This window comes from Xanthomonas axonopodis, assembly GCF_001304695.1.
Lineage (GTDB): Bacteria > Pseudomonadota > Gammaproteobacteria > Xanthomonadales > Xanthomonadaceae > Xanthomonas > Xanthomonas axonopodis.
Genome location: NZ_JFAQ01000051.1, coordinates 1 through 49,222 on the forward strand (window position 1 = coordinate 1; position 49,222 = coordinate 49,222).

39 protein-coding genes, 1 other RNA gene and 3 pseudogenes are annotated in these 49,222 nt (G+C 64.7%); 15 read left to right on the top strand and 28 right to left on the bottom strand.

What is annotated here, in order from left to right; all coding sequences use genetic code 11:
* From XAXN_RS22970 to lpxD, 5 genes and pseudogenes are all read right to left on the bottom strand, one after another.
* Nucleotides 1-99: pseudogene (locus XAXN_RS22970) on the bottom strand (ribonuclease HII); the annotation flags it as partial.
* Nucleotides 96-1,367 carry a lipid-A-disaccharide synthase gene (lpxB, locus tag XAXN_RS05255; protein WP_054318774.1) on the bottom strand — a complete coding sequence of 424 codons (1,272 nt, stop codon included), beginning with the start codon at nt 1,365-1,367 and terminating at the stop codon, nt 96-98. The gene lpxB and the pseudogene XAXN_RS22970, both read right to left, overlap by 4 nt.
* 29 nt (nt 1,368-1,396) lie before the next feature.
* Nucleotides 1,397-2,188, bottom strand: coding sequence for an acyl-ACP--UDP-N-acetylglucosamine O-acyltransferase (gene lpxA, locus XAXN_RS05260; RefSeq protein WP_054318775.1), 792 nt, complete (start codon nt 2,186-2,188; stop codon nt 1,397-1,399).
* 25 nt (nt 2,189-2,213) lie between these two features.
* Nucleotides 2,214-2,672: a 3-hydroxyacyl-ACP dehydratase FabZ gene (fabZ, locus tag XAXN_RS05265; protein WP_003485378.1), complete on the bottom strand. Its 459-nt coding sequence runs from the start codon at nt 2,670-2,672 to the stop codon at nt 2,214-2,216.
* Nucleotides 2,669-3,682: a UDP-3-O-(3-hydroxymyristoyl)glucosamine N-acyltransferase gene (gene lpxD / locus XAXN_RS05270; RefSeq protein WP_054318776.1), complete on the bottom strand. Its 1,014-nt coding sequence runs from the start codon at nt 3,680-3,682 to the stop codon at nt 2,669-2,671. The genes fabZ and lpxD overlap by 4 nt, the downstream gene beginning before the upstream one ends.
* Before the next feature lie 127 nt (nt 3,683-3,809).
* Between lpxD and XAXN_RS05275 the strand changes: the two are divergent.
* A pseudogene (locus XAXN_RS05275) lies at nt 3,810-4,002 on the top strand (hypothetical protein).
* Nucleotides 4,003-4,078: 76 nt separating this feature from the next.
* Here the strand turns inward: XAXN_RS05275 and bamA are convergent.
* From bamA to XAXN_RS05355, 16 genes are all read right to left on the bottom strand, one after another.
* Nucleotides 4,079-6,445 carry an outer membrane protein assembly factor BamA gene (gene bamA / locus XAXN_RS05280; protein ID WP_054318777.1) on the bottom strand — a complete coding sequence of 789 codons (2,367 nt, stop codon included), beginning with the start codon at nt 6,443-6,445 and terminating at the stop codon, nt 4,079-4,081.
* A gap of 83 nt (nt 6,446-6,528) precedes the next feature.
* Entirely contained in the window at nt 6,529-7,875 is a 1,347-nt protein-coding gene (gene rseP, locus XAXN_RS05285; protein WP_054318778.1) for an RIP metalloprotease RseP, read from the bottom strand.
* Between the two features lie 26 nt (nt 7,876-7,901).
* Nucleotides 7,902-9,092 (bottom strand): 1-deoxy-D-xylulose-5-phosphate reductoisomerase, encoded by a 1,191-nt coding sequence (locus XAXN_RS05290; protein ID WP_054318779.1) that lies wholly within the window; start codon nt 9,090-9,092, stop codon nt 7,902-7,904.
* Between the two features lie 2 nt (nt 9,093-9,094).
* Complete coding sequence (locus tag XAXN_RS05295; RefSeq protein ID WP_054318780.1) at nt 9,095-9,922, bottom strand: phosphatidate cytidylyltransferase; 828 nt, start codon at nt 9,920-9,922, stop codon at nt 9,095-9,097.
* Nucleotides 9,919-10,677 (bottom strand): polyprenyl diphosphate synthase, encoded by a 759-nt coding sequence (gene uppS, locus XAXN_RS05300; RefSeq protein ID WP_054318781.1) that lies wholly within the window; start codon nt 10,675-10,677, stop codon nt 9,919-9,921. The genes XAXN_RS05295 and uppS overlap by 4 nt, the downstream gene beginning before the upstream one ends.
* Nucleotides 10,678-10,694: 17 nt before the next feature.
* Entirely contained in the window at nt 10,695-11,252 is a 558-nt protein-coding gene (gene frr / locus XAXN_RS05305; RefSeq protein ID WP_054318782.1) for a ribosome recycling factor, read from the bottom strand.
* A 198-nt stretch (nt 11,253-11,450) separates the two neighbouring features.
* Entirely contained in the window at nt 11,451-12,173 is a 723-nt protein-coding gene (gene pyrH, locus XAXN_RS05310; RefSeq protein ID WP_005911727.1) for a UMP kinase, read from the bottom strand.
* Between the two features lie 107 nt (nt 12,174-12,280).
* Nucleotides 12,281-13,804, bottom strand: a complete 1,524-nt coding sequence (locus tag XAXN_RS05315; RefSeq protein WP_054318783.1) for a sensor domain-containing diguanylate cyclase — start codon at nt 13,802-13,804, stop codon at nt 12,281-12,283.
* 276 nt (nt 13,805-14,080) lie between these two features.
* Entirely contained in the window at nt 14,081-14,959 is an 879-nt protein-coding gene (gene tsf / locus XAXN_RS05320) for a translation elongation factor Ts (protein ID WP_054318784.1), read from the bottom strand.
* Nucleotides 14,960-15,128: 169 nt separating this feature from the next.
* Entirely contained in the window at nt 15,129-15,926 is a 798-nt protein-coding gene (gene rpsB / locus XAXN_RS05325) for a 30S ribosomal protein S2 (protein ID WP_005911732.1), read from the bottom strand.
* A gap of 364 nt (nt 15,927-16,290) precedes the next feature.
* Nucleotides 16,291-17,016 carry a fimbrial biogenesis chaperone gene (locus XAXN_RS05330; RefSeq protein WP_054318785.1) on the bottom strand — a complete coding sequence of 242 codons (726 nt, stop codon included), beginning with the start codon at nt 17,014-17,016 and terminating at the stop codon, nt 16,291-16,293.
* A gap of 2 nt (nt 17,017-17,018) precedes the next feature.
* Nucleotides 17,019-17,351, bottom strand: a complete 333-nt coding sequence (locus tag XAXN_RS05335; protein ID WP_054318786.1) for a hypothetical protein — start codon at nt 17,349-17,351, stop codon at nt 17,019-17,021.
* Between the two features lie 48 nt (nt 17,352-17,399).
* Complete coding sequence (locus tag XAXN_RS05340) at nt 17,400-18,434, bottom strand: Csu type fimbrial protein (RefSeq protein ID WP_054318787.1); 1,035 nt, start codon at nt 18,432-18,434, stop codon at nt 17,400-17,402.
* Entirely contained in the window at nt 18,431-20,782 is a 2,352-nt protein-coding gene (locus XAXN_RS05345) for a fimbria/pilus outer membrane usher protein (RefSeq protein WP_054318788.1), read from the bottom strand. The genes XAXN_RS05340 and XAXN_RS05345 overlap by 4 nt, the downstream gene beginning before the upstream one ends.
* Nucleotides 20,783-20,798: 16 nt before the next feature.
* Nucleotides 20,799-21,569, bottom strand: coding sequence for a fimbrial biogenesis chaperone (locus XAXN_RS05350; RefSeq protein ID WP_054318789.1), 771 nt, complete (start codon nt 21,567-21,569; stop codon nt 20,799-20,801).
* Nucleotides 21,570-21,577: 8 nt separating this feature from the next.
* The gene (locus XAXN_RS05355) at nt 21,578-22,102 is read right to left on the bottom strand and encodes a Csu type fimbrial protein (RefSeq protein WP_054318808.1); all 525 of its coding nucleotides are present in this window, start codon (nt 22,100-22,102) and stop codon (nt 21,578-21,580) included.
* A 315-nt stretch (nt 22,103-22,417) separates the two neighbouring features.
* On the opposite strand from XAXN_RS05355, the gene map reads away from it, so the two are divergent.
* The 7 genes from map (at nt 22,418) to asnB (ending at nt 31,071) form a co-directional block, all read left to right on the top strand.
* Nucleotides 22,418-23,194: a type I methionyl aminopeptidase gene (gene map / locus XAXN_RS05360; RefSeq protein WP_054318790.1), complete on the top strand. Its 777-nt coding sequence runs from the start codon at nt 22,418-22,420 to the stop codon at nt 23,192-23,194.
* Entirely contained in the window at nt 23,191-25,800 is a 2,610-nt protein-coding gene (locus tag XAXN_RS05365) for a [protein-PII] uridylyltransferase (RefSeq protein WP_054318791.1), read from the top strand. The genes map and XAXN_RS05365 overlap by 4 nt, the downstream gene beginning before the upstream one ends.
* A 21-nt stretch (nt 25,801-25,821) precedes the next feature.
* The gene (gene dapD, locus XAXN_RS05370) at nt 25,822-27,018 is read left to right on the top strand and encodes a 2,3,4,5-tetrahydropyridine-2,6-dicarboxylate N-succinyltransferase (protein WP_054318792.1); all 1,197 of its coding nucleotides are present in this window, start codon (nt 25,822-25,824) and stop codon (nt 27,016-27,018) included.
* A 75-nt stretch (nt 27,019-27,093) separates the two neighbouring features.
* Nucleotides 27,094-27,450: a Spx/MgsR family RNA polymerase-binding regulatory protein gene (locus XAXN_RS05375; RefSeq protein WP_054318793.1), complete on the top strand. Its 357-nt coding sequence runs from the start codon at nt 27,094-27,096 to the stop codon at nt 27,448-27,450.
* A complete protein-coding gene (locus tag XAXN_RS05380) occupies nt 27,447-27,920 on the top strand; it encodes a GNAT family N-acetyltransferase (RefSeq protein WP_054318794.1) in 474 nt (157 codons plus the stop codon). Before XAXN_RS05375 ends, XAXN_RS05380 begins: the two co-directional genes overlap by 4 nt.
* A gap of 32 nt (nt 27,921-27,952) precedes the next feature.
* Nucleotides 27,953-29,083, top strand: a complete 1,131-nt coding sequence (gene dapE / locus XAXN_RS05385; RefSeq protein ID WP_054318795.1) for a succinyl-diaminopimelate desuccinylase — start codon at nt 27,953-27,955, stop codon at nt 29,081-29,083.
* 293 nt (nt 29,084-29,376) lie between these two features.
* On the top strand, nt 29,377-31,071 hold the full coding sequence (asnB, locus tag XAXN_RS05390) for an asparagine synthase B (protein ID WP_054318796.1): 1,695 nt from the start codon (nt 29,377-29,379) through the stop codon (nt 31,069-31,071).
* Nucleotides 31,072-31,138: 67 nt separating this feature from the next.
* On the opposite strand, the gene hpaM is transcribed toward asnB, so the two are convergent.
* The 3 genes from hpaM to XAXN_RS05410 form a co-directional block, all read right to left on the bottom strand.
* Complete coding sequence (hpaM, locus tag XAXN_RS05395; protein ID WP_054318797.1) at nt 31,139-32,191, bottom strand: type III secretion-associated outer membrane-bound protein HpaM; 1,053 nt, start codon at nt 32,189-32,191, stop codon at nt 31,139-31,141.
* Between the two features lie 439 nt (nt 32,192-32,630).
* Entirely contained in the window at nt 32,631-34,769 is a 2,139-nt protein-coding gene (locus XAXN_RS05405) for a TonB-dependent siderophore receptor (protein WP_054318798.1), read from the bottom strand.
* A 413-nt stretch (nt 34,770-35,182) separates the two neighbouring features.
* Nucleotides 35,183-37,600 (bottom strand): penicillin acylase family protein, encoded by a 2,418-nt coding sequence (locus XAXN_RS05410; RefSeq protein WP_054318799.1) that lies wholly within the window; start codon nt 37,598-37,600, stop codon nt 35,183-35,185.
* A gap of 147 nt (nt 37,601-37,747) precedes the next feature.
* Here XAXN_RS05410 and bfr point away from each other — a divergent pair, with 147 nt between their 5' ends.
* The gene (gene bfr, locus XAXN_RS05415) at nt 37,748-38,233 is read left to right on the top strand and encodes a bacterioferritin (protein ID WP_054318800.1); all 486 of its coding nucleotides are present in this window, start codon (nt 37,748-37,750) and stop codon (nt 38,231-38,233) included.
* A 262-nt stretch (nt 38,234-38,495) separates the two neighbouring features.
* Here bfr and XAXN_RS05420 read toward each other — a convergent pair.
* The 3 genes and pseudogenes from XAXN_RS05420 to XAXN_RS05430 form a co-directional block, all read right to left on the bottom strand.
* Nucleotides 38,496-39,153: pseudogene (locus XAXN_RS05420) on the bottom strand (thiopurine S-methyltransferase).
* A gap of 299 nt (nt 39,154-39,452) precedes the next feature.
* Nucleotides 39,453-41,696, bottom strand: a complete 2,244-nt coding sequence (parC, locus tag XAXN_RS05425) for a DNA topoisomerase IV subunit A (RefSeq protein WP_054318801.1) — start codon at nt 41,694-41,696, stop codon at nt 39,453-39,455.
* A gap of 61 nt (nt 41,697-41,757) precedes the next feature.
* Complete coding sequence (locus tag XAXN_RS05430; protein WP_054318802.1) at nt 41,758-42,609, bottom strand: AraC family transcriptional regulator; 852 nt, start codon at nt 42,607-42,609, stop codon at nt 41,758-41,760.
* A 122-nt stretch (nt 42,610-42,731) separates the two neighbouring features.
* Here XAXN_RS05430 and XAXN_RS05435 point away from each other — a divergent pair, with 122 nt between their 5' ends.
* From XAXN_RS05435 to XAXN_RS05460, 6 genes are all read left to right on the top strand, one after another.
* Nucleotides 42,732-43,172, top strand: a complete 441-nt coding sequence (locus tag XAXN_RS05435; protein WP_014089765.1) for a MarR family winged helix-turn-helix transcriptional regulator — start codon at nt 42,732-42,734, stop codon at nt 43,170-43,172.
* Nucleotides 43,169-44,674: an AdeC/AdeK/OprM family multidrug efflux complex outer membrane factor gene (locus XAXN_RS05440; RefSeq protein WP_054318803.1), complete on the top strand. Its 1,506-nt coding sequence runs from the start codon at nt 43,169-43,171 to the stop codon at nt 44,672-44,674. The genes XAXN_RS05435 and XAXN_RS05440 overlap by 4 nt, the downstream gene beginning before the upstream one ends.
* A gap of 22 nt (nt 44,675-44,696) precedes the next feature.
* A complete protein-coding gene (locus tag XAXN_RS05445; RefSeq protein ID WP_054318804.1) occupies nt 44,697-45,890 on the top strand; it encodes an HlyD/EmrA/EmrK family protein in 1,194 nt (397 codons plus the stop codon).
* Between the two features lie 6 nt (nt 45,891-45,896).
* Nucleotides 45,897-47,477 (top strand): DHA2 family efflux MFS transporter permease subunit, encoded by a 1,581-nt coding sequence (locus XAXN_RS05450; protein WP_054318805.1) that lies wholly within the window; start codon nt 45,897-45,899, stop codon nt 47,475-47,477.
* A 446-nt stretch (nt 47,478-47,923) separates the two neighbouring features.
* Entirely contained in the window at nt 47,924-48,268 is a 345-nt protein-coding gene (locus tag XAXN_RS05455; protein WP_054318806.1) for a hypothetical protein, read from the top strand.
* Nucleotides 48,269-48,601: 333 nt separating this feature from the next.
* Nucleotides 48,602-48,988 carry a hypothetical protein gene (locus XAXN_RS05460; RefSeq protein ID WP_054318807.1) on the top strand — a complete coding sequence of 129 codons (387 nt, stop codon included), beginning with the start codon at nt 48,602-48,604 and terminating at the stop codon, nt 48,986-48,988.
* Between the two features lie 4 nt (nt 48,989-48,992).
* Here XAXN_RS05460 and XAXN_RS20640 read toward each other — a convergent pair.
* Nucleotides 48,993-49,068, bottom strand: a non-coding RNA gene (locus XAXN_RS20640) — sX9 sRNA.
* Nucleotides 49,069-49,222 lie beyond the last annotated feature (154 nt).

Genomic DNA, 49,222 nt, shown 5'->3' on the forward strand with positions numbered 1-49,222 from the left:
GGATTCGGCATTCGGGATTGGGGATTGGCTGAACAAGGGCGACTGGCGCGCCTCTGTGTTGGCGCTATCGGCCTGCGTGTTCGCAGCGAGAATCTTCATGCGTTTGCCCCTGATGAATCCCGAATTCCCACTCCCGAATCCCGGCCCTCCAGCAGCCCAGCCACCGCATCGGCCGCGCGCGCCGACGCATCGCGGCGCAACTGCGCATGCAGGGCCAGGTAGCGCGGTTGCAGGGCGGCGACCTTGTCGGGGTGTTTGAACCAATCCAGCAGTGCGACGCACAGCTGCTCGGGGGTGCAGTCGTCCTGCATCAGTTCCGTCGCCAGGTCGTCATTGGCCAGGATATTGGGCAGGGCGTAGCGGTTGACCTTGAGCAGGCCCAGCAGCTTGACGATGCGGTAGGTGAGCGGGGCGACCTTGTAGCCGACCACCATCGGGCGCTTGACCAGCATGGCTTCCAGCGTGGCGGTGCCGGAGGCCAGCAGCACCACGTCGGCGGCCAGCATGGCGGTGCGCGCCTGGCCGTCGAGCAGATGCGAGCGCATCACCGGCAGCGACGAGCGTGAGAGTTGCTCGGCCAGAAGTTGCTTGCAGCCCGGATTGGCGGCCGGTACCAGCACGTGCAGGTTCGGCAGGTGCTCGGACACCAGCCAGGCCGCCTGGAAAAAGGTGTCGCCGAGCCGGCTGATTTCGCCGTGCCGGCTGCCCGGCAGCAATGCCAGGACGGTGCTGGAGGCGGAAAGGCCCAGCGTTGCGCGCGCCGCTGCGCGGTCGGCCTGGTAGGCGATATCGTCGGCCATCGGGTGGCCGACAAAGCGCGCGTCCACGCCATGCTTGGCGTAGATCGGCGGCTCCATCGGAAACAGGCACAGCACCAGATCGGCGCTGACGCCGATTTTTTCAGCACGCTTCTCGCGCCACGCCCACACCGACGGGCTGACGTAGTGCACGGTCTTGATCCCGCGCTGCTTGAGCCAGCGTTCCACCGGCAGATTGAAATCCGGCGCGTCGATGCCGATGAACACGTCCGGCTTCCACGCCAGTACCCGCTCGCGGAAGGCGCTGCGCAGCTTGAGCAGGCGCGGCAAATGCCGCAGCACCTCGGTCAGGCCCATCACCGCCAGCTCGCTGGCATCGAACCAGGTCTGGCAACCGACGCCACGCATCGCATCGCCACCGATGCCGACGAATTCGGCAGTGGGATAGCGCAGCCGCAGCTGCTCGATCAGCCCCGCGCCAAGGATGTCGCCAGAGGCTTCGCCGGCGATCAGCGCGATGCGCGGAGAGCGGAGATTGGGGGTTGGGGATTGGGGATTGGCCAGCGCGTCGTGCACGACTTGGCCCGGTCTGGTGGGGACGCTTTCCATCCCCAATCCCGAATCCCGAATCCCGGCGTTCATCGCAACAACGGCCGTTCTGCCGCTTCGATGAACTCGAGCATCCCGCGCACATCCTCACTGCTCTTGGCCTGTTCGGCCAGCTGCAGCTTGGCATCGGCCAGCGGCAGGCCGGCCACGTACAGCGTGCGGTAGGCGCGCTTGATCGCGGTGATGCGTTCTGCGTCGAAACCGCGACGCTTGAGCCCCTCGCTATTGATGCCGCGCGGGCGGCCCAACGAATCGCTGCCCACCATGGTGAACGGCGGCACGTCGCCGTTGGTCAGCGCGCCCATGCCCAGGAAGGCGTGGGCGCCGATGCGGCAGAACTGATGCGCGCCGGCAAAGCCGCTGATGATCACGTAGTCGCCAACGGTGACGTGGCCGGCCAGCGTGGTGTTGTTGGAGAACACGCAGTGGTCGCCCACATGGCAGTCGTGCGCCACGTGCGTATAGGCCAGCATCCAGTTGTCGTTGCCGACCACGGTGATGCCGCCGCCGCCGCCGGTGCCGCGACTGATGGTGACGAATTCGCGGATCACGTTGACGTCGCCGATCACCAGTTCGGTGCGCTCGCCGGCGTACTTCTTGTCCTGCGGTTCGCCGCCGATCGCAGCGTGGCCGATGAAGCGGTTGTTGCGACCGATTCGGGTCGGGCCGTGGATCGAGCAATGTGGCCCCACCTCGGTGCCCGCCCCGATCTGCACATCGGCACCGATCAGCGAGAAGGCGCCGACGCGGACGTCGTCTGCCAGCGTTGCCGATGGATCGATGACCGCCGTCGGATGAATCAAAGGTGTTGAATCGCGCATCGTGTCTTACTCCGAAAGCGGGTGATTACCTGGCGCCGGCGCACATCACCTCGGCACTGGCCACCACTTCGCCATCGACCTTGGCTTCACCGTAGAAGCATCCCACATTGCGGATCAGGCGCTTCATCTGCACCTCCATGATCAACACGTCACCCGGGACCACCTGCTTGTTGAAGCGGGCCTTGTCCACCTTGACCATATAGAACAGCTGCGACAAGGCATCGCGGCCCAGACCGAGCTGGGTCATCACGCCGCCGACCTGCGCCAGCGCCTCGATGATCAGCACGCCAGGCATCACCGGACGGTTCGGAAAATGGCCCTGGAAGAACGGCTCGTTGATGCTGACGTTCTTCTGCGCCACGATCCACTTGGTTTCAAGATCGAGTTCGAGGATGCGGTCGACCAGCAGAAACGGGTAACGGTGAGGGAGCAGCGTCTGGATTTGACTGACGTCGATCGGCAGTTCGTAAACGTGATGGCTCATGCTTTCTCCTTGCCCACAGCCAGGATGCGTCTCGCGAGCACATCAAGCTGCTTGAAGCGCGCGGCGTTTTTGCGCCACGTGCGATTGTCGGTGAGAGGGGTGCCGGACGAATACTCGCCCGGCTCATGGATGGAATTACGCACGACAGACTTGCCGGTGATCACCACCTTGTCGCAGATCTCCAGGTGACCGACCACGCCGACATGCCCGCCAAGCAGGCAATAACGGCCGATCTTGGCGCTGCCGGCAATGCCGGTACAGCCGGCAATCGCACTGTGCGCGCCGATGCGGCAGTTGTGCGCGATCTGCACCAGGTTGTCCACGCGCACGTCTTCTTCCAGCACGGTGTCTTCCAGCGCGCCGCGGTCGATGCAGGTGTTGGCGCCGATTTCGCAGTCATCGCCGATCACCACACCGCCGAGCTGGGGCACCTTGATCCAGTGCCCGGCATCCATGGCCAGGCCGAAGCCATCGGCGCCGATCACCGCGCCGGGGTGGATGCGCACGCGCTTGCCCAACCGCACGCGGGTGACCAGGGTGACGCGGGCAAGCAGCTCGCTGCCCTGGTCCACGACGCAGTCCTCGCCAATGATGCTGCCGGTGCCGATCACGCAGCCATCGCCCACGCGACTACGCGCGCCAATGCTGACGAACGGACCGACATACGCGGTGGCCGAGACCTGGGCGGTCGGGTCGATCACCGCAGAGGCATGGATGCCCGGTTCGCGCTCCGGTGCCACATCGAACAGCGCGGCGATCTTGGCGAATGCGGTATACGGGTCCTTGGCGACCAGCGCGGTGCCTTTGGCGGCGTCGGCATCGTCGGCACGCAGCACCACGACAGCGGCCTGGGTGTCGGCCAGTTGCGGACGATAGCGTGGGTTGGACAGGAAGCTCAGCTGGCCTGCGCCTGCATGGGCCAGGGTGGCGACGCCGCTGACTTCGGTGGTGCGGTCACCGACGACGGTCAACCCGAATTGTTCGGCAATCGCACTGGCGGTCAATCGCATCAGGGTAAACCTCGCGTAAACGGTAAGTGGCTGGTTTAGCAGGGGAAAACGTCGCCAACAGTTGGCTCAACAGTCAAAAGTATTGCTTGCCGGGCCGTAACGATGCGGCGGCCCCAGGAAGAAACATATGAAAACCGTTCTCTCCATTTTCGGTAGCGTGATCCTGCGGAGTGCAAGTCACCAGTGCGTCGGCCGACGATTTCGCGCAGCAGCACACCAACGCGCTGAGCTTCTGGAACCAGCAGTTGCAATGCTTGGACGCATCCGATTGGGATGCCACCGCCACCTGCCTGGGCAATGTCTGGAACAACGACTTCTGACGCTGTTACATACCAGGGTGTTCAAACAACAATGGCGGCCCGGGCATCCGGGCCGCCATTGTGATGCGTGCCAATCTTAGAACTGGCTGCCGAAGGTGAACTGCAGACGCTCGATCTGGTCGTTGTCTTCCTTCTTCAGCGGGAATGCATAGCTGATCGAAATGGGGCCGACCGGCGCGCGCCACAACAGCGCCACACCGGTGGAGGCACGCAGTTCGTTGGCCTTGAAGTTGTCCACGCCGTTGTACACGTTGCCGAAGTCGAAGAACGCCGAAATGCGCGCCGACGGGCTGTCGAACAGCTTGGGGAAATACATTTCCACCGAACCCACCGTCTTGAACGACCCACCCAGCGGCTGGCCGCGGTTGTAGTTCAAGGTGCGTTCCGAGCGTGGACCTAAAGTGTTGTCTTCAAAGCCGCGCACCGAATTGGTGCCGCCGGCGTAGAAGTTCTCGTAGAACGGCAGTCCGCTCGCGGTGACTGTGCGGGTGCTGCCATCCGGGTTGGTCAGCACGCGGGTGGTGTCCTTCCCGTAACTGTCGCCATAGCCCAATTCGAAGCGGGTGTTCATCACCAGTGCGGGAATGATCGGCCAGTACTTGGAGATCTGGTAGTTGAGCTTGTAGTACTCGACCGTGGAGCCGGGCAGGGTGGTTTCCAGGCCCACACGTTGGTACAGGCCGCGCGTTGGCATGAAAAAATCGTTGCGGGTGTCGCGCGCCCAGCCTAATTCGGTGCGCCAGGCATGGAAGGTGCGCGAACCGACTGTATCGATGTAGTCGATGATCGACTGAGGAGTTTGGCCCTGGAAGGTATTGATCTGATTGCTGTCGATGCCGAACATCACTGAGACGGTATCGTTCTCGGTAATCGGCACGCCGAACACCACCTGCGCCGAACCGTTCTTGCTGTTGTACTGGGCGGTGTTGAAGTCCGAATAATCCAGCGAACGCCAGGACAGGTTGTAGCCCAGCGACACGCCGTCGTCGGTAAAGAACGGGTTGGTGTAGGAGAACGCATAACGCTGCTGATAGCTGCTGCGCGAGGCCTCCACTGCCACGCGGTTACCGCCACCCAGGAAGTTGTTTTGCGACAACTGCACCGAGGTGGTTACACCGAAGCTCTGCGAGTAACCCACACCGAACACGAAGCTGCCGGAGGTGGTCTCCTTGACGTTGTAGACCACGTCGACCTGGTCGTTGCTGCCGGGCACCGCGGGCGTTTCCACGTCCACGCTTTCGAAGTAGCCCAGGCGCTGCAGGCGGATCTTGGAACGGTCGATCGCCGCCTGCGAGTACCAGGTGTTTTCGAACTGGCGCATTTCGCGGCGCAACACTTCGTCGGAGGTGCGGCTATTGCCCTTATAGAGGATGCGGCGCACGGTCACGCGCGGGCCGGGCACCACCTGCAGGTTCACTGCCACGGTGCGGTCTTCGCGGTTCGGCGTCGGGATCGGGTTGACCTTGGCGAACGCGTAACCGACGTTGCTCAGCGTGTTGGTGATCGCATCGGAGGTGTACTCCAGCAACGCACGCGAGAAGATGTCGCCGGCCTTGGGGATCACCAGGCGCTCGATGTCGGCCTGCGGCAGGATGGTGTCGCCGGTGACCTTGATCTCGGAAATCTTGTACTGCTCACCCTCCGTGACGCCGGCGCTGATGAACATGTCGCGCTTGTCGGGGCTGATCGAGACCTGGGTGGAATCGATGCTGAAGTCGACATAGCCGCGGTCCAGGTACCAGGAGTTGAGCTTTTCCAGGTCGCCGGACATCTTTTCCTTGGAGTACTGGTCGTCGCGGCGGTACCACGAGGCCCAGTTGTGCTCCTTGGATTCCCAGTTGTCCAGGATGTCCTCGTTGGCGAACTTTTCCGTACCGATCAGGTTGACGTGGCGGATCTTGGCCGCCTTGCCTTCCTTGATCGCAATCGCCACGTCGACGCGGTTGCGGTCCAGCGGGCTCACCGTCGGGGTGATTTCCACGTTGTACTTGCCGCGGTTGTTGTACTGTCGGGTCAGTTCCTGGGTCACGCGGTCCAGGCTCAGGCGATCGAAGGTGCCGCCCTCGGACAGGCCGATGTCACCCAGGCCCTTGAGCAGTTCCTCGGACTTGATGTCCTTGTTGCCGGTCACGGTGAGCTTGTTGATCGCCGGGCGCTCCTTGACCGTGATGACCAGGATGTTGCCCTGGCGGTCCAGCTGCACGTCCTCGAAGAAGCCGGTGCGATAGAGCGCACGGATCGCGTCGGCCACCTTCGCATCGTCCACGGTATCGCCGCGGTTCACCAGCAGATAGGTGAATACGGTGCCGGAAGCGATGCGCTGCAGGCCGTCGACGCGGATGTCGTTGGCAACGAACGGCTCGACGGCCAGAGCAACGGCCGGCAGGCTGAGACCGGCGGCAAGAGCGAGGGCAAGCAGGCGGCGAGTGGGAAGACGCGTCATGTCACATCCGGTTGGAGTCGTATTCGGGTGTTGCTGGATGCCGGCGTATGACGACGACAACAGGCGGAAAGAGTGGAGCAGCTTCATCGTGGAACCAGGCCGAGGATGTCGTTGTAGAACGCCAGTCCCATCAACCCGGCCAGGACCGCCAGGCCGACGTATTGTCCGGCAATCATGGCCCGTTCGCTGATCGGGCTGCCCTTGATCAACTCGATAAGGTAATACAGCAGATGCCCACCGTCCAAGATCGGGATGGGCATCAGGTTGATGATCGCCAGGCTCAGCGACAGCAACCCGAGGAAATACAGGAACCAGTCGAGCCCGCGTTCGGCCGAGGCATTGGCGGCGCGCGCGATGGTGATCGGGCCGGAGATGTTCTTGACCGAGGCCTGGCCGGTCAGCATGCGCTTCATCATGCCCAGCGAATCGGCAGTCATCCGGCCGGTTTCGCGGATCGCGGCCGGCACGGCGGCGAACAGCCCGTACTGCTGGCGGCTGTCGTATTCCGGCGCCGGGGCGGCGGCCGGACGCACGCCGATCATCCATTGGCCCTGCGGCGACTTGCGCGGGGCGATTTCCAGCGCCAGCCGGTCCTCGCCGCGTGCCACCTCGATCATGCCCGGCCCGCCGTGGGCGCCCAGCGCCTGCACCTGCGGAATGATGTCTTCGGCCGAGAGGATCGGCTGGCCGTCGATGGCCACGATGCGGTCGCCCGGCTTGAGCAGGCCATCGGCCACCGAGCCCTTCACCACGTCGGCAATCACCGGTGGCTGCAGCATGAACTGCCAACCGATGCCGGCCAGCGAAGCCACGCGGCGCTCGTCGAAGCCGACCGGCAACTGCGACAGGCGCAAGGTGTGTTCGCTGCTGCTCGCAGCGTTGGAGTCGGTCAGCACGCGCACATCGCGCCTGTCCATTGCCGCGGTGGTGAGCTGCATGCTGGCGTCGCTCCAACTGCTCACGCTGCGGCCGTCGATGCGCACGATGCGCTCGCCCGGGGTCAGCCCGGCTTCGGCGGCAAGGCCGTCGACGCGGCCGACGGTGGCCGAATAATCCTGCTTGCCGACCACGAACATCGCCCACAGCATCGCCATGCACAGCAACAGGTTGGCGATGGGGCCTGCCGCGACGATCGCGATGCGCTGCCACACGGTCTTGCGATTGAAGGCCTGGTCCTGCTCGGCCGGATGCACGTCGCCTTCGCGCTCGTCGAGCATTTTGATGTAGCCGCCCAGCGGGATCGCGGCAACCACGAACTCGGTGCCGTGACGGTCGCGGCGCATCCACAGCGGTTTGCCGAAGCCCACCGAAAAGCGCAGCACCTTGACGCCGCAGCGCCGCGCGACCCAGAAATGCCCGAATTCGTGAAAGGTCACCAGCACGCCCAGGCTGACGATCATCCACCAGACCGAACCGATGAAATCACCCATGTGTGCAGCTCGCGTGCGTGGAACGATCAGGCATGAAGGGCGTGGTGGGCGAGGGCGCGTTCAGTGATTTGCCGGGCTTGCGCATCGGCAAAAAGCAGTGTGTCGAGGGAATCGGCATTGTGCCGCTGGAGCGTTGTCAGCGTGTGTTCGACCAACGCAGGGATCGCTAGGAAACCCACCTGGCCCTGAAGAAACGCTGAAACAGCCACTTCATTGGCCGCGTTCAGGATCGCCGGGGCGGTGCCGCCAGCACGTAACGCGTCCCAGGCCAGGCGCAGACACGGGAAGGCGGCGGTGTCGGGTGCCTCGAAATCCAGCCGGCCCTGGGTCAGCAGGTCCAGTCCGGCGACACCGGATTCGACCCGCTCCGGCCAGGCAAGGCCCACCGCCAGGGTGGTGCGCATGTCCGGCAGGCCCAACTGGGCAAGGGTGGAGCCGTCTACGAATTCCACCAGCGAATGCACCAGGCTCTGCGGATGCACCAGCACATCGATCTGCTCGCCCGTCAGGCCGAACAGATGGTGCGCCTCGATGACTTCCAGGCCCTTGTTCATCAAAGTGGCCGAATCCACCGAGATCTTTGGACCCATCGACCATTTGGGATGCGCTACCGCCTGCGCAGGCGTGACCGCGGCCAGCGCGGCGCGGTCCCAGCCGCGGAACGGCCCACCCGAGGCAGTCAGGATGACCCGCCGCACGCCGCGGCTGCCGTCGCACGAGCGCAGGCATTGGAAGATGGCGCTGTGTTCGCTGTCGATCGGGATGATTTCAGCGCCGGCGGCGGCTGCGGTGCGGGTCAGCAGCTCGCCGGCCAGCACCAGGGATTCCTTGTTGGCCAGCAACAGGCGCTTGCCGGCGCGCGCCGCCGCCAGGGTGGACGGCAGCCCGGCCGCACCCACGATCGCCGCCACCACGGTGTCGCACGCATCGCCGCTCGCCAGTGCGTCCAACGCCTCGGCGCCGGCATGCGCCCGGGTCGCCAGGCCCAGTGTGTGCAGGCCATCGCGCAGCGCCGGGTACAGCGCCGTATCGGCAATCACTGCATGCGCGGGCCGGTAGGTGGCGCACAGCGCCAGCAGCGCATCGACCTTGCTGCCGGCCGACAGCACGCTGGCGCGCAGCCGCTCGGGGTGGCGCGCGATCACGTCCAGTGCCGATGCGCCGATCGAGCCGGTGGCGCCGAAGACGGCGACCTGACAGGGAGAAGAGCCACTCATGCCTAGAATCCGAGAATTTCCTTGCCAAGTGCGAACACCGGCAGCGCAGCGAGCACACCATCGATGCGGTCCAGCACGCCGCCATGGCCCGGAATCAGCGTGCCCGAGTCCTTGGCGCCGGCATGGCGCTTGAGCAGGCTTTCGAACAGGTCGCCCAGCACCGACGCCAGCACCGCCAGCGCGGAAACTAGTACCAGTTGCGGCACATGCGCCAGCGTCAGCCCGGCCAGCCAGCCGAACGCGCAGGCAACCGCAATCCCGGCGAGCAGGCCTCCAAGCAACCCTTCGATCGTCTTGTTGGGACTGACCCGCGGCGCCAGCTTGTGCTTGCCGAACGCGCGGCCGGCGAAATAGGCGCCGGAGTCGGCCGCCCACACCATGGTCAGCGCGGTCAGCAACCACAGGTTGCCCTTGTCCGGGCTGGCATGCAGCAACACCAGCGCCGCCCATGCCGGCAGCACCGCCAGGGTGCCGGCGGCCAGCTTGAGTGCGCGCGCCTGGCCGTTGCCATGATCGGCGCCGAAGGTGAAAAAGCGCAGCCACAGCAGCGCCAACAGCCACCACGCCACGCCCATCAGCGACGCAATCTGGAACAGCACCATAGAACCGGCCGAGGCCCACACCATCAGCACCATCAGCAGCAGATTGAGCATCAGCAACACGGTGCGCGGCAGGCTGTCGTCGATGCCGGAGAGCTTGAGCCACTCCCACAGACCGGTCAGGAACAGGACCGCTGCCAGCGCTGCCAGCCATTGGGTGGGCAGCAGCACGATCGCGCAAATCGCGAGCGGCGCCATGATCAGCGCAGCAATCACGCGAGTCTTAGTCATGCGGAGGAGCTCTCCGTCGCCTTGTTGGCGATCTGTGTGCTGGTCAGGCCGAAGCGGCGTTCACGCCCGGCATAGTCGTCCAGCGCTTGCTGCAGCACGCCGGCATCGAACTCCGGCCACAGGGTTTCGGTGAACCACAGCTCGGTGTAAGCCAGTTGCCACAACAGGAAATTACTGATGCGGGTGTCGCCACCGGTGCGGATGAATAGATCCGGCGCGGGCAGGTCGGCCAGAGCGACCCGGCTGGACAGCAGCGCTTCGTCGATCTGCTCTGGCTGCAGGCGGCCGGCAGCGACGTCTTCGGCCAACGCGCGGGCAGCCGCAGCGATGTCCTGGCGGCCGCCGTAACTGGCTGCGATGCTCAGCACCAGTCGCGAGTTCGCTGCGGTGCTGCGCTCGGCGCCGGCCATGCGATCGCGCAATGGTGCGGCAAAGCGGCTGCGGTCGCCGATGAAGCGCACCTGCACGCCACGGCGCTGCAATTCTTCGACCTCGCGGTCGAGCGCATGCAGGAACAGCTTCATCAGCGCATCGACCTCATCCTGCGGACGGCCCCAGTTTTCACTGGAAAACGCGAACAGGGTCAGCGCCGACACGCCTTTTTCCAGGCAGAAATCGATCGTGCGATTGACCGCGCGCGCACCGGCACGGTGGCCGATGACGCGCGGACGACGCCGACGCTGCGCCCAACGCCCATTGCCATCCATGATGATGGCAATGTGGCGCGGCGCAGCAGCAGAGGGGACGGGATGCATGGCAGGCGATGCCACGATCAGACCGTCATCAATTCCTGTTCCTTGCCCTTGACGATCTCATCCACGTCCTTGATGGCCTTGTCGGTCAGTTTCTGGATGTCGTCTTCGGCGCTGCGGGCTTCGTCTTCGGTGACGGCCTTGTCCTTGAGCAGATCCTTGACCTGCTGGTTGGCATCGCGGCGGATGTTGCGGATCGCCACCTTGCTGTCTTCGCCCTCGCCATGCACGGACTTGCTGAGCTCCTTGCGGCGCTCCTCGGTCAGCGGCGGCAGGTTCAGGCGGATCACGGTGCCGACCACGGTCGGCGTCAGACCCAGATCCGAGGCATAAATGGCTTTTTCCACGTCCTTGATCATGCCCTTGTCGAACAGGCTGATGACCAGCGAGCGGCCTTCGGACACGCTGATGCTGGCAACCTGATTCAGGGGCGTGTCGGCGCCGTAGGCCTTGACCTTGATACCTTCCAGCAGCGCCGGCGAGGCACGGCCGGTGCGGATGGTGGTGAGGGAATGGCGCAGAGCATCGATGCTCTTGGTCATGCGCGTCTGCGCGTCTTGTTTGATGTGGGTGAGCATCGCCGGAATCCGTGTGGAGCTGAATCCGGAGATTATAGCCGGGACTGAGGTTTCACGACTCGCGGGCCGTCAGCACCCGCGCAGCTGGTTCACTTGCCAGCGTCGCTTGCCGCTGAAGGCGCTCGACGGACAGGCATCAACGCAGGCGTCAGCACTGCGCTTTGACGATTCCCGATTCCCCAATCCCGATTCCCGGCCTCAGCTACGGCCCTGCACCAACGTGCCGATCTGCTCGCCATGCAGGATGCGCAGCAGCACGCCCGGTTCGCTCATGCCGAAGATGCGCAGCGGCAGGTCGCTGTCGCGCGCCAGTGCGAAGGCGGCGGTATCCATCACTTCCAGGCCCTGCAGGATCACCTGGTCGTAGGTCAGGCTGTCGTAGCGCACCGCATCGGTGTGTTTCTTCGGGTCCTTGTCGTACACGCCGTCGACCTTGGTTGCCTTGAGCAGCAGGTCGGCACCGATCTCGATCGCGCGCAGCGCTGCGCCCGAGTCGGTGGTGAAGAACGGGTTGCCGGTGCCGGCGGCGAAGATCGCGATGCGGCCCTTTTCGAGGTGACGGATCGCGCGGCGACGGATGAAGTCTTCGCAGACATCGTTGATCTTGATCGCGCTCATCACGCGCACCTTGGCGCCAAGCTTTTCCAGCGCATCCTGCATCGCCAGCGCGTTGATCACCGTGGCCAGCATACCCATGTGATCGCCGGTGACGCGGTCCATGCCGCTGGCAGCCAGGCCGGCGCCGCGGAAGATGTTGCCACCGCCGATCACCAGCGCCACCTGCGCGCCGGCCTGCTGGGCTTCGATCACTTCATGCGCCAGACGATTGATGACCTTGGGGTCGATGCCGTAATCCCCGTCCCCCATCAGCGCCTCCCCGGAAAGCTTGAGAAGAATGCGGCGATAGGAAAGTTCGGACATGGGGAAACCTCGGGGGTGGGGGATCGGCAAACGCCGACAATTCTAGCGGAAGCCTGTCACCTGACGTGGTAAAAATTTCCTTTGTTGGCAGTGGCGTGACTGGTTGCTCAGTGCGCGCGCGGGTTCGGCGGCGTTGGTACATCGGTCGCATCGTAAGCGGTGACGCGGTTGCGGCCGCGATGCTTGGAGCGATACAGCGTGCTGTCGGCGGCCTGCAACAAATGGTCGATGCTGTCGAACTGGCGCTCGGCACCGCCGTGCGTGGCAAGACCCGCCGAGAAAGTGATATGCAGTGGGCCGCCCTGCAGTTGCGCCATCGGCGTGCGCGCGGTTTCGGCCAGGATGCGTTCGATCACCATCAGCGCCGCATCGGCAGGCGTATTGGGCAGGATCACCAGGAATTCTTCGCCGCCGTAGCGCGCCACCAGTTCGCTGGTGCGTACCATGCGTTGCAGCGTCTGCGCGAAATTGCGCAACACTTCATCGCCGACCAGATGTCCGTGCGCATCGTTGACGCGTTTGAAGTCGTCCAGGTCGATGAAGGCGATCGACAGCGGCCAGCCCTGGCGCGAGGCCAGTTCGAACTCATGCGTCAGCGTAGTACCGAGCTGATGCCGATTGAATACCCCGGTCAACGCATCGCGGCTGGCCTGTTCGGCCAGGTGACGCATGCGGTTTTCCGATTCGTCGGCATGCCGGCGCGCTTCGGCAACGTCGTGCAATTCGCGCAGGCTACGCAGCATCGCCAGTTCACGCGCCTGCTCGAAGATCATCTGGATGAGCTCGGGCTGCGGCACGCGGATGTCGAACAGCGCCTCCAGTTCCGGCAGCGATTCGGCGATGCGTTCAATCACTTTCTCGAAGCGTTCGGCATCGAGCTCCAGCACGTCCTGGGCCTGTTGCTGCGCATGCTCGGTTGCAGTGGCCGCACTGGCCGAGAGCCAGATATCGGCCAGGCGCCCGGACAGCGCCACGCAGGCCATGAACGGTTCCAGGCCTGCCGGCTCTTCTTCGCTCTGCGCAATCGCATTCTGCAGATAAGGCGGCAACTGCCACTGATGCGCCAGCCAGGCGCCGACTTCGGCATGCGTGGCGCCCAGCTGTTCGCGTTCGGCATCCAGCAGCGCGGTGTTGTCGGCGGCCTGTTCCAGCAGCGGCCCGTAGAGATCGGGTGCGCCTTGCAGTAACGCCAGCTTGCCGATGTCCTGCAGCAGGCCAGCCAGCATCAATTCTTCGGGTTTGCGGATGCCGTATGCCTGGCCGAGGATGCGACTGGCCAGCGCGCACAGGCCGGCGCGGCGCCAGATGCGCTCATGCAAGGGGTGGGCGATGAAGGTGCTGCGCACGCCGTGCACCATCGAAAAGCCCAGCGCCAGGCTCAAGGTCGCGTTGAGGCCGAGCATGGTCAGCGCCTGGCCGAGATTGTCGATGTGGCGGCGAGTGGCGTAGAGCGGCGAATTGGCCACCCGCAGCATGCGTGCGCTCAATGCCATGTCCATGCCGATGACTTTGGTGGTGGTGGTCATGTCCACGTCCGGATCCTGCGCAAGTTCGATGATGCGCAGCGCAACGCCGGGCGGCGAGGGCAGGTTGCGGCAGTAGTGCAGGGCGGCCTGGAGATCTGGTTGCATGAGTCATCGCCAACAGTGGCCACAAGCATACAGCTGCGGTCGTTGAGTGAGGCGCGCCATGCTCCGCCATCGCCGCGCCAAAAAAAAACATGCGTGATGGAACGCCAAGCCTGGTCGGCATCTTCAGGTAACGGCAATGCCGAGGACATTTGTAGAGTTGAGGCCGCTTGCCGCTGTGCCGGATGCGTTCGCTGCAGGGGCGCTCCAGTGTGCGAATGCGCGACCGACAGACAAAAAAAGCCGCGGCATGCCGCGGCTTTTTTCGAGCGTGGAAGATCAGGCCAGGCCGGCCTGCTTCATCACTTCGGCGGCATAGTCTTCCACCACCTTCTCGATGCCTTCGCCAACGGCCAGGCGCTGGAAGCCGATCACGTCGGCGCCGGCAGCCTTGACTGCCTGCTCGACGGTCTGGTCGGTGTTAAGCACGTAAGGCTGGCCGTACAGCGTCACTTCGTTGACGATCTTGCTGATCTTGCCGCTGATGATCTTTTCCAGGATCTCGACCGGCTTGGCCTTGTCCTTTTCGGACATCTTGGCCAGTTCGATTTCCTTTTCCTTGGCAACGAATTGGGCCGGAACGTCGGACGCCTTGACGTGCGGCGGGTTCATCGCCGCGATGTGCATGGCGATGCCGCGCGCCAGCTCGATGTCGCCACCCTTCAGTTCGACCAGCACGCCGATACGGCCGCCGTGCACATAGGCGGCGACGTTGTTGGCGCTGTCGATTCGGACCAGACGACGCACCTGCAGGTTTTCGCCGACCTTGGCGATCACTGCAGCGCGACGCTCTTCGATGGTCTCGCCGCTGTCGAGCTTGACGCTCTTGAGCGCTTCGGCATCGGTAGCGTCCGAGTTCAGTGCGGCATTGGCCACCACCTCGGTGAAGGCGAGGAAGTTCTCGTCCTTGGCCACGAAGTCGGTCTCGGAGTTGACTTCGACCAGCACGGCCTTGCCGCCGGCCCGGGCGGTTGCAATGCGGCCTTCGGCGGCAACGCGGTCAGCCTTCTTGTCGGCCTTGGCCAGGCCCGACTTGCGCAGCCACTCGGCCGCGGCGTCGATGTCGCCTGCGTTTTCGACGAGTGCCTTCTTGCACTCCATCATGCCGGCGCCGGTGCGCTCGCGCAGTTCCTTGACCAGGGAAGCAGTGATTTCCATGGAATTACCTCATATGGACGAATGCGTGCGGCGGAAGTGATTCCGCCAGTAGGAGACGGTGCAGCATGCCGCCGCCCCCGTAGATGTATTCAGTCGCCTCGGCGACGGAGCGCGAGGGCGCCGTCGGGGCTGCGGCCGCACAGCATGGTGCGGCCGCATTGCACACCGATTACTCGGCGGCGTCAGCCTTCTTGTCGCCCTTCTTGGCCGGAGCGCGACGGCCCTTGCCTTCGTCAGCGGCGTCGGCCGAGAACTCTTCTTCGCGCACCGAAGCGGAGTTCGGCGCAGCAGCCTTCCCTTCCAGCACGGCATCGGCAGCGGCGCGTGCATACAGCTGCACGGCGCGGATGGCGTCGTCGTTGCCCGGGATGGCGTAGTCGACCAGGGCCGGATCGTAGTTGGTGTCGACCACGGCGATCACCGGAATGCCGAGCTTCTTGGCTTCCTTGATGGCGATGTCTTCATGGCCGATATCGATCACGAAGATCGCGTCGGGCAGGCGGTTCATTTCCTTGATGCCGCCGAGCGAGGCGTCCAGCTTCTCGCGCTCGCGACGCAGGCCCAGCACTTCGTGCTTGACCAGCTTGTCGAAGGTGCCGTCGGTCTCGGCCGCTTCCAGTTCCTTCAGGCGGGCAACCGACTGTTTGACGGTGCGGAAGTTGGTCAGCGTGCCGCCCAGCCAGCGCTGGGTCATGAACGGCATGTTGCAACGCTCGGCTTCTTCCTTGATGGACTCGCGCGCGCTGCGCTTGGTGCCCAGGAACAGCACGGTGCCGCGCTTCTGCGCAACCGAGGAGAGGAAATTCATCGCGTCGTTGAAGAGCGGAACGGTCTTCTCGAGGTTGATGATGTGGATCTTGCCGCGCGCGCCGAAGATGTACGGCGCCATCTTGGGGTTCCAGTAGCGGGTCTGATGGCCGAAATGGACGCCGGCTTCCAGCATCTGACGCATGGTGACTTGGGGCATTGCAGTAACTCCGTAAGAGCGGAATCGCCGTGCGCGGCTTGTTGTTGAAAAGTCCGCACATGGATGTGCGGGCTGTTGCGAGGGACTCGCATCAAATCGCACAAGATTCCGGGGTTGGGCTTCCCTGTTGCCTCCGCGACGAACCCCTTGTGAGGGCACCCCGGCGCGGATGGCGGCAGCAGGTGTGAATTCGTCGGTGACGTCCGACGTGGACGACGCAATGCGCAAGAGACGCAAAACAGCTGGGGGAGTATAGCTGGCGAGTTGGCGCGGTGCAATCGGTGGGGATTGGGGAGCCTAGTGCGCTCGAGCGTTCACCAGCCCGCGATCAGCTAGCGCAATCCGCTTGACCCATTCCCGATTCTCAATTCCCCACTCCCGGCTCCAGCGCCAACGTGCTTTCGATGTCGCTGTTGATACGCGCCACGAAGCGGCCGCTTCCTGCGGGCAGGTTGGCGGGCAGGGCCCATTGGCGGGTCTGGCCGGGCAGGACGTAGCCGGCCAGGTCGTCGCGGATGTTGCGGCGGGTGCCGCCGGTATCGATATAGGCCAGATCGGCCAGACGCGCATGGCTTGGGCCGGAATTGTAGATACGCAAGGCGCGCTGGCTGCCGTGCCCGGCCAGGCTGGCGTGCAGCGTCGGCTGCGCTGGGCTGGTCTGGCTGGGCTGTGCAAACACGGGGGTGGAATAACGCAGCAGGTCGGTCTCGTTGTCGATCGCGTGCTGGGTCACGACAAGCCGGTAGCTGTCTTCGGCCTGGGTGGGGCTTGGGCCGAGGCGGATCACGCGCAGCAGTTGCCGGCCTTGCGACGGAATTTCGAAGTGCGACGGGCTGACGGTGGCGCCGGTGGCCGGCTCGAGGAGTTCGCGCTCACCGTCCTGGCGCCAGCGGTAGAGCTTGGCCTCGGCACGCCATGGCTGCGCGGCCTGGTTGTAAAGCCAGACTGTGGCCTGGTCGCTGTCGGCCGGGATATGCGCGGTGGTCGGCGCGATGGCAACCTCGGCAGCACTGGCGGCGCCGCTTGCTGCCACGCAGCCCAGGATCAGGGCCGAGGCCATCAGATCGCGAAGGTAGCGGGCAGTGGCCATGCTCAGAACGCGATGGTGGTGATGCGCGCGGCGCCGGCGGGCATCGGCCCGGCAAGTGCGCTGGCCTCCTGGTCGCTGCTGGTGACAGCGGCTGCCTCGTTGCTGCTGGGCGGCTCGGCGATCGCCATCGGCGTGCCCCTGGAGCAACTGGCGCGCGGCGGCGCGGTACGCAGTTCGCAACCGCTGAGCAGGCGCAGGCCGATGTGCAGGGTGGAGTTTTCCGGCCCCCGCGCGGTGGCTGCGTTCGCCGCGGCAGAGGGCGTGGCGAAGGCGAGCGCAACTAGAGCCAGTCGTTTCAGGAGGGTGACCAGCGTCATGGAAGCAATCGTTTGCATTGGAGACGCAAGAAATAGCGACGCGCCCGATACGAACTTTATTAACTGTCAGTAAGTGATGGAGACGGTCACCGTGTCAGTGTAGGCGCCGGCAATCGGCAGCTGTGGGGCCGGCGCGCGTCCATAGACCATGACCGTCTGGGTGGTGCCATTGCCGGTGCCGGACAGCGTGTCCACCCCGATGACGGTGCCCCACCGGTTAGTGCGGCCGGTATTGCTGTAGAGCTCGTAGTTGATGTAACTGGCGCTGCTGGCGTGACGCATTCGACGCACGCTGCCGCTGGCATTGCTGCCATTGTCCAGCCCAATATTCCAGGCGGTGCGGTTGGTGCAGGCCAGGCTGATGGTGGAGGTGCGATCGATGGCGGTGTCGATGCTGCCGGCGATGCTGCCGAAGTCCAGATCGGTGGTGACATAGGTATTGCAGCGTGCCGGCACAGTGGCCGAGGCAGTGAACGGGAAGGCGTTGCTGGCAGTCTTGGAGCCGGTGCCGCCCGCCGTGCAGCTGCTCGGCAGCGTGGGCATCCCGGTGATGCTTTCGTTGTAGGAGTAGCGCAGCACGGTGTCGGCGCCGCCAAAGCTGCTGGTGTGGTTGCCGACCGAGAGGATCTGGTTGGCGGGAATCCGCCCATACACGTTGATGGTGGCGGTCTGCGAGCCGCCGGTGATCACCGGGACGTTGTAGGACAGTGTCAATGTCCGCGGCGAGGGGGCCGCCGACCCGGTGGCGCCCCAGATCTGCGTGCGGGTTGCCTCGCTGTAGATCTGGAAATCCAGGCTGTCGCCGGTGGAGTTGAGCATGCGACGAGGCGCATACACGCCGCTGCTGGCACTGCCGGGGCCAAGGTCCAGGCAGAGGCTGACTTGTGCATAGCCCAGTACGCTGAGCGCGGCGGTCGCGCAGGACACGTTGAGTGTTGCCACCGCATCGGTGGTGCCGTTGGCCGCCACGTTCCCAAATGCCAACGGAGTGCCGAGGGTGACGGTGCAGGTGGTGTCCGCGTGCGCTCGCTCGCTGGGCGCAAGCCACAACATCGCGATCGTCAGCGCGAGCATCAGGCGCCAAAGCGTGGACATGCTCATGGCGCGGTCTGCTCAAGGATGCACTGCAGCGGCCCCACGCGCGGAATGCCGCCGGGGTCGGCTGGATACGCGAACTGCGCCACGCAACGGCCCTGGGGCAGGTCGACCAGGATGCGGTTGTCGCGTTGCAGATTGTCCAGATAGGTCTCGCCGTCGTAGCCGACCACCACGCGTTCGGCACTGCCGTCGCGTTGCACCACGCTGCCGACGGGCAGTGGTGCACCACGCGCATCGTGCAGCACGATGATGGCGGCGCGCACGCGGGTAATGCCAAAGCGCACCGCCACACCGGATTGCTGGCGCGGTGTCACTGTGGTGTCCACACGGTCCACGCGCAGGTCTGCCGGCAAGCTCAGGGTGTCGATGGAGAGCTGGTTGCGCTGCCACGATTGCAGTGGCGTCACCAGCAGGGTGCCGCGCGCGTCGGTGACGCCGATCAAGCGGTTTTCCAACCGTACCGGAATGCCGGGCTGGCCGTCGGTGGAGACCACCGCGAACGCGTCCTGGATATCGCGCGCGGCGAAGGTGCGGCCATTCATCCGCACCAGGCTGCCGCTGGCGCTGGCATAGCCGAAACTGTCGCCGTCTTGGGTTGCTGCGCCGATGTTGTAACGGCCGACCCGGTTCAACCAGCCCAGTTCGGCCAGCCCGCCGCTGGCGTCGTCGCCGGCACGTCCTTGCAGGCGCCAGCCGATGCCGCCCAGATCGCCATCGCCAGGCAGCGGCTGGCTGATATCGGCCACCAAGCCGGTGCGGTCGCCGTTGCGCTGCATCGATGCGCTGGCCTGGCGTACTTCGCCGAAGGTGGTCGACAGCGACAGGTACAGGCTGCGATCGCTGGAGACATCCAGATTCTGATTGCCCGATAGATTGGCCGCCCAGTTGCGCCCGAAGCTGCGTGACCAGAACACGCTGGCATAGCGCGAGGTATCGCCCTGCGGATAGCTCAGCCGCACATAGCTGGTGCCGAGCGAACCGATCGGGTCGACGTTGACGCCGAATGCTGCGCGGTCGCTGACGCGCGCTGGCAGGGCGCCTTGCAGCGCGCCCAGGTCGCGATAATCGCCATGGGTGCGCTGGCTGCCCAGATTGACGTTGAACCGCCGGTTGTTCCAGGCATAGCCCAGCACGTACTGGCCGCCACGCAGCGCGTCCATCTGGCTGTGCGCATAGGCGGCGTTGAACACACCGCCCACGCCAAGCAACCAAACGCCGCCTGCGCCCGCATTGACCACGCCGCCGCCAGTTTCGGCATGCGCTTCGATCGTGACATCGTCGCGCAGGCCTTTGCGGAACGTGGCGCTGGCCACACGACGTTGGTCATAGGAAAACGAGCGCACGCCGTAGTCGCTGCGCAAATGGCCGATGCCGGCCGACCATTCGGAAATGCCGCGTGCCAGCAGCTGCGGTGTGCCATAGAACGCAAAATCCAGCCGACGCACGCGTCCGAACGCATCGGTCACCACGATCTGCGCCTGGCCGGTGCCGCTGATGCCCGGTTGCGCGGCCAGCTGAAAGGGGCCGGCCGGCACCTGGCCGCTGTACTGGCGCAAGCCGTCCACATACAGCTCAACGGTGGAAGGCACCGCCGCTTCGCCGAGAAAGCTCGGCGTGGGCGTCAGCACCCGATACGGTTGCAAGGCGTAATTGCGGCCGATTTGGACCCCGCCCAGGCGGATCGAGCGGCTCCAGTCGACAAAGCCGCTATAGAAATCGCCCACGCTCAGGCTGGTGGCACTGTCCGGGAAATCCATCTGCCAGGCACTGTCCAGACGCACCGCTTCGCTGCGCCAGCGTTTGTCCTTGGGGCGGTCGTAGGCCAGAAAGACCGCGGTGGTATCGACCATGCCGCGCCCGATGCCGAAGGCGCGCACTTCGGTGGCCAGCGACGCGCTGCTGACGCCGGCGTTGCGGGTGGCATACAGGTCGTAATTGAGCAGCATGCCTGGCGATGCGGTGGCGCTGGGCGGGGCCACTTGTTCGGCTTTCAGCACGGTAGTGGACAACGACAGCTGCGCCAGCGGTGCCTGCAGCGCCAGCCGCTGCAGCGCGGCGTCGTAGCGCACTTCCACGTCGGGCAGGCGGTCCAGATCGACCAATTCGCCAGGGACGCGGTCGGCCAGGATGAAGCCGAGCTTGCGCAGGGTTTCCACCGAGCCGCGCAGCCGCCCGTCGACCAGTTCGAACGGCGCCAAGCCACGGTCGGCTTGGTTCAAGGTCACGTCCAGATACAGCGTTTGCGGTTGTGGCGTGGCGCTGGGCGGCGGCTGCTCGGGAAGCGACGCCACATCGGCCAGATCGCCGGCTGCGGCGCTGCCCAGGCAGGGGGCGGTCGCAAGCAGCGTCATCGCCAGCCGCACCGCATCACGGCGCCGTCGGCGCGGCCAACAGAGTACGTTCGTCAGCCTCACCATTGATCCTTGCGATGATGGTGCCGCGGCCGAACTGCGCCAGCGGCGCACCCAGCGACCAACGCATGGTCTGCCCGGGCAGTACATAACCGACCAAGCCGTTCAATGCGGTCTTGGTTGCGCCATCGACCTGGTGCCGCAGGTCGGCGACCTGCGCATGGCCGGTGCCGGTGTTGCTGATCTGGATCTGCGCCTTGCCATCGCTGCCGGCAACCACTTGCGCGCTCAATGTTGGTTTGGGTTCGGCCGCGCCGGGTGGCAGCAGGAAGATCGGCACCGAGTAACGCAGCACGAACTGCATGCCCTTGCGGTTGGCATCGGCGCTGGGCAGCTCGTCGACGATGATGCGGTAACACTGCTCCTGCCCGCTCGGGGCAGGCCCGGCGCGGATGACCCGGATCAACTGGCGCTCGCCGGCGGCCAGGGTGCGCATCGGCGGGCTGACCAGCAGATCCTGGGTGGGATCGAGTTGATCCTGCCCATCGCGTTGGGTCCAGCGATAGGCGCGGGTCTGCACCTGGACCGGCGCGCTGCCGCTATTGCTCAGCCACAGGCCGTCGGCGGTCTGCTGGGCGCTCAGGCTCAGCGATGTGGGCGCCAACTGCAGGCTGGCTGCACGTGCCGGCGTCGGCAAGCCACCGCTGGCCGTGACCAGCGTCATCGCCAGTCCGGCCGACATCAGCCAGGCAGGTAAGCGTGACAACGGTCGGTGATGCACGGGCATGCGCGGGCTCAATAGACGATCGTGGCAGTGATCGTGTCCTGGTAACTACCGGTTGCAGGATTGTTGGCCGACGGGTTGGTCACGCGACCGTAGACCGGGTAGACCTGATTCAGGCCGGTGGCGGTGCGGCTGAGCGTGTTGGTGCCGGTGGTGCTGCCCCAGACCGTACTGCGGCCCAGATCCTGGTAGAGCTGGTAGGCGATGTAGTTGTTGGTGGTCACCAGCGCGTCGGTATTTTTCATGCGGCGGGTGGTGACGTCGTTGGCAGTCCCGGCATTGCTGCCCGCGCTCAATGCGATGTTGTACGGCGTCAACGCGGTGCACTGGGCCGTCACGCTGCCGTTGGCGTCCGCATTGGCGGTCGAGGTCGAGAGTACCGAGCCGAAGTCGACGTCCGTGGCGGACGCGGCGGTGATCGTGCAGGCCTTGGTGACCGCGATCTTGACGTTGAAGGTGGTCGTGTCTGCCGCGCTCGCCAGGCCAATGGTCGAGAACAGGGCGATGGACAGTAGGACAGGGCGGACAATACGCATGGACATTTCCTTGACCGTTCTGGTCATTGATGACGCGACGAGTCGTCGCCTTTCCTGCAATGCATCAGCTGTGCCAAACGTAACGCCGAATTCACATGCTATCTAGCTGTCTTCACAGGGTTTAATCGCAAAAGTGCGATGTCCTGCGGATGACTTTGTTAAGCCAAGTTTTGACGCTGGGCGCACTGCGTCACGCATGAATGGGCGGGCCCGACGGTTTTTTGCTGTGCGGCTCGCTTGAGGCCAGCTGTGGCGTCCGCAAAAAACGCGGGCGCAGTCGTTCAGATTCAGCCCGAATCGGCGATAATTGCGGCCATGAGCGTCAATCTGAAAACCAGAGAAGAAATCGAACTGATGCGCGTCGCCGGCCGCCTGGCCGCCGAGGTGCTCGATGTGGTGGCACCGCACGTGAAGCCGGGCGTGACCACTGCCGAGCTGGACCGCATCTGCCACGACCACATCGTCAACGTGCAGGGCACCATCCCCGCCAATGTCGGCTATCGCGGCTTCCCCAAGAGCGTGTGTACCTCGGTCAACAACGTGATCTGTCACGGCATCCCGAGTGCAGCCAAGGTGTTGAAAGACGGCGACATCGTCAATATCGACGTTACCGTCATCAAGGACGGCTGGCACGGCGACACCAGCCGCATGTACTACGTCGGCACCCCGTCGGTGATGGCCAAGCGCTTGGTCGAAACCACCTATGAAGCGATGTGGCGCGGCATCCGGGCGGTCAAGCCGGGCGCCACGCTGGGCGATGTGGGCCATGCCATCCAGAAGTTCGCCGAAGCCGAGCGTTTCAGCGTGGTACGCGATTACTGCGGCCACGGCATCGGCAAGGTCTATCACGACGAGCCGCAGGTCATGCATTACGGCCGTCCGGGCGAAGGGCTGGTGCTCAAGCCGGGCATGACCTTCACCATCGAGCCGATGATCAACGAAGGCACCTACCACCATAAGACGCTGCCGGACGGCTGGACCGTAGTCACCAAGGACCGCAAATTGTCTGCGCAATGGGAACACATGGTTGCGGTCACCGAAGACGGCGTGGATGTGTTGACGCTGTCGGCCAATTCGCCCGCGCCGGTATGACGGACACGCCGGCGGAGCGACCCGACCCGGGCGTCGCCAGCGACGCGGACTGGGCCGCGCAGGCCCGTCCGCTGCTGGTGCATGCGGACATGCGCCTGTGCAAACGCTTCGATCAGGGCGAGCCGATCGAGCGCCTGGTCGCGCTGCGCGCACGCGCGGTCGACCAACTGATGCGCAATGCCTGGACCCGCTGTATACCGGCCGATAGCGGTTTGTCGCTGCATGCGGTCGGCGGCTATGGACGTGGCGAATTGTTTCCGCGTTCGGATGTGGATGTGCTGGTGCTGGGCGACACCGCCGCGCAACAGCAGCACGAGCAGGCCCTGGCGCGCTTGTTCGCGCTGCTCTGGGATGTGGGCCTGCCGATCAGTCACGCGGTGCGCTCGCCGGCGCAGTGCACCGCTGCGGCGGCCGACCAGACCGTGCTCACTGCCTTGATCGAATCGCGCGCACTGGTGGCCGATGCCGCCGCGCGCGCTGCGCTGGCGACGGCGATCGCGCCGCCGCAGGTGTGGCCGCAGCGCGACTTCTTCCAGGCCAAGCGCGAGGAATTGCTCGCGCGCCATCAGCGCTTCGGCGACACCGCCGACAATCTCGAACCCGATATCAAGGACGGCCCCGGCGGTCTGCGCGATCTGCAGACGCTGGGCTGGATGGCGCTGCGTGCGTTCGGAGTCAAGGACCTGGAGGCCCTGGTCGGGCTGGGCCATGTCGGCTTCGACGAAGCCGCCGCGTTGCGTCGCGAGCGCGAAGAGCTTGCCAGGCTGCGTTTCGGTCTGCACATCGTGGCCAACCGGCCGGAAGAGCGCCTGCGGTTCGATTATCAAAAGACCCTTGCCGAACGGTTGGGGTTTGTCGACGACCCGGAAAGCCTGGGCGTGGAAAAAATGATGCAGCGCTTTTATCGCAGCGCTGCATTGATCCGCCGCATTAGCGACCGCTTGTTGCAGCGCTTCGAAGAACAGTTCGATGGCGAAGCGACGCCGGAGCCTTTGGGCGGCGGCTTTAGCCTGCGCCGCGGCTATCTGGCTGCCGACGCCGAGAGCTGGCCGGACGGCGATGTGCTGCAGGTGTTCGCGCTGTTTGCGCAATGGGCCGCGCATCGCGAGGTGCGCGGACTGCATTCGCTGACCGCGCGCGCGCTGGCCGAGGTCCTGCGCGATCTGCCGGCATACGACATTGCCGATGCAACGGCCCGGGAACGCTTCATGGCATTGCTGCGCGGCCCGCGTGCGGTGGAAACGCTCAATCGCATGGCGCGGCTGGGCGTGCTGGGCCAGTGGATTCCGGCATTCGCCAGCGTTTCCGGGCGCATGCAGTTCGACCTGTTCCATGTCTATACGGTGGACCAGCACACCTTGATGGTGCTGCGGAACATCGCACTGTTTGCCGCCGGCCGCGCCGACGAGCGTTTCTCGATCGCGCACGAAGTCTGGCCGCGTCTGCGCAAGCCGGAACTGCTGTTGCTGGCGGGCCTGTTCCACGACATCGCCAAGGGCCGCGGCGGCGATCACTCGGAACTGGGCGCAGTGGATGCACGCGCGTTCTGCCTGGCGCATCGCTTGAGCGAGGGCGATACCGAGCTGGTGACCTGGCTGGTGGAACAGCACTTGCGCATGTCGGTCACCGCGCAGAAGCAGGACATTTCCGACCCGGAGGTGATTCACCGTTTCGCGACGTTGGTCGGCACACGCGAGCGTCTGGATTATCTGTACCTGCTCACCTGCGCCGATATTGCCGGCACCAGTCCCAAGTTGTGGAACGCGTGGAAAGATCGGCTGTTGGCGGATCTGTATTTCGCCGCGCGTCGCGCGTTGCGCGAAGGCCTGGAACACCCGCCGCCGCGCGAGGAGCGCCTGCGCGAAGCGCGCGAATCGGCGCGCGCGTTGATGCAGGCGCAAGGGCATGACGATGTCACCATCGACCGGCAATTCGCTGGCATGCCGGACGAGAACTTCCTGCGCTTCCGTCCCGAGCAGCTGGCGTGGCAGGCGGCCTCGTTGATTGAAGTGGAGATCGGCCAGACCCTGGTCAAGGCGCGTCGCGCGGTGCCGGACAACGACGCGCTGGAAGTGTTCGTGTATTCGCCGGACCGCGATGGGCTGTTTGCGACTATCGTGGCCACGCTCGATCGCAAGGGCTACGGTATCCATCGCGCACGCGTACTGGATGCGCCGCACGATGCGATCTTCGACGTGTTCGAAGTGCTGCCGCAGGAACACTATGCCGACGGCGATCCGCAGCGGCTGGCGGCAACGCTGCGTCAGGTGCTGGCCGGCGACCTGCAGAAGGTGCGCCCGGCACGCCGCGCAGTGCCGCGCCAGTTGCGGCATTTCCGCTTCGCACCGCGGGTGGAGTTCAGCGAAAGCGCCGGCGGCCGCCGCACCCGCATCAGTCTGGTCGCACCCGACCGTCCCGGTCTGCTCGCCGATGTCGCGCACGTGTTGCGCATGCAGCACCTGCGTGTGCACGACGCGCGTATCGCCACCTTCGGCGAGCGTGCCGAAGACCAGTTCCAGATCACCGACGAGCACGACCGCCCGTTGTCCGAATCCGCCCGGCAGGCGCTGCGCGATGCGCTGTGCGCCTGCCTTGACCCTGTCTAGCTAGCAACTCCGGAGACCCCCATGGCCACCAGCAAGAAGACCGCGCGCAAGCAGAGCGCGACCACCACCGACGCAGCATCCAATTGCGCGACTGCAACGCGCGGCAAGGCCGCCAAGGTGCCGGCGGTTGCCGCCTCCAGGCCAGGTGTTGGCGTCGGCAAGCAGGGCGCGGCAGCTGGTGCTGCCGGCAAAAAGGCTGCATCCGATGCAGCAAGTCCGAAAACCGCTGCAAAGAAGCCTGCCGGCAAGACCGCGACTTCCGCTGCACCGCGCGTGGCCAAGCAGCCGACCAAGGTGGTGTCTGCACCGGCCGCCAAGAAGGCCGCTGCGGCAAAGAAACTGCCGATTGCCGAGCAGGCCGTGCACAGCGCCGCAACGCAGGTCGGCAGCGACGAACTCAAATTCGGCATCGAAAGCGCGTTCGAACGGCGCGCCACGCTGACCATCGACGAGATCGACGGTTCCACCCGTGCCATTGTCAACCGCGTGATCGACGGACTGGAAAACGGGCATTTCCGCGTCGCCGAGCCGGACGGGCAGGGCGGCTGGACCGTCAACGAGTGGCTGAAAAAAGCGGTGCTGCTGTATTTCCGCGTCAACGAAATGGCAGTGATCGACGCCCAGCCGGCGCCGTTCTGGGACAAGGTGGAATCGCGCTTTGCCGGCTTCCATGAGGCCGAATTCCGCAAGGCCGGCGTGCGCGTCGTGCCGGGCGCGGTGGCGCGTCGCGGCAGTTACTTCGGCAAGGACGTGGTGCTGATGCCGAGTTTCACCAACATCGGTGCCTATGTCGGCGAAGGCACCATGGTCGATACCTGGGCCACGGTGGGGTCGTGCGCGCAGATCGGCAAGCATTGCCATTTGTCGGGCGGCGCCGGCATCGGCGGCGTGCTCGAGCCGCTGCAGGCCAGCCCCACCATCATTGAAGATCACTGCTTTATCGGCGCACGCTCTGAAGTGGTGGAAGGCGTGGTCATCGGGCACCACAGCGTGATCGGCATGGGCGTGTTCATCGGCCAGAGCACACGCATCTACAACCGCGCCACCGGCGAGATTTCCTACGGCTATGTGCCGCCGTACAGCGTGGTGGTATCAGGGCAGTTGCCCTCCAAGGACGGCTCGCACTCGCTGTACTGCGCGGTGATCGTCAAACAGGTGGATGCCAAGACGCGCAGCAAGACCAGCGTCAACGAGCTGCTGCGCGGGCTGGCGGATTGATTCGCACTTACCCTCACCCCGACCCCTCTCCCGCAGGGAGAGGGGCTTTATAGGCCGATTTACCGGGACACAGAGATGACCACGCTCTACGGATTGAAGAACTGCGACACCTGCAAGAAGGCCACCAAATGGCTGGACCGCTTCGGTGTGGCCTATGCGTTTGTGGATTACCGGGACAACAAACCGTCGCCGGAAACACTGCTGGAGTGGGCCGGCAAGGTCGGCGGATTCGACGCCTTGATCAACAAGTCCTCCACCACCTGGCGGCAGTTGCCCGACAACAAGAAGACGCCCGGTTCTGAGGCGGAGTGGAAGTTGCTGTTGCGCGAGTACCCGCAGCTGATCCGCCGCCCGTTGGTAGTGACCGACGACGGCGTCGTCAGCCAGGGCTTCTCCGACAACGGCTTCAAGAAGCTGTTTGGTACCAAGTGAACGTGCGGCCGTACCGTAGTGAGGACTGGCCGCATCTGTGCGCGATTCATGATGCTGCGCGGGAACAGGAGCTGCGGACAGCGGGGTTGCTCGCAGCGTTCCTGCCCTTGCCGATCGCAGCCGAACGCGAGGCATTGTTCGACTACACGTTGCGCGTCGCCGAGCTTGACGGGCGCGTGGCCGGATTCGTGGCCTACGACGCGCAGGAACTGGCCTGGTTGTATATTGCGCCGGACGCGCAACGGCTTGGCGTTGGCATGGCGCTGGCCGCGGCGGTCAAGCAGGACCGCCCCGGCGGCCTGTCGCTGGAATTGCTGGACGGAAACGCCGCGGCACAAGCGTTCTACCAACGCTGTGGCTTTGTCGTCACCGGCAGCCACGGCGGACGCATGCCGGGAAATGAGCGCTTCGCGGTGCGCGTGCAGGCGATGCACTGGCCTGGACCGGATGCCGCGCAGCGGCGCGCGTAAGTCAATCGTGTGATGAAACAAGGCCTGACGCTATGAACGATGTGCTGGATCTTGCCTGCGACCTGATCGCGCGCGTGTCGGTGACTCCCGACGATGCCGGTTGCCAGGCGCTGCTTGCCGAGCGCCTGGCTGTCGCAGGTTTCGCCTGCGAGCACCTACGCCTGGGCGAAGTCGACAACCTGTGGGCGACGCATGGCAGCGGTGCGCCGTTGCTGGTGTTGCTTGGGCATACCGATGTGGTGCCGCCGGGTCCGCACGAGGCCTGGACCAGCGATCCGTTCGATCCGCAGATCCGCGATGGCGTGCTGTACGGGCGTGGTGCGGCGGACATGAAAGGCAGCGTCGCAGCGTTCGTGGTCGCCGCAGAGCAGTTTGTTGCCCGGCACCCGCAGCACCCCGGCACGCTGGCGGTGCTGTTGACTTCGGACGAAGAGGGCGACGCCATCGATGGCGTGCGCCGGGTCGCCAATATATTTCGCGAACGCGGTCAAACGATCGATTGGTGCATCACCGGCGAGCCGTCGTCCACCGAGCGCCTGGGAGATCTGTTGCGCGTCGGTCGTCGCGGCAGCCTGTCCGGCACGTTGACCGTGAAGGGCGTGCAGGGGCATGTGGCGTATCCGCACAAGGCGCGCAACCCGATCCATCTGGCAGCGCCTGCGCTGGCCGAACTGGTGGCGCGGCAATGGGACGACGGCTTCGAAAGCTTTCCGCCCACCAGCCTGCAAGTTTCCAACATCCACGCCGGCACCGGCGCCAATAACGTGATTCCTGGCGAGCTGCAGGTGGCCTTCAATCTGCGCTATACGCCGCACTGGGATGCGCCGCGCCTGGAGGCCGAAATCACCGCGCTGCTCGATCGGCATGCGCTGGACTACACGCTGCGCTGGCACCGTAGCGGCGAGCCGTTCTACACACCGGAAGGGAAGCTGCGCAGCGTCGCGCGCGAGGTGTTGGGCGAGTTCGCCGGCGCGCCGCCGGAAGAAAGCACCGGTGGCGGCACCTCCGACGCGCGCTTCATTGCGCCATTGGGCGCGCAATGCATCGAAGTGGGCCCGGTCAATGCCAGCATCCACCAGGTCGACGAGCATGTGCGCGTGGCCGACCTGCAGGCGCTACCGGCGCTGTATCGCACGTTGATCGAACGCCTGCTGGTCGGTTGAGCGGGCCACGCAGACGCCGTTGTTGCCGCTGAAACAGTTGCGCCGGTACAACCGAACCGTTAGCGTCGGCGACATGGTCATTGGCCTCGCCAACCTCAATTACGCCAACCGCAACAATCTGCGCACGAATAATTGTGCGCGGCCGATGCGGGTCTGCGACTAGGCGACGTCTACCAGAACGCCCAGGAACCAGAAAAACCCGCATTGGCCGATGCGGGTTTTTTTATGGGTGTCAATCCGCGCCGCACGCTCTCACCGACCGCCAACCCCCGCAGTTCTTCAGGAGTGTTTCCATGTGTTCCATCTTCGGTATTTTCGGCCTGCAACCCGGTGACGACCTGCAGGCACTGCGCCGGCAGGCGCTGGAATGTTCGCAGCGGCAGCGCCATCGCGGGCCCGACTGGAGCGGCGTCTACGTCGACAACGGCGCCATCCTGGTGCACGAGCGCCTGGCCATCGTTGATCCGGCGGGCGGCTCGCAACCGCTGCTCTCCGAAGACGGGCAGCTCGCCTTGGCGGTCAATGGCGAGATCTACAACCACCGCGAACTCAAGGCGGAGCTGCTGCAGCCGTACGCATTCCAGACCGGCTCCGACTGCGAGGTGATCAATGCGCTGTATCGCGAAGATACGCCTGCCTCGTATCTCAACCGCCTCAACGGCATCTTTGCATTCGCGCTATGGGACAAGACGGAAGGGCGCGTCATCATCGCGCGCGACCCGATCGGCGTGGTGCCGCTGTACTGGGGACACGACCGCGAAGGCCGTTTGCGTGTGGCGTCGGAACTGAAATCGCTGGTGGACGATTGCGCCGATGCGGCGCAGTTTCCGCCGGGCCATTGGTACGACAGCGCCACCGGCGCACTGAGCCGTTACTACGAGCGCGCCTGGCGCCAATACGACGCGGTGGAAGGTGTACAGGTGCACCTGCATGAATTGCGCGAAGCATTCGAGCGCGCCGTGCACCGTCAGCTCATGACCGATGTGCCGTACGGTGTGTTGCTGTCCGGTGGACTGGATTCTTCGCTGGTTGCGGCTGTGGCCGCGCGCTACGCCTGTCACCGCATCGAAGAAAACGACACGACCGAAGCCTGGTGGCCGCGCTTGCATTCGTTCGCAATCGGCTTGAAAGGCTCGCCGGACCTGGCAGCGGCCGAAGTGGCCGCCGCGGCGCTCGGCACCGTGCATCACGGTTTCGAATACACCTTCGACGAAGGCCTGGATGCATTGCCCGACGTCATTCGCCACATCGAAACCTATGACGTCACCACCATTCGCGCCTCCACACCGATGTTCTTGCTGGCGCGGCGGATCAAGGCAATGGGCGTCAAGATGGTGCTTTCCGGCGAAGGCAGCGACGAGATCTTCGGGGGCTACCTGTATTTCCATAAGGCACCGAACGCGCGCGAATTTCACGAAGAGCTGGTACGCAAGCTCGACGCGCTCAACAACTACGATTGCCTGCGCGCGAACAAGTCGATGATGGCCTGGGGCGTAGAGCCGCGCGTGCCGTTCCTGGACCGCGAATTTCTGGATGTGGCGATGCGCATGGATGCCAGGTTCAAGATGATCGACAAGACCAACAGCGGGGCCACGCGCATGGAGAAGGGCGTACTGCGCGAGGCATTCGCCGGCTACCTGCCCGAATCGATCCTGTGGCGTCAGAAAGAGCAGTTCAGCGACGGCGTGGGCTACGGCTGGATCGACGGGCTGAAGGCGCATGCACAGGCGCAGGTGAGCGACCGCGAACTCGCCGCCGCCGACCGACGCTACCCGGTCAACCCGCCGCAGACCAAGGAGGCGTATTTCTATCGCAGCTTGTTCGAGCAGTTTTTCCCCGGTCAGGCGGCGGCGGAAACCGTGCCGGGCGGCAAGTCGATTGCCTGTTCGTCGCCAACGGCGATTGCCTGGGATGCGAGTTTTGCCGCGATGGCCGACCCGTCGGGCCGCGCGATTGCCGGGGTGCACGCGCAGGCGCTGGCTTCGTAGGGCCGCAGTCACTGCAGCGGCCGGCGTGCATCGCTGCACCGCCGGCCGCCGTATTGATTGCCGCGTCTTATTGCTCGTGACGCACGCAGTACCCATAGCGCTGCGGATCGATATCCACACCGGCCATGTCGGCCTGGTTATTGCGCCACAGGTTCGGCTTGAAGTCGGCCGACGTGCAGTTGGCCGCGCGGTCCACGCCGATGGTGTAGGTAAACGGCGTGTTGGCGAAACGGTTGTTCTCGAAGACGTTGTCCTGGCTCATGCTGTTGTCCCAGCACAAGATTTCCGGTGTGCGATAACGAATCGCGCAGGCCAGAAACACGCCGGCCACCTTGTTGCCGTCGAATTGATTGTTGCTGAAGCGATTGCGCCGCGCATCGGAGAGATAGATGCCCTGGCTGCCGTTGCGCTCGAAACGGTTGTTGCGGATCTCGCTGTCTTCCAGGTGCTCGGTGGTCAAGCCGGCGGCCACGTTGTCGTGGATGTAGTTGTTGACCATCGTGACCTTGGCGGTGCGGTTGAATGAAACGCCGTCCCAGATTGCGCCGGACACGTCGTTGTTTTCGATGGTGATCTCGCGGGTGTCGTACTCGCTCAGCAGGCACGCGCTGCGGCACTTGTTGACCTGCAGGCCGGCAAGCCGGATGCCTTGCCCGGACCGCACGACCACCGCGCTATTGCTCAGGTAGGGGCGCTCGGGCATGAACTCCTTGTCGCCTGTGCTCGCGACGATCTGCATGTCTTCGATGCTGACGTTGCGGATTACCCCGGTGGGCTGCTGGTTTTCGTAATCGCCGACCACCAGCACCGGCTGCTGCACACCGTCGGCCATGCGCACGACGGTGCTCGGGCCCTGGCCGCGCAGGGTGAAGTTGCCGCGATGGATCGATACCAAGCCATTGAGCGGGAACTCGCCTTTTTCCAGGCAAAGCACCGTCGGCTTGTCACTCTGCGGCAGTTTGTCGATGGCTTTTTGCAGGTCCTGGCCAGGACGTACCTTGGCGGTGCATGCAGCCACAGGCGCATCCGGCGGGCCGGATTTGGCTGGCGGCGCGGCCGAGTAGGCAGTGGCAAACATCAGTGGCAACAGGGCGGAAACGGAGCGGGCAAGCAAAGGCATGCGGATTCCGGTCAGTGGGGGGGAAGAGGGCGATGTGCGGAGCAAGACTCCACATCGCGATGGGCTCTAGTGTGTCCCACCGAACGTTAAGTTCCAGCCCATGCGCAGCCGCGCGATTCGGCGCAGGTTCATTACGTTGCTGCAGTCGAGGTTGTATTTCCTATCCTTAGACGCCGCTTTGCTGACCAGCATCACATTGCGAACGCTGTCGTCAGCGCTCGATGTGTCTTGCATTGAACAGGTTCGCAGTTCCACGCCACGACGTGCGCCCGTCCTCCGCGATGTTGCGCATGCAGTTGGTAGAGCGAGGTCAGACGCCGTCTCCCTTTCAAACACGAGCAACATGCATTTGGAGCAGGTGGCAGCCGCATGTGCGATGCGCTGTGTACGTTGATAGCCCAGCTTGCCGGTGGCGTGCCACATACCAGCTGCGCGCTGGTCAGAAGCTGTACGCCAGCTGCGCGTAAATGCGACGTGGCTCGCCGGGGAAGTGCCCGGCGCGCGTATTGAAACCGCTCGCCGCATACACCTTGTCGAACAGGTTCTTGACGTTGACCTGCAGCTTCCACGCGTCCCACTGCGTCTGCCAGCTGATGTCGTAAATGGCATACGGTTTGACGCGTTGGCCATCCAGGCTGACGCGTTCGCCCACGTAGTCGGCACCGAAGGCGATCGCCGAGCGCCACATGGGTAGGTCGTAGCGCGTCCACAGGCCGAAGGTGTTGCGCGGTGCATTGGCGAAGCGATCCCCAGAGGCATTGGTGATGCCGTCGGTGCCTGCATCGAGCACGCGTGCATCGTTGTAGGCATAAGTGAGATTGAGCACCCAGCGCTCGGTCAGGTCGGCCAGCAGGTCGACTTCCATCCCTTCGCTGCGCACCAAGCCAAGCGCAGAGAGTTGATTAACGCCGTCGACGACGCGCCCGTTCGCCTGCACGATATTGCTGCGCTCGATGCGGTACAGCGCCGTGTTGAGGGTGAGTCCGCCATCGTTGAGCGCAGTCTTCAGGCCCACTTCCCATTGCGTGCTACGTTCCGGTGCGAACGGGCCGCCCACGCTGCTGCCCTGATTGGCCGCGTCCTGCGGCAGGAAACCGCTGGCATAGCTTGCGTAGGCATTGATGCCGTCGCGTAACACCACGGTGCTGCCGACGCGCCAACTGAGATCGTTGCCGGTGACGCGCGAGCCGCTCAGCAGGTTGTCGTCCTTGAAGCCGTCCCAGCGTAGCCCCGCCATTGCATACCAGCGCGGCGTCAGCGTGAGTTCGTCCTGCAGATAGGCGCCATCGCGTTGACTGCGCGTGCTGGTGGCACGCCAGGGCAGGGCATCCAAGCCGTAATCGTAGAAGCCACTGCGGCCGTACACCGGGTTGAACAAGTCGATACCGGGCACCGGGCCACGCACGCGTCCGCTGTCGGCGGTGTTGGCGGTTTGCGCGCGGAAGTCCGCGTCCAGGCGGTAGTAGTCCGCGCCCATCAGCAACTTGTGGTCGATCGCCCCGGTACTGGTGCGGAATATCGCGTTGACGTTGCTGGCGATCGCGTCGTTGTTGCGGTATTGATTGCGCAGCTGCCGGGTCATCCACTCGGCGGTGCCGTCGCGATCGCGATCGATCAAGCCCATCGGCTCGTGGTAGATCTGATGCTCCTGGTTCTTGAACCAGCGCAGCGCCATGTCCACTTCCCACGCGCTGGACGGTGCAAACCGATACTGCGAAAGCGCCACTTTGGCACGCATGTCCAGGAAATCGGTGGGTTCGTTGTGGGACCAGCGCCGGTCGGTGAGAAAGTTGCCATCGTTATCGACCGGCACGCCGCGCAAGCGGTTGCCGCCCAGGTTTTGGGTGATGTCGGTGTACTGCAGGGTGAGCTCGCCGGTGTCGCCGAGATCGAAGGCCACCGATGCATCGCCGATCTGGCTCTGGCTGTCGGTATTACAACGAAACCCGTCTTCGCCATCGGCATAGGCACCGATGCGGTAACGGATGCGGCCATCTTCGCGCGCAGGGCCGGTTGCTTCGAACGAGGCTGCACCGAAGGATTGATTGCCCAGCTGCAGTTCGATGCGGCGCGCCGCCTGATGACCGGGTTTGCGCGTGACATAGTTGATCACGCCCCCGGGCTCGCCACCGCCGTACAACGCACCGGCCGGACCCTTGAGCACTTCCACGCGTTCGATGTTGAACAGCTGCGGCACCGAGAACCCGGCGTACGGGTCGCCGCGCAGGCCGTCGTACAGCACGTTTTCCTGGCGGAAACCGCGCAAGGTCACGCCGGCATAGCTGAAGAAGCTGATGCCGCTGATGCTGCGATACAGATCGGTGATCTGCCGCGCAGCCTGGTCGTCGATCAACTCGCGCGGCAGCACCTGCACCGACTGCGGCACCAGCGCCAGCGGGGTATCGGTGCGCGTGGTAACAGCTGCGTCTTCGGACTTGTAGAGCGTCTGCGCACGGCCGACGACATCCACGCCATCCAGTTCGGTCAAGGCCGGCGAGGTGGTGTGTTGAGCCAAGGCGGGCAGGGCGTGCAGAGCGAGCGCAGCGGCGAGCGCGGTGACAAGAAGCGTGGGACGCATTGGTTACTAATGGGAATGGTTATCAAATGCATCTTAGCATGATGTGATAGCTTGATCACGGAGGTCGCTGAGGTGCTGGGCGCCATGATTGGTGCCGCATGCATGTGCAGACATGCGAGACACGAAGGATGCAGAACGCGCAAATGCAGGAGACATGAGTGCACAGCTTTCCTTCTCCGGCCCGGATATTGCCCACACATGGGGAGAAGATGTCCGAAGGGCGGAGGAGGGGACGTACCAAGCCTCATGCGCTCGCGCGCGAAGGGCCACATCACGCACTCATCCACTATTGCGTGATGGCCGTACCCTTACCCCAACCCCTCTCCCGAGGGGGGAGGGGCTTGAAGCGGCGATGCCGTTAACGTCTTCGTCCTACTTGGCTGGACGCGGCGCGGCAACGTTGCCGCCCGCTGTTACTGCGGACGCAATTGCAGCGTGTAACGCGTGGCAGTTGGTAAAAATGGTGTGGGTCTGCCATGCACCCAATCGTCGTGCCCTGCGCCCCAGAACGGCGAGAGCGGGTGGCCGCTCTGGCCGCCGGGCATGTGCACGATGCCGTCCTGCTCGTGGCCGGGCGAGACCACCATGCGCTCGGAGGCACCAAAGGCCGGGCCTTGCACACGTGGCATGTCGCGGTCGCCCGGTAGTTGATCGGGCGGCATGCAGAGCCAGCGCTTGGCCATGGCGGGCAGTGCACGCGCGATGGGGTGGCAGATGACGGCGGTGTTGCGCTGGCCCCAGGTGTGCTGGCCGCGCGGTTCGCTGTGTGCGTCTTGAGCAATCACGTCTGACTGCGCACTGCGTGCAGCATCCTCGAGCAACTGCTCCCAGCTTGCGGCGGCGGGCGGTAACAGGTTGGCCGGGCGCTGTTGCAGCAACGGCCAGACGATGCCCTCCAGTTGCGCACGACGTGGCGGCAGGAACTGCTCGCCAAGTGCGGCTTTTGCCGGCGCCAGCAGGCCGGCTTCCACCGCCTCGATGGTCTTGCTGCGGAATTCGCGCACGATGCGATAGCTGGCCGAGTCAGTCGATGCGCGCCCATCCCAGTCGCGCGTGGCGTATGCGATCCGTTGCAGTGCCGGGTCCTTGCTGTGCTCGACCACGCTACGCAGCAATTGCCACCAGCGCGTGAGCAGCACGGCGCGATCGTCGAGCTGGATGGCGAGCAGATCGCGTTCGTTGAAGCGCTGCTTTGCGAAAAGGTCATCGCGAATCTGCTGCGCGCGTGCGCCAAGGTCGTAACCTGCGTTGCCAAGCGTTGCCAGTTGCTGCATATCGACAATACGGTTGTTGGCGGTCCAGAGCCGGTGCGATGGCGGATCGATCAACGCAGGTGCAGCATCGCTGCGCAGCGACCATGGCAGGCAGGGGCCAGACATCGAACGCGCTGCAGCCGCCGCTGCAGGTGCGCTGTAGGCTGCCTCAGGGGCGGGCGTCGATGTCGCCAGTTCGGCAATCCCGCTCGGGCCGCACCCGGCATTGCGCGCGGGGCGTGCGCCGATCAGGCGCCAGGCGATGCGCCCGCTGCGATCGGCAAGCAGCAGGTTCTGCGCCGGAATGCCGGAGCGGTCTGCCACCGCGAATGCAGCATGCAGATCGCCCGCTGTGCTCATCTGGGCGAAGTCCAGCCGGATCGCACCGGGCAGCTGCGCCGCCCAGCGCAATGCCAGCGCGCTGCCGTCGGCGTTGACGTGCAGCAGCGGTCCCCACGCCGCTTCACGAACCTCGAACTGTACCGGTGCTGCGCCCGCCACGCGGATGGTTTCCACATGCGTGGTCAGTGCTTGCGGGTGAGCCGGTGTAGGTGCAGGAATGCGTGCGAAATCCGCTGTATCGATATAGCTGTTGGTAAATGCCCAGGCCACATGCCCGTTGCTGCCCACGACCACCACCGGCAGGCCCGGCAGGGTGAATCCGGTGACATCCACCTTGCCCTCGGGCGCATTGCTGTCTGCATAGCGCAGGCGTGCGCGGAACCAGATGTTGGGTGCGCGCAGGCCCAGGTGCATGTCGTCGGCAACGATGGCGCGGCCGTCGGCGGTGAGGCTGCCGTCCACCGCGAAGTTGTTGCTGCCCGGCGTCGGCGTTTCCGCGTGTGGCGCGACAGGCGGGTGCGGTAGACGTCGTAGGTCCAGCGCGGCCGCATCCGGCAAGCTGGCGTCGCCTTGTGGCGGCCCGAACAATGGCGCGTCCCAACTTGAGCCCTGATGGTCGAGCAGCGCCGCCAGCGCAGGTGGCACCACGGCCCGGATGCGCGCGGCGGCCAGCTCGGTCTGGTTGTCGCTGTCCTGCAGGTCCGCGTACATCGCAAGGCCGGTGAGGATGGAGTCGTCCAGCGTCCATGCGCGCGGTGCCTGGCGCAGCAGCAGATAGGGCCAGGGCCGTACGCGCAATGTCGCCAGTCCTGCGTTGACGCCATCGGTATACGCTTGCAATGCGGCGCGCTGGCTGCCGGTGGCGATACCCAGGCTGGCCTGCACACGCGCGCGCAGGCGGTGCACGCGGTTGCGCTTGTCCAGGTCCACGGCCTTGGCGCCAAACAGCTCGGACAACTCGCCGGCCGGTGCGCGGCGCATCAGATCCATCTCGAAATAGCGTTCTTGCGCATGCACGTAGCCAAGCGCACGCATCGCATCGAGCTGGTTTGCTGCATCGATGGTGACCACACCCAGCCGGTCGCGCTGCACGCTGACCGGCGCAGCCAGTCCGCTGAGCGCGCTGTCGCCATCCAACTGCGGCAGGCTGCCGCGCATCAACAGATACAGCCCCAAGCTGGGCGCCAGGACCAGCAACACCATTCCCAGCAGCAGCCGGCCCAGCCATTTACGCATTGTCGGTTCCTTGGAGCCCGCGAGAAGTGTGGCCGGCGTACATGACCGTGGCAGGTCTGGCCGCAAGCGCAACTGAAAGTGATTCCGATTAGATCATAGCCTGTCTGCTTAGGGCACCATGCGCGCATTGCGTCGCTGGAGCACACCATGAAAGGCCATCCCGAAGTCGTCGATTACCTCAAGCAGCTGCTGCGCGGCGAATTGGCGGCCCGCGATCAATATTTCCTGCATTCGCGCCGGTACGAGGATCAGGGCCTGATGGCGCTGTACGAGCGCATCAACCATGAGATGGAAGAGGAAACCGAGCACGCCGATGCGCTGTTGCGGCGCATCCTGTTCCTGGAAGGCGACCCGGACATGCGCCCGGCCGAATTCACTCCCGGCAAGACCGTGGTCGAAATGCTGGAGCGCGACCTGGTTGTCGAGTACGAAGTGCGCGCTGCGCTCGCTGCCGGCATGAAGCTGTGCGAAGAGCATGGCGACTATGTCAGCCGCGACGTGCTGCTCAAGCAACTGCAGGACACCGAAGAAGATCATGCGTGGTGGCTGGGGCAGCAGCTTGGCCTGATCAAGCGCATCGGGCTGGAGCTGTACCAGACCTCGAAGATCGACAAGGGCCACCTCGCCGGTTGAGCCGGCAACCGACGCTGCGCAGTCGCCTGGCTGACGAAGCGTGAACCGGCTCGGCATGGAGTATGAGTGCCTTGCCATTCCCGACGATGGTCTGTGCGAGTAGGCAGCCACTTCTGCAGCTGACTGCCGAGTGGGTTTGTCGCGTTTTGCTGCAGAACCACCACATGGCGTAACACCAGCTGTCCTGATCGGCCAGCGGCGCTCCGCCGCATGCAAGGCATGCGATTGCGACATGATGGCTATGCAGCGTCCGGCGGCCGTTTCAGCGGCGTTGCAGGCGATAGACAGCAGTCGATAACCCAGTGACGCCCTCATCGCGGAAGCGTGGTTCCTGATCGAGGATGTCGCGATGTTCCAGCTGGTCCACCTGCCAGGCGGCATCGAACAGTGCATGCACGTGTGTTGCGTCCACCGAGAACGGTGGGCCGGCCTTTTCTGCCTGCGGATATTCCAGGGTGATCAGCAGGCCGCGGCAGTGTGTCGGCAACTGCGCGTACACCGTTTGCAGATAACGCTGGCGCAGCTCGAACGGTAGCGCGACCAGTGCGGCACGATCGTAGACGGCCGCGCAGCCGGCCAGCACGCTGGCGTCCACCGCGAATGCATCGCCGCAGATGATCTCGATCGGGCCGGCGATGAAATGCTCGCCAGCAGCGCTGCTGTGACGTTGCGGTTGAAGGCCTGCCTCATCGAAGAATTGCGTCACCGCCAGTGACGACAGCTCCACGCCAAGCACGCGATGGCCTTGCGCCGTGAGCCAATGGATGTCCAGCGTCTTGCCGCACAGGGGCACCAGCACGCGCGATTGCTTGGGCAAATCCAGCGCGTGCCAGTGCTTTTTGCAGCAGCGGCAACACCTCTTGCTGATGAAAGCCGGTATGTCCGAGCTGCCAACGTTCCAACCAGAAGTTCGTGTCCATGCATCGCCTTGCCAGTGGCTGTCTCCACTGTGGTCATGTGAGAGTGCGGCATCGCGTCTTCTGAAGCGAAGCGCTGCGCCACGCCACCTCGGCAGCCTGAGGCGTCCGCAATCCTAGCCGCGCCGCGGCGCGCCGCATGGGTGAACAAGCGTTACTGCATCTCCAACCCATCTGCCTTCGAGCGCGCCCCAGCAGCCTGTGACGGCTGCGGTTATCGATCGCGCCGCTGCCGCGCCGCGCCTCAACAGCTTGAGGCGCACCACTTCCAGCCGCGCTGCTGCGTGCCAGGCGAGTGACCGTTACTGCACTTCCAGTCCGTCCACCTTTTGCCACCCGCGCGGCAACAACGATCCACGGCTCGCACGCGCACCCACGTACGTGTCCAGGTCCTTGAACGACAGGCTCATGGTGCGTGCGCCGCTGCGTACCAGCAGCGTGTTGCCCGGGGCGACCGCGACCACCGCCACCACGCGTTCGGTGCCGAGCTTGGCCTTGGGGATCTCGATGATCTTGTTGCCTTTGCCCTTGTCCAGCTCGGGCACGTCGGTCGCCGGCACCGCGAGCAGATTGCCGGCGCTGGTCACCGCCACGATGCGATCGGTTTGCGGGTTGCTCACTTGGGCTGGCGTCAGCACATGCGAGCCGGTGGTCAGGTTGAGCATCGCCTTGCCGGCCTTGTTGCGGCCGGTGAGGTTTTCGAAACGGGTGACGAAGCCGTAGCCGTGCGAGGACGCCAGCACGAAGCGGGTGGCGTTGTCGGCACTGGCCATGACCTGGAACGCCGCGCCCGACGCCGGTGAGAACCGCCCGGTCAAGGGTTCGCCGTTGCCACGCGCCGAGGGCAGGGTGTGCACGGCGGTGGAGTAGGCGCGGCCTTCCGAATCCAGGAACGCCACCTGGTGCGTGCTGCGGCTGCGGACCGCCGCCAGCAGGCCGTCGCCATCGCGGTAGGACATGCCGGCCGGATCGACCTCGTGCCCCTTGCCCGCGCGGACCCAGCCCTTTTGCGACAGCACCACGGTCATTGGTTCGCTGGCCACCATTTCGGTTTCGTCGATGGCCTGCGCGGCGCCACGTTGCACCAGCGGCGAACGACGCGCATCGCCGAACTTCTTGGCGTCGGCGGTCAGTTCGTCCTTGATCAGCTTCTTCAGCTTGGTCTTGCTTTCCAGGATCGCCATGATCTGCGCGCGCTCCTTGGCAAGCGCTTCCTGTTCGCTGCGGATCTTCATTTCTTCCAGGCGCGCCAGTTGGCGCAGCTTGGTTTCCAGGATGTATTCGGCCTGCTCTTCGCTCAGCGCGAAGCGCGCGATCAGCACCGGCTTGGGTTCGTCTTCGCTGCGGACGATGCGGATCACTTCGTCCAGGTTGAGGAAGGCGATCAACAAGCCTTCCAACAGGTGCAGACGACGTTCGACCTTCTGCAGGCGGTGGTTGAGGCGGCGGGTCACCGTATCGCTGCGGAAGCTCAACCATTCGCTCAGCAGGTGCTTGAGATTCTTGACCTGCGGGCGGCCATCCAGGCCGATCACGTTGAGGTTGACGCGGTAGCTGCGCTCCAGGTCGGTGGTGACGAACAGGTGGCCCATCAGCTGCTCGGCATCCACGCGATTTGAGCGCGGCACCAGCACCACCCGCACCGGGCTGGTGTGGTCGGACTCGTCGCGGATGTCTTCCAGCCACGGCAGCTTCTTTGCACGCATCTGCTGGGCGATCTGCTCGATCACCTTGGATGGGGAGACCTGGTAGGGCAGCGCATCGATGACGATGTTGGCGTGCTCTTTCTTGTAGGTGGCGCGCGAACGCACGCTGCCGTGGCCGGTTTCGTAGATGTTCCGCAGGTCCGCAGCCGGCGTGATGATTTCGGCGGTGGTCGGATAATCCGGGCCCAGCACGTGCTCGCACAGGTCGGCGACGCTGGCATCGGGGTCGTCGAGCAGCCGCAGCAGTGCGCTGACGATCTCGTTGAGATTGTGCGGCGGCACGTCGGTGGCCATGCCGACCGCGATACCGGTGGTGCCGTTGAGCAGCAGGTGCGGCAGGCGTGCCGGCAACCAGGTGGGTTCTTCCAGGGTGCCGTCGAAGTTGGGCGCCCAGTCGGTGGTGCCCTGGCCGAGTTCGCCCAGCAGCACTTCGGCGATCGGGGTCAGCTTGGACTCGGTATAACGCATCGCGGCGAACGACTTGGGGTCGTCGGTGGAGCCGAAGTTGCCCTGGCCTTCGATCAGCGGGTAACGGTACGAGAACGGCTGCGCCATCAGCACCAGCGCCTCATAGCAGGCGCTGTCGCCGTGCGGGTGGTACTTACCGATCACATCGCCCACGGTACGCGCGGATTTCTTCGGCTTGGCGGCGGCATTCAGGCCCAGCTCGCTCATCGCATAGACGATGCGCCGCTGCACCGGCTTCAGGCCGTCGCCCAGGAACGGCAGGGCGCGGTCGAGCACCACGTACATCGAGTAGTCGAGATAGGCGCGTTCGGCGTACTCGCGCAGCGGCAGCTGTTCAAAGCCGTGGAAGGTGGGGCGGGTCAGATCGGTCATGTAAAGCCAGGTCCTGCGTGAAGAGGAACCCGCACCGGGGTGCGGGCTCGAAGAGCGCCGATTATCCGGATGCGGCGGGGGATGCCAAGCCGCGCGCATGCGAGCCGGCCAGATAACGGGTGGGCGGGGCGCCGAAATGGCGGTGAAACACGCTGACGAAGGCGCTGGGGCTGCTGTAGCCAAGCTGATCGGCCACCTGCGCCACTGCGTGGCCCTGGCTTAGCCGCCGCAGGCCTTCGGTCAGGCGGGCCTGCTGCCGCCACTGCGCAAAACTCAGGCCGGTTTCGTCGCGGAAATGCCGGCTCAAGCTGCGCGGCGACAATCCGCCCCAGTCGGCCCAGGCGTCGAGCGGGCGCGGGTCGGCGGGCGTGTCGAGCAACTGGCGGGCGATCCGCAGCAGTCGGCGGTCGGCCGGCATCGGCAGGTGCAGGTGGTCGATCTGCACCTGGCATAGCTCGTCCAGCAGCACCGCAGCCAGGCGTTGCTGGGCGGTATCCAGCGGCTGTTCCAGTGGCCAGCTGGCCGCCCGCATGATCGCCTCGCGGGCCAGCCCGGTCAGCCGGATCACCCCGCCTTGCGCAGGCAGGGCGGCGCAGGCATCCGGCCGCACAACTACGCCCCAGCCGCGCATCGGCCCGGCCAGCTTCACGGCGTGCTGCTGCCCGGGCGGCAGCCAGCCGGCGCAGCCGGGCGGCAGCGACAAGGCGCCTTGTTCGGTGTGCACGGTGAGCACGCCGTGTTCTACATACATCAGCTGGCCGCGGACATGCGCGTGCCAGGCGGTTTCCGGCGCCCACACCTCGCGCAGCTCTGCAAGGAACGCGATCAGCACCGGCCCATCGGCCTTTTCGAAACTGGCGCGTACGCCTGGCGGCAACGCATCGATCTGGGTTGGCGCATTCTCGATACTCATTGGCCGAATTGTATTACCGAGCCAGCACATGCGCCGCGTAAGGTGGCGATCCTTGCGTTCGGTTTAATCCCTGTCGGTATAATTGATTTGACAAATATATTTTTAAGAACAAAATGTGCGGCATGAATGTCTCGTCTTCCGCCACACCGTCGTTCGGCCTGCTGCTGCGTCAGGTGCGTGACGCGCTGATGCGCCAGCTCGACGCCGAGATGAAGGGCGAACTGCCCGATTTCGGCTTCAGCCACTACGTGGGCCTGAAGATTTTGGCGGTACGCTCGCCGTGTACGGCCAACGAACTGGCGCTGGCGCTGGACCAGACCCCGAGCGCGGTGACCCGCCTGCTCGACAAGCTTGAAGCGCTGGGCGCGGTGCGGCGTGAGCCGCATGCACAGGACCGGCGCGCGCTGCAGATCGTCATGACCGAACAGGGCGTGGCGCTGTGGGAGCGCCTGCGCCTGCGCGGCGAACGCGCCATCGAGCACGGCCTGCGCGACCTGTCCGCGGCCGAGCGCGAACTTCTCACCTCACTTCTTATCCGTGTCCGCGATGCACTCAACTCATGAACGCTGCTAGTTCCCCGACCCAGACGCTGCGCCCGCGCTCGATGCGCCTGGCGCGGCCGCTCGTTATCTCCGCCCTGGCACTGGCGTTGGCCGCGTGTGCCAGCAGCCGTGGTCTGAATCCGCAAGGCGCCGTGCTGGATCCCGGCACGCTGCATGCAGAGCGCACCTTGGCGCAGCCCACCGCGCTGAGCCCGGCCGCGTGGCCGGCCAGCGATTGGTGGCGCGCGCTGGGCGATGCGCAGCTGGATGCGCTGATTGCCGAAGGCCTGCAGCACAGCCCCAGCCTTGCTGCTGCGGATGCGCGGTTGCAACAGGCGCAGGCGCGTATCGGCAGTGCACAGGCCGAACGCGGTCCCAGCCTCTCGGTGTCCGGTGGCTACGCCGGCCTGCAGTTGCCTGAATCCATGGTCGGCGAAGAGCTTGGCGGCAGCTACGGCGGCAGCGCGCAGGTCGTGCTGGATTTTCGCTATGGCATCGATCTGTGGGGCGGCAAGCGTAGCGCGTGGGAAGCGGCAGTGGACCAGGCGCATGCGGCCGAAGTGGATGCGCAGGTGGCACGATTGAACCTGTCGTCGGCGATTGCCGAAGGCTATGCACAGCTCGCGTACGCGTGGAGCCTGCACGACCTGGCCAACGACGAATTGAGCCGTGCGCAGAAGACCCTTGAGCTGACCCGGCAACGCCGCAGCGCCGGCATCGACAGCGAGTTGCAGGTGCGTCAGGCGCAAGCGCGGGTGCCGGCTGCGCAGCAGCAGCTGCAATCTGCGCAGCAGCAGATCGACGAAGCCCGCACTGCCTTGGCAGCCTTGGTCGGGCAGGGCCCGGATCGCGGTCTGGACATCGCCCGTCCAGCACTCGGTGGCGGCATCGCCACGCAGTTGCCGAGCATGCTGCCGGCCGACCTGCTGGGTCGTCGCCCCGACGTGGTGGCGGCGCGCTGGCGCGTGGAGGCGGCCGACAAGGACATCGCGGTCGCCAAGACCCGCTTCTATCCCAGCCTCAACCTCACCGCCTTGGGCGGTGTGATCAACCCGGATGTCGGCAAGCTGCTGGAAAGCGGCTCGGTGTTCGGTCTGGTCGCGCCGGCGCTGAGCCTGCCGATCTTCGACGGCGGCAAGCTGCACGCCAATCTGGCCGGCAGCGATGCGCAGTACGACCTGGCCGTGGCCGACTACAACCAGAAAGTGATCGCTGCGCTACGCGAAGTGGCCGACCAGGTCACCGCCGTGCGTTCGTTGGAGCAACGCGCGCAGGCGCAGAACGACGCCGTGCAGACCGCCACGGCCGCCTTCGACCTGGCCCAGCAGCGTTACCGCGCCGGCATTGGCAGCTATCTGGAAGTGCTCAGCGTGCAGGAGCAGTTGCTCGTCGCACGCCAACGCATGGCCGGGCTGCAGTCGCAACAACTTCTGGCCTCGGTGAGGTTGCAGCGTGCGCTGGGCGGCGGATTCACGCCGCAGCCCGCACGCGATACCGCACACACCGCGCCCACTTCTGCATAACCGAATTCCTGAGACATCGACGATGAGCCAGACGACTTCAACTTCTTCTCAACCCGCACCGGCCGCGCCCAGCAAGCGCCGTGCTGCGCTGCGCATCGTGGCCATTGTGGTGATCCTGGTGATCATCGGCCTGGTGGTGTGGTACTTGCTGGTCGGCCGTTGGCACGAAGACACCGACAATGCGTATGTGCAGGGCAACCAGGTGCAGATCACCCCGATGGTGGGCGGTACCGTGGTCAGCATCGGCGCCGAAGACGGCATGCGCGTGGAGCGCGGCCAGTTGCTGGTGCAGCTGGATCCGGCCGACACCGAGGTCGCCTTTCAGCAGGCCGAAGCCAACCTGGCCAAGACCGTGCGCCAGGTGCGCGGTCTGTATCGCACCGTGGAAGGTGCGCAAGCCGAATTGTCGGCACGCGAAGTCACGCTGCGCAGTGCACGCTCGGACTTTGCGCGGCGTAAGGATCTGGCTGCCACCGGCGCAATCTCCAACGAAGAACTGGCGCATGCCCGCGACGAACTGGCTGCCGCCGAAGCAGCCGTGAGCGGCTCGCGCGAGAGCCTGGAGCGTAACCGTGCGTTGGTTGACGACAGCGCGGTGGCCAAGCAGCCTGACGTGCAGGCCGCCGTCGCACAGCTGCGTCAGGCGTATTTGAATCATGCGCGCACCGGCGTGGTGGCGCCGGTGTCCGGCTATGTTGCACGGCGCTCGGCGCAGGTTGGTCAGCGCGTGCAGCCGGGCAGCGTGTTGATGGCAGTGGTGCCGTTGGAGCAGGTGTGGGTGGAAGCCAATTTCAAAGAAACCCAGCTCAAGCACATGCGCCTGGGCCAGGAAGTGGAACTGCATTCTGATCTGTACGGCGGTGGCGTGGATTACACCGGTCGCATCGAGAGCCTGGGCCTGGGCACCGGCAGCGCGTTTTCGCTGTTGCCGGCGCAAAACGCCAGCGGTAACTGGATCAAGATCGTGCAGCGCGTGCCGGTGCGCATTGCGGTGGATTCCAAGCAGCTGGCCAGCAATCCGCTGCGGATTGGTCTGTCGATGAAGGTCGATGTGAACCTGCACGATCAGCAAGGCAGCGTGCTGCCGACCAAGGTCGCCAACGGCGCGGTGTTTTCCACCGACGTGTATGCGCAGCAGCTCAAGGCTGCCGACGCCGACATCCAACGCATCATCCAGGACAACCTGCCATCGCAGGCTGCCAGCAAGGCGGGCTAAGCCACCATGTCTTCGCAAGCTCCCACCGCACCGGGCGGCCCGGCGGCACCGGCGCCCGCCGCCGGTTTTCGCCCGGCCAGCGTGGCGTTGTGCACCGTGGGCCTGGCCATGGCCTCGTTCATGCAGGTGCTGGACACCACCATCGCCAACGTTTCGCTGCCGACCATCGCCGGTAATCTCGGCGCCAGTTCGCAGCAGGCCACCTGGGTGATCACCTCGTTCGCCGTCAGCACTGCCATTGCGCTGCCGCTGACCGGTTGGTTGAGTCGCCGGTTGGGCGAAACCAAGCTGTTCGTGTGGTCCACGCTGGCGTTCACCATCGCCTCGCTGCTGTGCGGTCTGGCGCAGAGCATGGGGATGCTGGTGGTGGCGCGCGCGCTGCAAGGGTTTGTTGCCGGCCCGATGTATCCCATCACCCAGAGTCTGCTGGTGTCGATTTATCCGCGCGAAAAACGCGGGCAGGCGCTGGCGTTGCTGGCGATGATCACCGTGGTGGCCCCGATCGCCGGGCCGATTCTCGGCGGTTGGATCACCGACAACTACAGCTGGGAATGGATCTTCCTGATCAACGTGCCGCTGGGCGTGATTGCCAGCAGCATCGTGGGTTCGCAGTTGCGGCATCGCCCCGAGCAGCTCGAAAAGCCGCGCATGGATTACATCGGCTTGATTCTGCTGGTGGTTGGCGTGGGCGCCCTGCAGCTGGTGCTGGATCTGGGCAATGACGAAGATTGGTTCTCTTCGGACAAGATCGTGGTGTTGGCCTGCATCGCAGCAGTGGCGTTGGTGGTGTTCGTGATCTGGGAACTGACCGACAAGGATCCCATCGTCGATCTCAAGCTGTTCCGGCATCGCAATTTCCGCGCCGGCACGCTGGCAATGGTGGTCGCATATGCCGCGTTCTTCAGCGTGAGCCTGCTGATCCCGCAATGGCTGCAGCGCGACATGGGCTACACCGCGATCTGGGCCGGCCTTGCCACCGCACCAATCGGCATCCTGCCGGTGCTGATGACGCCGTTCGTGGGCAAATATGCGCTGCGCTTCGACCTGCGCATGCTGGCCACCATCGCCTTTATCTTCATGTCGTTCACCAGTTTCTTCCGCTCCAATTTCAACTTGCAGGTGGACTTCGGCCATGTGGCCACGATCCAGTTGGTGATGGGTGTAGGCGTGGCGTTGTTCTTCATGCCGGTGTTGCAGATCCTGTTGTCGGATCTGGACGGCCGCGAGATCGCGGCGGGCTCGGGCCTGGCCACATTCCTGCGCACGCTGGGCGGTAGCTTCGCCGCATCGTTGACCACGTATCTGTGGGTGCGCCGTACCCAGGTGCACCACGCGCACATCACCGAGCACATTTCGGTGTACACGCCCGGTATGCAGGAGCAGGTCACCGCGATGGGGCAAGGCGACCCGCAACGTGGCGCCGCCTTCCTCAACAACACCATCAACCACCAGGCATCTCAGATGGGTTTCAACGACATCTTCTATCTGCTTGGATGGACCTTCCTGGCGATCATCTTCTTCCTGTGGCTGGCAAAACCGCCGTTCGGTACCGGGGCCGGGAGTGCGGCGGCAGCAGGGGGGCACTGAGCACCCTATTGAGGGCGTGACAGCATCGTCGGTCAGGCGATGGCTGTGGCGTACAGCGGAAAGGGGCTCTTTGGCGGCGTCGATGGGCTTGCCGATCACTGAACAGCCGGTCACGCCAGGGCAGCTCTTTGCCGCGTTTTCGGTGAGCAGGCTGCTCGTCAGTACGCTGTCTGTAGGCAATCGACGCCGCGACCACGCTCTGGAAGCGATGTGCGTCGGGAGGTGGCGGGCAAGGCAACGCTACAGCGGCTCTGGCAGCCGCAGGTATTGGCGAACGGGCAGCGCGGCTGGTGTGCCAGCGGCTGGGAGGTAGGGCAGCACAACGCGCACCGGCATGTCGGTCACGACGGAAGGGCGCGGGTGAGAGTGCGCATCGTGTTTCATCAGGCCCTCGATGGCGACGGCTACAGCATCGTCTGTCTGACCAATAGCTGTGCACGCAATGTGTGGAACAGGGGGCCGGTGGAGAGCGTCATGGGCAGCGTTTCTCCCGATACGTTTGCGCCGAAGCCATCTCGGAAACACTCATCGCCTTTGCGCTGCGCACGCCGGCTGATGGCGACATGCGGGTATCTGCCACTGCGCTGTGCGCCGAGACTGCCGTACCTGCCGACCAACTTGAGCAAGTCGTCAATACGGCCGGCTACACGCTGCTGTCCAACCCCGGCGTAGCCGCGGCGATTTGCGTTTTTACGCTCAGTACGCTGCTTTCGCTGCATCCACAAATGCGCCGGATAGTCTTGCAGAAGCCGACGAGGCCGATGGAGATTTCGTTCGATCCAAGGCGGTGAGGCAGCGCATCGATGCCCTGCATGCCACGCACGAAGTGGCGTGAGGCAACTCTCCGCCCAAGATTGGTTGGCAGTGTGAGGGCCGCTCTTATGTACGCGCGATGGGCAGCTAGTGCAGGTAAGGGGCCAAGCGATCTTGCAAGGCTTGGGGTAGCATGCGCCGCTGTCGCCGCGCAGTCCTGTTTTTTCCGAGAGGACCACAAGCGGTGTCTTGCGCGGGCATGCCGCCTGCGTTTTTCATCACACAAGGAAGCTTCGATGATGTTTCGATCCTCATGGCGTCGCGTCTGTGCGACCGCACTGCTCATTCCCTTTCTTGCCTTCGCTGCCGTTGTGCAAGCGCAGGCCGCGACCGCACGTCCGGAGGTTGCCAAGCAAGCCAAAGCGTATAGCTCCAACGATGGCGTCAAGGTGTCGACCTTGCGCTACGGCCCGCGCGAAAAAAATCAGGCACTGGTGCAGGTAACCGGTGCCGACAGCGAGATCGACGACAAGATCCTGCTGGCAACAACGGCCGCCACGCAGAAGGACACCCGCTATACGGTTCAGCGGAAAGGCCGTCCGTACGTGCTGCTGATCCTAGACGAAGGTGGCGGCGAGTTGTACGTGCCAGGTGCGCCGAAGCCGGCGCGCGTCGGCTATGACGCCGGTGTCTCGGAGCAGATCAATCCCGAGCATTATCTGACCGATTATCTTGAGCAGATGGCCGGCAGCAAATAAGAGTGGCTAACAAAACGTAGCGAGCGGTCGTCAGGTGGGCGTGGACGGCGCACAGGAACCGGAGTGTACGAGGGGTACATTAGGATTCCGAGCACCGGCCGCGCCCGCCTGGCGGCTGCGCAGTAGTTTTGTTAGCCGCTCTTATTCCATGCGGCCTCTTATCTGCCGCAGTGCGCGCTTATTTGCCTGGAAGTCCGTGCGTATCACCAACCTTGCCGTGTGCCTGACGCGGCG

Bases quoted from the DNA above. Each gene is read 5' to 3' on its own strand.
- lpxB (WP_054318774.1), bottom strand. From the start codon at position 1,367: ATGGAAAGCGTCCCCACCAGACCGGGCCAAGTCGTGCACGACGCGCTG.
- lpxA (WP_054318775.1), bottom strand. From the start codon at position 2,188: ATGCGCGATTCAACACCTTTGATTCATCCGACGGCGGTCATCGATCCA.
- fabZ (WP_003485378.1), bottom strand. From the start codon at position 2,672: ATGAGCCATCACGTTTACGAACTGCCGATCGACGTCAGTCAAATCCAG.
- lpxD (WP_054318776.1), bottom strand. From the start codon at position 3,682: ATGCGATTGACCGCCAGTGCGATTGCCGAACAATTCGGGTTGACCGTC.
- bamA (WP_054318777.1), bottom strand. From the start codon at position 6,445: ATGACGCGTCTTCCCACTCGCCGCCTGCTTGCCCTCGCTCTTGCCGCC.
- rseP (WP_054318778.1), bottom strand. From the start codon at position 7,875: ATGGGTGATTTCATCGGTTCGGTCTGGTGGATGATCGTCAGCCTGGGC.
- XAXN_RS05290 (WP_054318779.1), bottom strand. From the start codon at position 9,092: ATGAGTGGCTCTTCTCCCTGTCAGGTCGCCGTCTTCGGCGCCACCGGC.
- XAXN_RS05295 (WP_054318780.1), bottom strand. From the start codon at position 9,922: ATGACTAAGACTCGCGTGATTGCTGCGCTGATCATGGCGCCGCTCGCG.
- uppS (WP_054318781.1), bottom strand. From the start codon at position 10,677: ATGCATCCCGTCCCCTCTGCTGCTGCGCCGCGCCACATTGCCATCATC.
- frr (WP_054318782.1), bottom strand. From the start codon at position 11,252: ATGCTCACCCACATCAAACAAGACGCGCAGACGCGCATGACCAAGAGC.
- pyrH (WP_005911727.1), bottom strand. From the start codon at position 12,173: ATGTCCGAACTTTCCTATCGCCGCATTCTTCTCAAGCTTTCCGGGGAG.
- XAXN_RS05315 (WP_054318783.1), bottom strand. From the start codon at position 13,804: ATGCAACCAGATCTCCAGGCCGCCCTGCACTACTGCCGCAACCTGCCC.
- tsf (WP_054318784.1), bottom strand. From the start codon at position 14,959: ATGGAAATCACTGCTTCCCTGGTCAAGGAACTGCGCGAGCGCACCGGC.
- rpsB (WP_005911732.1), bottom strand. From the start codon at position 15,926: ATGCCCCAAGTCACCATGCGTCAGATGCTGGAAGCCGGCGTCCATTTC.
- XAXN_RS05330 (WP_054318785.1), bottom strand. From the start codon at position 17,016: ATGGCCACTGCCCGCTACCTTCGCGATCTGATGGCCTCGGCCCTGATC.
- XAXN_RS05335 (WP_054318786.1), bottom strand. From the start codon at position 17,351: ATGCAAACGATTGCTTCCATGACGCTGGTCACCCTCCTGAAACGACTG.
- XAXN_RS05340 (WP_054318787.1), bottom strand. From the start codon at position 18,434: ATGAGCATGTCCACGCTTTGGCGCCTGATGCTCGCGCTGACGATCGCG.
- XAXN_RS05345 (WP_054318788.1), bottom strand. From the start codon at position 20,782: ATGACGCTGCTTGCGACCGCCCCCTGCCTGGGCAGCGCCGCAGCCGGC.
- XAXN_RS05350 (WP_054318789.1), bottom strand. From the start codon at position 21,569: ATGCCCGTGCATCACCGACCGTTGTCACGCTTACCTGCCTGGCTGATG.
- XAXN_RS05355 (WP_054318808.1), bottom strand. From the start codon at position 22,102: ATGCGTATTGTCCGCCCTGTCCTACTGTCCATCGCCCTGTTCTCGACC.
- map (WP_054318790.1), top strand. From the start codon at position 22,418: ATGAGCGTCAATCTGAAAACCAGAGAAGAAATCGAACTGATGCGCGTC.
- XAXN_RS05365 (WP_054318791.1), top strand. From the start codon at position 23,191: ATGACGGACACGCCGGCGGAGCGACCCGACCCGGGCGTCGCCAGCGAC.
- dapD (WP_054318792.1), top strand. From the start codon at position 25,822: ATGGCCACCAGCAAGAAGACCGCGCGCAAGCAGAGCGCGACCACCACC.
- XAXN_RS05375 (WP_054318793.1), top strand. From the start codon at position 27,094: ATGACCACGCTCTACGGATTGAAGAACTGCGACACCTGCAAGAAGGCC.
- dapE (WP_054318795.1), top strand. From the start codon at position 27,953: ATGAACGATGTGCTGGATCTTGCCTGCGACCTGATCGCGCGCGTGTCG.
- asnB (WP_054318796.1), top strand. From the start codon at position 29,377: ATGTGTTCCATCTTCGGTATTTTCGGCCTGCAACCCGGTGACGACCTG.
- hpaM (WP_054318797.1), bottom strand. From the start codon at position 32,191: ATGCCTTTGCTTGCCCGCTCCGTTTCCGCCCTGTTGCCACTGATGTTT.
- XAXN_RS05405 (WP_054318798.1), bottom strand. From the start codon at position 34,769: ATGCGTCCCACGCTTCTTGTCACCGCGCTCGCCGCTGCGCTCGCTCTG.
- XAXN_RS05410 (WP_054318799.1), bottom strand. From the start codon at position 37,600: ATGCGTAAATGGCTGGGCCGGCTGCTGCTGGGAATGGTGTTGCTGGTC.
- bfr (WP_054318800.1), top strand. From the start codon at position 37,748: ATGAAAGGCCATCCCGAAGTCGTCGATTACCTCAAGCAGCTGCTGCGC.
- parC (WP_054318801.1), bottom strand. From the start codon at position 41,696: ATGACCGATCTGACCCGCCCCACCTTCCACGGCTTTGAACAGCTGCCG.
- XAXN_RS05430 (WP_054318802.1), bottom strand. From the start codon at position 42,609: ATGAGTATCGAGAATGCGCCAACCCAGATCGATGCGTTGCCGCCAGGC.
- XAXN_RS05435 (WP_014089765.1), top strand. From the start codon at position 42,732: ATGAATGTCTCGTCTTCCGCCACACCGTCGTTCGGCCTGCTGCTGCGT.
- XAXN_RS05440 (WP_054318803.1), top strand. From the start codon at position 43,169: ATGAACGCTGCTAGTTCCCCGACCCAGACGCTGCGCCCGCGCTCGATG.
- XAXN_RS05445 (WP_054318804.1), top strand. From the start codon at position 44,697: ATGAGCCAGACGACTTCAACTTCTTCTCAACCCGCACCGGCCGCGCCC.
- XAXN_RS05450 (WP_054318805.1), top strand. From the start codon at position 45,897: ATGTCTTCGCAAGCTCCCACCGCACCGGGCGGCCCGGCGGCACCGGCG.